Source organism: Mycobacterium sp. E2733 (assembly GCF_001667585.1).
Taxonomy (GTDB): Bacteria; Actinomycetota; Actinomycetes; order Mycobacteriales; family Mycobacteriaceae; genus Mycobacterium.
Window position 1 is genome coordinate 1 of record NZ_LZJZ01000092.1, and the last position, 56687, is coordinate 56687.

Below are 56687 nucleotides of genomic sequence, written 5' to 3' on the forward strand. Positions count from 1 at the left end.
GATGGTGGCGGCCACCGCCACCACCAGATCGGCCGCCAGATGGTCGGCGTCGACCTGAGCGGCGCGGTGCTCGGTGGAGTAGCCGTGGGCGCGCAGCACATCGGTTGCCCGGTCGTCGGCGCACTGGCCGACATGCCAGTTGCCGGTGCCCGCGCTGCTCACCCGAACGGCGTCGGCCAGGCCGCGGCGGCGCAGCTGGTCGGCGAACATCTTCTCGGCCATCACCGAACGGCAGATGTTCCCCGTGCAGACGAAGGTGACGTGCAGCGGCTCAGACACCGAGCACCGCGCCGCTCAGGTCGACGCCGACCATCTGGCGGCCGATCTGGTGGTGGCGCTGGGCCGCAACCATCTCCGGATGCTGCGCGAGCTGGGTGTCGACGACGAGCGGGTGCGGATGTTGCGGTCCTTCGACCCGCGTTCGGGCGCCCACGCCCCCGACGTAGAGGATCCCTATTATGGCGACGCGCAGGACTTCGAGGACGTCTTCGCCGTCATCGAGGCTTCGTTGCCCGGCCTGCACGCCTGGGTGGACGACCGACTCGGCCGGAACGGATCGCCCTGATGCCCGGGGGGATGCGCCGGCTGGCGTTCCTGTTGCGGCCCGGCTGGATCGCGCTGGCGCTGGTGGTCATCGCCTTCACTTATCTGTGCTTCACGGTGCTGGCGCCCTGGCAGCTGGGCAAACACAACCGGACGTCGCGGGAGAACGGCCAGATCGAATATTCCCTCAACACCGAGCCGGTCCCCCTCAAAACGCTGCTGCCGCAGCAGGATTCGTCGGCGCCGAACGCGCAGTGGCGCCGCGTGACGGCCACCGGGCACTACCTGCCCGACGTCCAGGTGCTCGCCCGGCTGCGGGTGATCGAGGGCAAGCCGGCGTTCGAGGTGCTGACACCGTTCGTCGTCGACGCCGGACCCACCGTGCTCGTCGACCGGGGCTACGTGCGGCCCGAGCAGGGATCCCACGTCCCGCCGATCCCGCGCCCGCCGGAGGACACAGTCACCATCACCGCGCGGCTGCGCGACTCCGAGGCGGTTCCCCCGGGCAAGGATCCCTTCATCCAAGACGGTGTGCAGCAGGTGTACTCGATCAGCACCGAACAGGTCGCGGCGCTGACCAAGGTCCCGCTGGCGGGCTCGTACCTTCAGTTGACCGAGGACCAGCCCGGCGGGCTCGGCGTGATCGGCGTGCCGCACCTGGACGCCGGGCCTTTCCTGTCGTACGGCATCCAGTGGATTTCCTTCGGCATCGTCGCGCCGCTCGGGTTGGGCTACTTCGCCTATTCCGAGCTGCGTGCCCGCCGCCGGGAAAAGCAACAGCAACCCGCGGCCGAGGCGGCGCCCGCTCCGGAGGCCCCGAAGACCGTAGAGGCCAAGCTCGCCGACCGCTACGGCCGCCGCAGGTAACACAGCAGCGCCGCCAGCAGCGCGGCGCCCGCTTGCACCGTCCGCGACAGCGCCACGGCCCGGCGCAGGTCGGCCACCGTCGGCTCGTGGCCGTCGCCCAGGGTCGGCCGGATCTGCAACTCGTGCCGGTACTGGGTGGGCCCGCCGAGCCGCACCCCGAGCGCCCCGGCGAAGGCCGCCTCGATCACACCGGCGTTGGGGCTGGGGTGGCGGGCGGCATCACGGCGCCAGGCCCGCACCGCACCCGAGGCCGACCCGCTGACGAAAGGCGCGAACATGACCACCAGCGCCGCCGCCACCCGCGCGCCGACATAGTTGGCCGCGTCGTCCAATCTCGCTGTGGCCCAACCAAATCGGGCATAGCGGTCCGACCGGTAGCCGATCATCGAGTCCAGCGTGTTGATGGCGCGGTACGCCAGCACTGCGGGCACCCCGCCCATCGCCGCGCACAGCAGCGGCGCCACCTGGGCGTCGGACGTGTTCTCCGCGACCGATTCCAGCGACGCCCGCGTCAGGCCGGCGCCGTCCAGCCAGGCCGGGTCGCGCCCGCACAGCGACGGCAGCAACCGGCGCGCGGCCTCGATGTCCCCGCGCTCCAGCAGCTCCGACATCGCCAAGCCGGTGCGCGCCAACGACGTGCCGCCCACCGATACCCAGGTGGCCGCGGCCACGGTGGCGATCGACCAGGACGGGCCGCCGCGGTCGGCGGCCCGTTGCAGCGCGGCGCCGAGCAGGCTGACGGTCCCGACCAGCACACCGGCGTGCACCACCCCCGCGACTCTGGCGTCGCGGTAGGTCACCCGCTCCAAGCCGGCGGCGGCCCGGCCGAAGGCCGCGACCGGATGCCCGCGCGCCGGGTCGCCCAGCGCGACGTCGGCCAGGTAGCCGGCCAGCACGCCGGCAAGCCGGGTCCGCGTCGCCAACACCCAGGCAGCGTCTCACACGAGCCGCGCCGACCAAGCGGCCGACGAGGCGACGGTCCGCGCGGCCTACGCCACGGCGGCGATGGCCGCGACAATCACCACGGCGATCAGCAGGCCGATCACCCACCAGATCAGTAGGGACGATTCGACGGCGCCCGTCGACAGGACCGCCCGGTGGCGCGGCGACCCGGGAGCCGAGACGCCGAATTGGGTGCTCATCTGCCTAGGCGTGCCCGCTTTCGGCCGGTTATAACGTCCGGGCCTCGGTACGAGGGGGCGCGTGGTTGACTCGAAGACATGGCGTCGTCGGCGATGAAGCGGCCCGCGACCCGGGTCGCCGACCTGCTGAACCCGGCGGCACTGTTGCTCCCGGCCGCGAACGTGATCATGCAATTGTCCCTACCCGGCGTCGGGTATGGGGTGCTGGAGAGCCCGGTGGACAGCGGCAACGTCTACAAGCATCCGTTCAAGCGGGCGCGCACCACCGGCACCTACCTCGCGGTCGCCACCATCGGGACCGAGTCCGACCGCGCGTTGATCCGCGGCGCCGTGGACATCGCGCACCGGCAGGTCCGATCCACCTCGTCAAGCCCGGTGTCCTACAACGCTTTCGACCCCAAGCTGCAGCTGTGGGTGGCCGCGTGCCTGTACCGCTATTACGTCGACCAGCACGAGTTCCTCCATGGCCCCCTCGACGACGACACCGCCGACGCGGTCTACCTCGATGCCAAGCGGCTGGGCGCCACGCTGCAGGTGCCCGAGGGCATGTGGCCGCCGGACCGGGCAGCGTTCGACGAGTACTGGAAGCGCTCGCTCGACGAGCTGCGCATCGACCCGCCGGTAAGGGAGCACCTGCGCGGCGTGGCGGCGCTGGCGTTTCTGCCCTGGCCGTTGCGAGTTTTGGCCGGCCCGTTCAACATGTTTGCGACGACGGGGTTTCTGGCTCCGGAGTTCCGCGCGCTGATGCGGCTGGACTGGTCGCGGGGGCAACAGCGCCGGTTCGAGTGGCTGCTGTCCGCGCTGCGGCTGGCAGACCTGTTCCTACCGCATGGGATCTGGCTCCTCGGATACCAGATCTATCTGTGGGACATGCGATTTCGCGCGCGACGGGGCTTGCGGATCGTCTAGTCCCGCACGGTCGCGAAGAAGGCGCGAACGTCGTCGACGAACAGCTCGGGTTGCTCGAACGCGGCGAAGTGCCCGCCGCGCTCCATCGTTGTCCAGTGCGTGATGTTGTACACCGGCTCGCACCAGCTTCTGGGCGCCTTCAGCAGCTCGCCCGGGAAAGCCGCGACGCCCGTGGGCAATTCGACGCGATCCAGCTGCCCCCACACCCTGAAGCTCTCCCAGTACAGGCGGGCCGACGACGCGGCGGTGTCGGTCACCCAATAGACCATCACGTTGTCCAGGAGCTCGTCTCGGGTGAACACGTTCTCCGGATGGCCGTCGCAATCGGCCCAAGCCCAGAATTTCTCAACGATCCACGCCAATTGCCCCACCGGCGAATCGGCCAGCCCGTAGCCCAGCGTCTGCGGGCGGGTGGACTGCTGCTTGGAATAGCCGGTGCCCCACTTGCGGTGCTCGGCCAACGCAGCCAGCGCCCGCTGCTCCTCTTCGGTCGGGTTCCGCAGGGACTCCGGCGTGGGCCGACCGATCGGCATGTTGAGGTGGATGCCCGCGCAGTGGCCGCCGTTTCGGCCCATCTGCGTGGTCACGGCGGCGCCCCAGTCGCCGCCCTGGGCGCCGTAGCGGTCGTAGCCCAGGCGCAGTATCAGCGTCTCCCAGGCCTCGGCGATCTTCTCCACGCCCCAGCCCGTGCGCGTCGGTTTGCCGGAGAACCCATACCCCGGCAGCGACGGGCAGATCACGTGGAAGGCGTCCTCGGCCCGCCCGGACGCCGGATTGGCCAGCGGCTCGATCACCTTGTGGAACTCCACGACCGAGCCCGGCCACCGTGGGTGATCAGCAGCGGGAAGGCGTCGTCGTGCGGCGACCGGTGGTGGACGAAATGAATGTCCAGCCCGTCGATCTCGGTGATGAACTGGTCGAAGCGGTTGAGCGCGGCCTCGCGTGACCGCCAGTCGTATTCGCCGGCCCAATAGCCGGCCAGGTCGCGGGTGTAGGCCAGCGGCATACCCTGGCTCCAGTCGTCCACGCATTCGGCTTCCGGCCAGCGGGTGCGCGCCAGCCGCGACTGCAGGTCCTCCAGGACGTCGTCGGGGACGTCGATGCGAAACGGTTCCACCTCGTTCATGACCGCGACTCCTGAAACGCCCGGTTGCCGTACCGGTCCAGCGAAACGAGTTCACCGATCGGCCGGCGCGTGGTGGGACCGTATTTGCCCATCGGCCAGCCAAGGGGAATTACCGCGCACGGCATGACATTTCGCGGCAGGCCCAGGGCGCGCTTGACCAACAGCGTGCTCCACAGCGGCATCGTGATCAGCGCGGCGCCCAATCCGGCCGCCCGCGCCGCCAGCAACAGGTTCTGTACCGCGGGATAGATAGAACCGTAGGCGCTGCTCGCAGCAATGGGTGGCCAGGGCGCGACGACACCCCTCAGGCACGCCACCACCACCACAGGAATGTCGTCGAAGTGCTCCGCCTGCCATCGCACCGCTTTCAACGTCCGCTGCCACTTGTCGTCCGGGCGGCGCTTGAGGGCACGGTCGTAGACGGGTACGACGAATTTCATGGCCGTGCGGCACAACCGCCCCACCTTCGCCACGACGTCACGGTCTTTGACGACGATGAACTCCCAGTTCTGCGCGTTGGAACCGGTCGGCGCCTTCGTCGCCAGCTCGAGAAGGTGCAGGACGAGCGCGTCGTCGACGGGGTCAGGCTTGAGGCGGCGGATGGCGCGCTGGGTCCGCATCGCCTCCTCGAGAGGCATGTTCAGGGGTGCTTGCTGGGTCATGACCATGATTCAACACGGCCGAGGCCGGACGGAGGCATACGCATGCGGGCCGAGCAACATTGGCGATTTCGCTGATGTTCGGCGCCGCAGGTGGCCGCATGCTGGCTAGCATGAGCGAAACAAGCTGGAGCGACGTAACCATGAGCGAGCTTCCGACCGGAACCGTGACGTTGCTGCTGGCCGACGTCGAGGGTTCGACCCGGTTGTGGGAGACCCAGCCCGACCAGATGAGGGATGCGATCGCGCGCCTCGACCGCACGCTGTGCGACGCCATCGCGGCCCACCATGGTGTGCGCCCCGTCGAGCAGGGCGAGGGCGACAGCTTCGTGCTCGCGTTCGCCCGCGCCGCCGACGCCGTGGCCTGCGCGCTGGAGCTGCAGCGGGCGCCGCTGGCGCCGATCAAGCTGCGCATCGGCGTGCACACCGGCGACATCCAACTGCGCGATGAAGGCAACTACATCGGCCCGACGATCAACCGCACCGCACGGCTGCGCGATCTCGCCCACGGCGGGCAGACGGTGCTCTCGGGCGCGACGGAACCGCTTGTCCTCGACCAACTCCCGGATGGCGTCACGCTGATCGACCTGGGTTCTCACCCGCTGCGCGATCTGCCGCGCCCCGAACGCGTCGTGCAACTCTGCCACCCCGATCTGCACAATGACTTTCCGGCGCTGCGCACCGCCAATGCCATTGCCGCCGAGCGTCTTCCGGTGCAGCTGACGAGTTTCATCGGTCGCCGGTCGGAGATGAAAGGCATCCGCGAGGCGCTCCCCGACAACCGGCTCGTCACGCTGACCGGCGCGGGCGGCGCCGGTAAGACACGCCTGGCGGTGCAGGTAGCGGCCGGCCTCTGTACTGAAGCCGGCGAATTCGCCGACGGCGTTTGGTACATCGACCTGGCACCGATCACCGATCCCGACGTCGTACCCGTCACGGTGGCACGCGCGCTGGGCCTGCCCGACCAACCCGGGCAGGCGGCCGTCGACGTGGTGCGCCGGTTCATTCGCGATCGCCGGATGCTGATGCTGCTCGACAACTGCGAGCACCTGCTCGACGCCAGCGCCGGGCTGATCACCGCACTGCTGTCCGGGTGCCCGGGACTGACATTGCTGGCGACCAGCCGCGAGCCGATCGGCGTGCCCGGTGAGGTGAGCTGGCGGGTGCCTTCCTTGTCGCTGGCCGACGAGGCGGTCGAGCTGTTTGCCGACCGCGCCCGCCGCACCAAGCCGGAATTCCGCGTCACCGCCGACAACGCTGACGCCGTGACCGAGATCTGTCGCAGGCTCGACGGCCTGCCGCTGGCGATCGAGCTGGCCGCGGCGCGGGTCCGCGCGTTATCCCCTACCGAGATCCTCGACAGCCTGCACGACCAGTTCCGGCTGCTGACCGGCGGGGCGCGCACCGCGGTGCGTCGCCAACAGACACTGCGCGCTTCGGTGGATTGGTCCCACGCACTGCTGTCCGAGCCCGAGCAGGTGTTGTTCCGCAGGTTGGCGGCGTTCTTCGGCGGGTTCGATCTCCACGCCGCGCAGGCTTTGGCCGGCGAAGCCGGTGAGATGGAGCGCTACCAGGTCCTCGACCAGCTCACGCTGCTGGTGGACAAGTCGCTCGTGGTCGCCGACGACAGCCCCCATGGCACCCGCTACCGGCTGCTGGAAACGGTCCGCCAGTACGCACAGGAAAGACTTCACGAGTCCCGCGAGGGCCACGAGGTACGCACCCGGCACCGCGACCACTACACCGCGCTGGCAGCCCTGCTCGACGCGCCAACCGACGCCGAGCACGAACGGCGAATCGACTGGGCCGAAAGCGAGATCGACAATCTGCGAACCGCTTTCGCGTGGAGCAGGGAAAACTCGGATGTCGAATCGGCGCTGACTTTGGCATCGTCGCTGCAGCCGCTGTGGCTGACCCGGGGACGCATCCAGGAAGGACTGAACTGGCTCGGCACCGCGTTGGCCGACGGGAGCCCAGACAACGGCGAGGTGTCGGCGGCGTTCGTCCGGGCGTCCGCGAACAAGGCCCAGCTGCTCTCCCAGCTGGCCACGGCCGACGTCCTCGATGAGGCCGTGCGCATCTTGGCAATGGTGCGCGAGTTTGGCGACCCGTCGCTGGTGATGCAGACTCTGACTGCCTGCGGGTTGATCGCCGCCAACGACACCGACACCGCGCGGCAGTACTACGCCGAGGCGGCGGGCATCGCTTCCGATCTCGGCGATTTGCGGACGTTGGCGCAGATCCGGGCCCACGAAACGATTTCGGGCCTGATCGGCAACGAACCGCTCGCCGCTGTCCAGGCGGCCGCGGAGGAAGGACTGCGGATCGCGGACCGCGTCGGCGACGGCTTCGTCTCGCGCCAGTGCCAGTTGGCGCTGGGCTGGCTGGAGCTGTTCGGTGTCGACCCGCGCGGGGGGACCGTTCGGTTGGCCGCGGTCGCCGAGGATTCGGCCGCGGCCCACGACGCGATGTACGCGATGTACGCAAGCGTGCTTCGCGCCTACGCGCTCGCTCACACGGGGGATGTGGCCGGTGCGCGAGCCGCGGCAGAGGCGGCGCGCCGCAGCGCATCCGCGCTCTTCGAATTCTATGAAGGCCCTGTCCACACCGCGTTCGCCATTGCCCACCTGGCGGCAGGAGATGCGGCCGCGGCGTGGCAGGCGTACGAAGCCGCGCGCCAATGCAGCGGCCTGGATCTCCAGATCTCCTCGACCTACTGCTGGGCACCGCTGGCGCCGTTGGCATGCGGCGATCTCGCCGCGGCCCGTCGCTGGGCCGACGACGTAGTAGCGGTGACGAGGGGCCGCGGCCTGTCGGTCTCGTTGTCGTCGCGCGCACGCGTGGAGATCGCGCAGGGCGAACTCGACGCCGCCGAACGCGATGCCTACGACACGCTTGACTTGGCGACCCGCCTCAGGACCGATCTCATCGTTCCGTTTGCCCTGGACTGCCTCGCCGCCGTCGCGGGCGAGGGCGGCAACCACCAGGTTGCGGCGCGGCTGTTCGGTGCGGCCGAATCGGCCCGCCAGACCATGGGAGTGGTGCAATTCAAGGCACTGGCAGCCGATGACGAAGCCACGATCGCCGTCGTTCGAGATGCGCTGGGCGACACCGACTTTGACGCCGCGTGGGCCGAGGGAGCGGCGTTGTCGATCGAGGAGGCCGTCGCCTACGCACAGCGCGGCCGCGGCGAGCGCAAGCGCGCCGGCAGCGGCTGGTCGTCGCTGACCCGCGCCGAGCTCGACGTCGTCAGGCTGGTCAGTGAAGGCCTGGGCAACAAGGACGTCGCAACCCGGCTGTTCGTCTCGCCCCGCACCGTGCAGGCGCACCTCACCCACATCTACGCCAAGCTCGGGCTGACCTCGCGGGTGCAACTCGCCCAGGAGGCGGCGCGCCACAGCTGACCTGCGAGGATGAGGCCAAGGATCCCAGACTGACCGCGCGGGTGCAGCCCGCGAGCGTAACGCGGCTGCGAGAATCCAAGCCGAAAGTCGCCATGGCGTTACGCTCGCGGAGCCGAAAAATGTGTGGGCGCGGACGGTATCGAACCGCCGACCGCTGGTGTGTAAAACCAGAGCTCTACCACTGAGCTACGCGCCCGTGCCCCGGGCAGGCTACACGCACCACGCCCGAGTACCCAAAACTCTCAGTCCCGCAAAGCTGCCAGCGCATCGGTCCACAGCCGCTGGTTGCGGGATTCGCCGGGTTGTTTCATCTCCGCGAACCGGATCACGCCGGAGCGGTCGATGACGAAGGTGCCGCGGTTGGGGTAGCCGGCCTCGACGTTGAATACGCCGTAGGCCTGGCTGACCTCGCCGTGCGGCCAGAAATCGGACAGCACCGGGAACGTGAACCCGCTCTCCAGCGACCAGATCCGGTGCGTGGGCGGCGGCCCCACCGAGATGGCCAGTGCCGCGCTCTCGTCGTTCTCGAAGTCGGGCAGGTGATCGCGCAGCTGATCGAGCTCGCCCTGACAGATGCCGGTGAAGGCGAGCGGGAAGAACACCAACAGGACGTTCTTGGCGCCGCGGTAGGCGCTCAGGCTGACACGCTGCTGGTTCTGGTCGCGCAGTGTGAAGTCCGGGGCGGTGGCGCCAACGGGCAGCATCAACGCTTCCCGGCCCGGGACTTCGGCTGCACCAGTCGGCTGGCGCTCCAGTCGCCCAGGTTGACCGAGGAGGTCGGCATCAGGCCGGCGGTGGGGGCGGCCTCGGCGATCTCCGCGGGCAGCACGTGGCCGGGCTTGCCGGTCTTGGGCGTCAGCACCCAGATCACGCCGTCCTCGGCCAGCGGACCGATTGCGTCCATCAGGGTGTCCACCAGGTCGCCGTCCCCGTCGCGCCACCACAGCAGCACGACGTCGACCACCTCGTCGGTGTCCTCGTCGAGCAACTCGGCGCCGCACGCTTCCTCGACGTCAGCGCGGATTTCGTCGTCGGCGTCCTCGTCCCAACCCCATTCCTGGACAACTTGGTCTCGTTGGATGCCCAGTTTGCGAGCGTAGCTCGAGGCGTTATCCGCCGCGACCACCGTGGAGCCTCCTTAAAACGTCCAGCGCCGTGCGATGGGCATTATCGTCGCACAGCCGCAACCGCGTCGACACTCGCGCCTCGCCAGGCGCCTCAGAAGGAGGCCAGGCAAAGTTTCAGTGCCTTCGTCTTGGCGTCGTTGAGCCGGTCCACCCGCTGGTTGAACTCCCCCGTCGGCGCGTGGGTGCCGATCGCGTTGGCCACCCCGCGGGCCGCGTCGATATACGAGTTGAACGCGTCCTTCAGCTCCTGGGACAGCGCATCGCTGAAGCTGTTGCTCACCGTGTCGGCGCTGTTGTTCAGCGCGTCGATGGCGGGCCCCTCGGTGGGACCGGTACCGCGGCCGGTGTTGAATGCGCCGACGAAGACGTTCACCTTGTCGATCGCGTCCTTGCTCGAGGTGGCCAGCGTGTCGCACGAGGTGCGAACCGCCCGGGTGGTCAGCGACTGCTGCCGCTGCGACTCGCGGACCCGCGACGTCGCCGACGACGCGGACACCGACGCGGACACCGACTGCCGATAGGCCGGCGCCACCCGGGTGTCGGGCGCGGCCGTGCCGTTGGTGACGGTGGTACACCCCACGATCCCCATCAGCGTCGCCGCAATACACCCGAGCGCCAGAGCGCCTCGCCTGGGAAAGCTCCCGGCAAGGACGGCACGCCATCCGATGAGCACAGCTCCTGACGTTACCGGTTGGCTTTGCCGATCGTCCCGCTACGCGCGAGTTCGTGTCCGCCGGGTGAACCCGCGCCACCTACCCGATGTCGGCTGGCCCCGCGAATCGCCGGTGCGGCACGATAGAGGGAGACGGTGCACAGCACCCCGAGGGCACAAGCCCCGCCAACCACAGGAGCAGTGCGTTGACAACCGAGTTCGCGCGCCACGATCTGGCCAAAACCCCTAGCAGCGCAGGCGAACCCGACCGCGTTCGGGTGATCCGCGAAGGCGTCGCGTCATACCTGCCCGACATCGACCCCGAAGAGACCTCGGAGTGGCTGGAGTCGTTCGACGAACTCCTGGAGCGCTCCGGCCCGGCGCGGGCGCGGTACCTGATGCTGCGGCTGCTGGAGCGGGCCGGCGAGCAGCGCGTCGCCATCCCGTCGCTGACGTCAACCGATTACGTCAACACCATCCCGACCGAGCTGGAGCCGTGGTTCCCCGGCGACGAGGACGTCGAACGCCGGTACCGGGCGTGGATCCGGTGGAACGCCGCCATCATGGTGCACCGCGCCCAGCGCCCGGGAGTCGGCGTGGGCGGCCACATTTCGACCTACGCGTCGTCGGCCGCGCTGTACGAGGTCGGCTTCAACCACTTCTTCCGGGGCAAGTCGCATCCCGGCGGCGGCGACCAGATTTTCATCCAGGGCCACGCGTCCCCGGGGATTTATGCGCGCGCCTTCCTCGAAGGCCGGCTCAGCGAGGACCGGCTCGACGGCTTCCGCCAGGAACACAGTCATGCCGGCGGCGGACTGCCGTCCTACCCGCACCCGCGACTGATGCCCGACTTCTGGGAGTTCCCCACCGTGTCCATGGGCCTGGGCCCGCTCAACGCCATCTACCAGGCCCGGTTCAACCACTACCTGCACGACCGGGGCATCAAGGACACCTCCGACCAGCACGTGTGGTGCTTCTTGGGCGACGGCGAGATGGACGAGCCGGAGAGCCGCGGGATGGCGCACGTCGGGGCGCTCGAGGGCCTCGACAACCTGACCTTCGTGATCAACTGCAACCTGCAGCGGCTCGACGGCCCGGTGCGCGGCAACGGCAAGATCATCCAGGAGCTGGAGTCGTTCTTCCGTGGGGCGGGCTGGAACGTCATCAAGGTGGTCTGGGGCCGCGAGTGGGACGCCCTGCTGCACGCCGACCGCGACGGCGCGCTGGTGAACCTGATGAACACCACCCCGGACGGCGACTATCAGACGTACAAGGCCAACGACGGCGCCTACGTGCGCGACCACTTCTTCGGCCGCGACCCGCGCACCAAGGCGCTCGTGGAGAACATGACCGATTCGGAGATCTGGAATCTCAAGCGTGGCGGCCACGACTACCGCAAGGTGTATGCGGCCTACCGCGCCGCCGTCGACCACAAGGGCCAACCGACGGTCATCCTGGCCAAGACCATCAAGGGCTATTCGCTGGGCGCGCACTTCCAGGGCCGTAACGCCACCCACCAGATGAAAAAGCTTGCGCTGGAAGACCTTAAGTGGTTCCGGGACTCCATGCGGATTCCGATCAGCGACACGCAGCTCGACGAGAACCCCTACCTGCCGCCCTACTACCACCCCGGTCCGGACGCCCCGGAGATCCGGTACATGCTGGACCGGCGCCGCACCCTGGGCGGCTTTCTGCCCGAGCGCCGCACCAAGGCCAAGGCGCTCAAGCTGCCCGGCCGCGACATCTACTCCGCACTGAAGAAGGGATCGGGCACCCAGGAGGTCGCCACCACCATGGCGACGGTGCGGACCTTCAAGGAAGTGTTGCGGGACAAGGAGGTTGGCCCGCGAATCGTGCCGATCATCCCCGACGAGGCGCGCACGTTCGGCATGGACTCGTGGTTCCCGTCGCTGAAGATCTACAACCGCCTGGGCCAGCTGTACACCGCCGTCGACGCCGAGCTGATGCTGGCCTACAAGGAAAGCGAAATCGGGCAGATCCTGCACGAGGGCATCAGCGAGGCGGGCTCGGTGGGCTCGTTCATCGCGGCCGGCACGTCGTACGCGACGCACAACGAGCCGATGATCCCGATCTACATCTTCTATTCGATGTTCGGCTTCCAGCGCACCGGTGACGGGCTGTGGGCCGCGGCCGACCAGATGGCCCGCGGCTTCCTGCTCGGCGCCACCGCCGGGCGCACCACGCTGACCGGCGAGGGTCTGCAGCACGCCGACGGCCACTCGCTGCTGCTGGCCAGCACCAACCCCGCGGTGGTGGCCTACGACCCGGCGTTCGCCTACGAGATCGCCTACATAGTGGAGAGCGGGCTGGCGCGGATGTTCGGGGAGAACCCCGAGAACGTGTACTTCTACATCACCGTCTACAACGAGCCGTACGTGCAGCCGCCGGAGCCGGAGAACTTCGATCCCGAGGGCGTGCTGCGGGGCATCTACCGCTACCGCGCCGCCACCGAACAGCGCGCGAACATCGCCCAGATCCTGGCCTCCGGGGTGGCGATGCCGTCGGCGCTGCAGGCGGCCGAGATGCTGGCCGCCGAGTGGGATGTCGCCGCCGACGTCTGGTCGGTGACCAGCTGGGGCGAACTGAACCGCGACGGCCTGGCCGTCGAAAGGGCCAAGCTGCGCCACCCCGACCGGCCGGCCGGGACCGCCTACGTGACCCAGGCCCTGTCGGGCGCCGGCGGCCCGGTGATCGCAGTGTCCGACTGGATGCGCGCCGTCCCCGAGCAGATCCGGCCGTGGGTGCCCGGCACCTTCGTCACCCTGGGCACCGACGGCTTCGGCTTCTCGGACACCCGGCCCGCCGCGCGGCGCTACTTCAACACCGACGCCGAGTCGCAGGTGGTCGCCGTGCTCGAGGCGTTGGCGCGCGACGGCGAGATCGACCCGTCGGTGCCGGTCGCGGCCGCCCGCCAGTATCGGATCGACGACGTCCAGGCCGCGCCCGAGCAGACGTCCGACCCCGGGGTGGCCTAAGGCCTAGCGGCCCCCGCCTCGACGAGCGTGAAGCTCGGTTCACGCCGAACGTGAAGCTACCTTCACGCTCGGCAGGCCCGGCGCCCACCCAGAGCGCAAAATCGGCTCCCTCTTTGGCGGATACGTCCAAAACGTGGCGTAGCTTTTAGGGGTGAATGACAACCCGTTCGCCGGCCCGTTCGCCAAACAGCCCCGGTCGCCGCTCGAGCTGCTGGACACCGTGCCGGATTCCGTCCTGCGCCGGTTGAAGCAACACTCCGGCCGGCTGGCCACCGAGGCGGTCTCGGCCATGCAGGACCGGTTGCCGTTCTTCGCCGACCTGGAGGCCTCCCAGCGCGCCAGCGTGGCGCTGGTGGTGCAGACGGCCATCAACAACTTCGTCGAGTGGATGCAGGACCCGCACAGCAACGTCAGCTACACCGCGCAGGCCTTTGAGCTGGTGCCCCAGGACCTGGCCCGACGGATCGCGTTGCGGCACAGCGTGGACATGGTGCGCGTAACCATGGAGTTCTTCGAAGAGGTGCTGCCGCTGGTGGCCCGCTCCGAGGAGCAGTTGACCGCCCTGACCGTGGGCGTCCTGAAGTACAGCCGCGACCTGGCGTTCACCTCCGCGTCGGCCTATGCGAACGCGGCCGAGGCGCGCGGCACCTGGGACAGCCGGATGGAGGCCAGCGTCGTCGACGCGGTGGTCCGCGGCGACACCGGTCCCGAGCTCCTGTCGCGGGCCGCGGCGCTGAACTGGGACACCACCGCCCCCGCGACGGTCGTCGTCGGCGTCCCCGCGCCGGGCCCCGGCGGGTCGACCGGACCGGGCGACGACCAGCGGGCCAGTCAGCACGTCCGCGACATCGCCGCCCGCCACGGCCGCGCCGCCCTCACCGACGTGCACGGCACCTGGCTGGTCGCCGTCGTGTCGGGCCAACTGTCGCCCACCGACAAATTCCTCGGCGACCTGCTGGACGCGTTCTCCGACGACCCGGTGGTCATCGGGCCCACGGCACCCATGCTGACCGCTGCCTATCACAGCGCCAGCGAGGCGATTTCCGGGATGAACGCCGTCGGCGGCTGGCGGGGCGCGCCACGGCCCGTGCTGGCGCGCGAACTCCTGCCCGAGCGCGCGCTGATGGGGGACGCCTCGGCGATCGTCGCGTTGCACACCGACGTCATGGGGCCGTTGGCCGCGGCGGGCCCTACGCTCATCGAGACTCTTGACGCTTACTTAGATTGTGGCGGCGCGATTGAAGCTTGTGCCAGAAAGTTGTTCGTTCATCCAAACACGGTGCGCTATCGACTCAAGCGGGTCACCGACTTCACCGGACGCGATCCCACCCAGCCCCGCGACGCATATGTGCTGCGAGTCGCGGCCACCGTCGGCCAGCTCAACTACCCCACAGCTCCCGCTAGCGTCGGCACCAACGCGATGATTCCGGTTCCGCTGCCGGTCAGGGCGGCTATCGGGGGTCAGTCCGAGCCGTAGTGACCCAGGCCACAGGTCGCGGCACGGTATCGAACACGTAGCTTACGGAGCTATTTTGTGGAGACTACACAAAAACCTAAGACGAGGTTCATAATCTGTTACACCCACCAAAACCGTTTCCACAGTGTTCTCTTAAACACGTGATTGCATTGCTTGCGCCCGGACAGGGTTCGCAGACCGAGGGGATGCTCTCGCCGTGGCTCGACCTGCCGGGTGCCGCGGACCAGCTCGACCTGTGGTCGAAGGCCAGCGGCCTCGACCTCGTCCGGCTGGGCACCACCGCGTCCACCGAAGAGATCACCGACACGGCGGTGACCCAGCCCCTGGTCGTCGCCGCCACCCTGCTGGCCCACCAGGAGCTCGCCAAGCGCGGCCTGCTCAGCCAAGCGGAACTTATCGTGGCGGGCCACTCCGTCGGGGAGATCGCGGCCTACGCGATCGCCGGCGTGATGGCGGCCGATGACGCCGTCGCACTGGCCGCCACCCGCGGCGCGGAAATGGCCAAGGCCTGCGCCATCGAGCCGACCGGCATGTCCGCGGTGCTCGGCGGTGACGAGGCCGAGGTGCTGGCCCGTCTCGAGCAGCTCGACCTGTTCCCCGCCAACCGCAACGCCGCCGGCCAGATCGTCGCCGCCGGCCCGCTGACGGCGCTGGAGAAGTTGGCCGAGGACCCGCCGGCCAAGGCCCGGGTCCGCGCCCTCGGGGTGGCCGGAGCGTTCCACACCAAGTACATGGCTCCGGCCCTCGACCGCTACGCCGCCGCGGCGGCCGCCGTCGCGACCGCCGAGCCCACCGCCACGCTGCTGTCCAACCGCGACGGCCAGCCCGTCGCCTCGGCGGCGGCGGCGATGGACGCCCTGGTCGCCCAGCTCACCCAGCCGGTGCGCTGGGACCTGTGCACGGCGACCATGCGTGACCGGGAAATCACGGCGGCGGTGGAGTTCCCCCCTGCGGGCACTCTCACCGGCATCGCCAAACGCGAACTTCGGGGGGTTACGACCCGCGCCGTCAAGGCACCCGCAGACCTGGACGCACTGGCCGAACTCTAAAAGCCGCATCCAGTACAACCACATACCGCTCTATAAGAACAATCTGTTCGATCAACACAACACATTACGAAGGGAAGACGCTGTGGCCGTCAGCCAGGAAGAAATCATTGCCGGTATCGCGGAGATCATCGAAGAGGTCACCGGTATCGAGCCGTCCGAGGTCACCCCGGAGAAGTCGTTCGTCGACGACCTGGACATCGACTCGCTGTCGATGGTTGAGATCGCGGTGCAGACCGAGGACAAGTACGGCGTGAAGATCCCGGACGAGGACCTCGCCGGTCTGCGCACCGTCGGTGACGTCGTCTCCTACATCCAGAAGCTCGAGGAAGAGAACCCCGAGGCTGCCGAGGCCCTGCGCGCCAAGCTGGAGACGGAGAACCCCGACGCCGTCGCCAACGTCAAGGCGAGGATGGAAGCGGACAAGTGAGCAAGCCTTCCACTGCTAATGGCGGTTACCCCAGCGTTGTGGTAACAGCCGTCACGGCGACGACGTCGATCGCGCCGGACATCGAGAGCACGTGGAAGGGTTTGTTGGCCGGCGAAAGCGGCATCCACGTACTCGAGGACGAGTTCGTCAGCAAGTGGGACCTGCCCGTCAAGATCGGTGGGCACCTCAAGGAGCCCATCGACGAGCACATGAGCAGGCTCGACCTGCGGCGTATGTCGTACGTGCAACGGTTGGCCAAGCTGCTCAGCACTCAGCTGTGGGAGTCCGCCGGCAGCCCGGAGGTCGACCCCGACCGGTTCTCGGTCGTGGTCGGCACCGGGCTCGGTGGCGCCGAGCGGATCGTCGAGAGCTACGACCTGATGAACGAGGGCGGGCCCCGCAAGGTGTCGCCGCTCGCCGTTCAGATGATCATGCCCAACGGTGCCGCGGCCGTGGTCGGCCTGCAGCTGGGCGCTCGCGCCGGAGTGATCACCCCGGTGTCGGCATGCTCGTCGGGTTCGGAGGCGATCGCGCACGCGTGGCGCCAGATCGCAATGGGCGACGCCGACTTCGCCGTCTGCGGCGGTGTCGAGGGTCCCATCGAGGCGCTGCCCATCGCGGCGTTCTCCATGATGCGGGCCATGTCCACTCGCAACGATGAGCCCGAACGTGCCTCGCGGCCGTTCGACAAGGACCGCGACGGCTTCGTGTTCGGCGAGGCCGGGGCCCTGATGGTCATCGAAACCGAGGAGCACGCCAAGGCCCGGGGCGCCAAGCCGCTGGCCCGGTTGATGGGTGCGGGCATCACCTCGGACGCGTTCCACATGGTCGCGCCCGCGGCGGACGGCGTGCGCGCCGGCCGGGCAATGCAGCGCTCGCTCGAGTTGGCGGGCTTGTCCCCCAAGGACATCGACCACGTCAACGCTCACGGGACGGCGACGCCGATCGGCGACACTGCCGAGGCCAACGCCATCCGGGTCGCCGGCTGCGAACAAGCAGCGGTGTACGCGCCGAAGTCGGCGCTGGGCCACTCAATCGGCGCGGTCGGCGCGCTGGAATCTGTACTCACGGTATTGAGCCTTCGGGACGGCGTGATACCGCCAACACTCAACTACGAAACCCCAGATCCCGAGATCGACCTTGATGTGGTCGCGGGCGAACCTCGCTACGGCGATTTCCGTTACGCGATCAACAACTCGTTCGGATTCGGTGGCCACAACGTGGCGCTCGCCTTCGGGCGGTACTGAGCACGACGTCCGGCGACGATGCGGGCCGTAATCGACCCGAGGAGCCGGACAAGTACGAAAGGAACGTTCGCAAGACCCATGACAGAGCTGGTTACCGGGAAAACACTCCCGAACGTAGTCGTTACCGGCGTCGCCATGACGACTGCATTGGCTACTGATGCCGAGACGACCTGGAAGCTGTTGCTGGACAGCCAAAGTGGTATCCGCAGACTCGACGACCCGTTCGTCGAGGAGTTCGATCTGCCGGTGAAGATCGGCGGGCACCTGTTGGAGGAATTCGACAGCCAGATGACCCGCGTCGAGCTGCGCCGGACAGGTTATCTGCAGCGGATGTCCACCATCTTGAGCAGACGGGTCTGGGAGAACGCCGGCTCACCCGAGGTCGACTCCGACCGCTTGCTGGTGTCCATCGGAACCGGCCTGGGCTCGTCGGAGGAGATGGTCTTCAGCTACGACGACATGCGCGCCCGTGGCATGAAGGCGGTCTCTCCGCTCGGGGTGCAGAAGTACATGCCCAACGGCGCCGCCGCGGCGGTAGGTCTGGAGCGGCACGCGAAGGCCGGTGTGATCACGCCCGTATCGGCGTGCGCGTCCGGTTCCGAGGGTGTCGCCCAGGCCTGGCGCAACATCGTCTTCGGCGAGGCCGACATCGCGATCTGTGGTGGTGTCGAGACCAAGATCGAGGCCGTGCCGATCGCGGCGTTCGCCCAGATGCGCATCGTGATGTCGACGACCAACGACAACCCCGCCGGCGCGTGCCGCCCGTTCGACAAGGACCGGAACGGCTTCGTGTTCGGCGAGGCGGGGGCGCTCATGGTGATCGAGACCGAGGAGCACGCCAAGGCTCGCGGGGCCAACATCCTGGCCCGGATCATGGGTGCCAGCATCACCTCGGACGGCTACCACATGGTGGCGCCGGATCCCAACGGGCTCCGCGCCGGCCATGCGATGAGCCGGGCGATCCAGCTCGCCGGCCTGACACCCCGCGACATCGACCACGTGAACGCGCACGCCACCGGCACGTCGGTGGGTGACGTCGCCGAGAGCAAGGCGATCAATAACGCGTTGGGTAGCCACCAGCCCGCGGTGTACGCGCCCAAGGCGGCCCTGGGTCACTCCGTCGGCGCGGTGGGTGCGGTCGAGTCGATCCTGACGGTGCTCGCCCTGCGGGACCAGGTGGTTCCGCCGACGCTGAACCTCGAAAACCAGGACCCCGAAATCGATCTGGACGTGGTGGCGGGCAAGCCGCGTCCGGGCAACTACCAGTACGCGATCAATAACTCGTTCGGGTTCGGCGGGCACAACGTCGCTATCGCATTCGGACGGTACTGATCACCGCTTCCTCACCAGAGAGCACACCCGGAACAAGGAGACCTGCGATGACAATCATGGCCCCCGCGTCGGTCGGCGAGTCGCTCGACCCCAGGGACCCGTTGCTGCGTCTGAGCAACTTCTTCGACGAGGGCAGCGTCGAGCTGCTGCACGAGCGTGACCGCTCGGGTGTGCTTTCGGCGTCGGGCACGGTGAACGGTGTGCGCACCATCGCCTTCTGCACGGACGGAACCGTGATGGGCGGCGCCATGGGCATCGAGGGGTGCGCGCACATCGTCAACGCCTACGACACCGCCATCGAGGAGCAGAGCCCGATCGTAGGCATCTGGCACTCCGGTGGGGCCCGGCTGGCCGAGGGTGTGAAGGCGCTGCACGCGGTCGGGACGGTGTTCGAGGCGATGATTCGCGCGTCCGGATACGTCCCGCAGATCTCGGTGGTCGTCGGCTTCGCCGCCGGGGGTGCCGCCTACGGCCCCGCGCTGACCGACGTCATCGTGATGGCGCCGGAAAGCCGGGTGTTCGTCACCGGTCCCGACGTGGTGCGCAGCGTCACCGGCGAGGATGTGGACATGGCGTCCCTCGGCGGCCCGGAGACGCACCACAAGAAGTCCGGCGTGTGCCACATCGTCGCCGACGACGAGCTCGACGCCTACGAGCGTGGCCGGCGCCTGGTCGGATTGTTCTGCCAGCAGGGGCATTTCGACCGCAGCAAGGCCGAGGCCGGTGAGACCGACATCCACGCGCTGCTGCCCGAATCGGCTCGGCGGGCCTACGACGTGCGTCCGATCGTGACCGCGATCCTGGACGACGAGACGCCGTTCGACGAGTTCCAGGCCAACTGGGCGCCGTCGATGGTGATCGGGCTGGGCCGGCTGTCCGGCCGTACGGTGGGCGTCCTGGCCAACAACCCGTTGCGACTGGGTGGCTGCCTGAACTCCGAAAGCGCAGAGAAGGCAGCACGATTCGTGCGCCTCTGCGACGCGTTCGGCATCCCGCTGGTGGTGGTCGTCGACGTGCCCGGCTACCTGCCCGGTGTCGACCAGGAGTGGGGCGGCGTGGTGCGCCGCGGCGCCAAGCTGCTGCACGCGTTCGGTGAGTGCACCGTTCCGCGCGTCACGCTGGTCACCCGAAAGACCTACGGCGGGGCCTACATTGCGATGAACTCCCGGTCGCTCAACGCGACCAAGGTGTATGCCTGGCCGGACGCCGAAGTGGCCGTGATGGGTGCCAAGGCCGCCGTCGGCATCTTGCACAAGAAGAAGCTGGCCGCCGCGCCCGATCACGAGCGCGAAGCGCTGCACGACGAGCTGGCCGCCGAGCACGAGAAGATCGCCGGTGGGGTGGACAGCGCCATCGAGATCGGTGTGGTCGACGAGAAGATCGACCCGTCGCACACCCGCAGCAAGCTCACCGAGGCGCTGGCCCAGGCGCCGGCGCGCCGCGGTCGGCACAAGAACATCCCGCTGTAAGTCACCTTCTAGGGCGAGCAGACACAAAATCGCACGCGCGGTGCCCGCGCAGTGCGATTTTGTGTCTGCTCAGCAGTTAATCCCCAGGGTGACTGGTCAACTCGACTCGAGATCCGCATGCTTTCGCGGTGCACCCCCATGCGGCAAAGCTCTTGCGAGAAGCCGGCGGATTCGCCACAACCGCGCAACTACTGACAGTCATGACTCGTCAGCAGCTCGACGTTCAAGTCCGAAGCGGTGGGCTTGTCCGTGTGTGGCATGGCGTTTACGGGGCCAAACCGCCAAATCTCCTGGGGCGCTTGGCTGCGCTGGACGTCTTCATGGATCAGCATGCGGTGGCCTGCATGGGTACGGCCGCGGCTTTGTATGGCTTCGACACAGAGAACACGACCGCAATCCATGTGCTCGATCCCGGGGTCCGCGTGCGTCCCACGGTCGGTTTGATGGTTCACCAACGTACCGGAGCCCGGCTCCAGCGGATTGCGGGCCGTCTCGCGACGGCGCCGGGGTGGACTGCCGTGGAGGTCGCAAGGCAACTGCGCCGGCCGAGGGCTCTGGCGACGCTTGACGCGGCATTACGCTCGATGTGGTGCAACCGCAATGAAATTGGCAGCGCCATCGCGGAGCAGCGCGGGCGTCGAGGCATTGTCGCTGTACGTGCGCTGCTGCCCATCGCAGATGGCCGTGCCGAATCGGCCATGGAAAGCGAGACTCGGCTCGTCATGATCGACCGAGGTCTGCCGCTCCCCGAGCTGCAGTATCCGATTGTCGGACACGATGGCGAGTTGTGGCGCGTCGACTTCGCATGGCCGGAGATGCGTTTGGCAGCAGAATACGAAAGTATTGACTGGCATGCGGGTCGCGAGCAAATGCTCCGCGACAAAGCGCGGTGGGCAAAGATTCAGGGGCTGGGGTGGACGATCATCCCTATCGTCGTCGATGACGTACGACGCGAACCCGACCGCCTCGCCGACCGCATCGCAGCCCACTTGAACCGCCCGCGACTGGCCGGCTGACGTCGGCGAGCAGACACAAAGTCGCACTCAGACCGCTGTGGCGGTGCGATTTTGTGTCTGCTCGCGGAAGTTAGTGGCCCAGGATCGTGGTAAGCGCTTGGCGCAGTTGGCCTTCGGGGTCCGCCGGCAGCGAATCGGCGCGCCAGCCGACGAAGTCATCCGGGCGGATCAGTAGCGCCCCCTCAGGCGCGAATCCGGTGACCGCGGCCCACTCGTCGCTATGGATGCAATGCGCGGCCATCGACACCGAAGCCGCAGCGGCACACCAGCGTTCGTCGCCGGTCAGCACGGTGAACCCGGGGCCCAGCAGGTCGAGCGTCGACACACCCTCGCGCACCCACACGTGTGGGACCCGGGTGCCGGGCTGCGCGCGCAACTCCCCCACGAGCTGGACCGCGTCCGAATACGTCGCCGGCCCGTCGAGGGTCACCACCGCCGCCGAGCGGTAGCGGTAACCGATGAGCAGTTCGAACATCGAGCACTCTTCGTCGGCCGGCAGTTGCGGGCGGTCGTCGCTCAAGGGCAGCACGGCAAGCGTCGGCCCGGTCAGCGACTGCCGGGCCGCGAACCGGCCCACCGGGTGCCGCTCGGCGTGGTAGGTGTCCAGCAATGCCGGTTCGGCGGTCCCGTCCAAAACGGCCGCCAGCTTCCAGGCCAGGTTGTGCGCACTCTGGATGGCGGTGTTGGCTCCCCCGGCCTTGAACGGTGGCATGGTGTGCGCCGAATCGCCGACGAGAAAGGTTCGGCCGCATCGGAATTGGTCGGCCACCTGCTCGTAGGGTTGCCAGGCCGCGACCTCGATGACGTCGATGTCGATGGGCTCGCCGATCGCGCTGGTGAGTACCTCGCGGCAGCGTTGCGGCGTGAACTGCTCCGCCGTCTCCCCTTTGCCGGGGAAGTACATGGTGATGAACATTCCCAGCTCGCCCTCGACCACCAGAAAGATGCCATCCACGTCCGCGTTCTTGACTTGCACGGCATCGCCGTCGGCCAGGTGCGAGACGAATCTCGTCCAGGGCGCCCGAAAGTAGATGAACACGACGAAGATCGGTAGCGCGCCATAGCCAGACGTGGTGATGCCCAACCACTTTCGGACCGGGCTGTGTACACCGTCGGCACCGACGAGGTAATCGGCGCGGACGGTTTCCGGCTCCCCGGTGTCCCGGTCGCGCACCACCGCGGTCACGCCCGCCCCGTCCTGCTCGAGCGACACCACTTCCGTCCCGTAACACACCTCGCTGCCCCGGCGGCGGGTTTCGTCGAGCAGGATCGGCTCCAGCCTGCTCTGCGGGCAATACTGCGCGGCGGGCTCCGGGCTGAGCGCGTCAAGTCCGGCGAAGATCGCGTTGACGTCGATGGCCAGTCGCTCCTCGGCGCTGTTGAGCGTGGGCTTGACCGTCATGGCCGAGACATGGTCGGCGACCGCATGTACTTCGTCGCGGAGTCCCAGGCCCCGCAGGATTTCCAGGCTGCGGAAGCTCAGATTGCGGGCCTTCGGGTAGATGAAGATCTCGCGCCGCTTCTCCACCAGCAGCGAGCGAACCCCGTGCTTGGCCAGCAGCGCCGACGTGGCGAGGCCGGCGGCGCCGGCGCCGACGATGAGTACGGGAACCCGAGTTGTTGTCACCCACAAAATGATAGTCGCTGTCATTCGGGATTTACAGTCATAATCCCGACGGATAACCGGCGACCTAGCCGAACCGTCCCACGAACTCCTCCGCCACCGCCACCACCCGCTCTCGATCGGACTCCACCAATCCGATGCGGGTCCGCCGATCGAGGACGTCCGAGACGTCCAGCGCGCCCTCGTGGGTGATCGCGTACTCGAATTCCGCCCGTGTGACGTCGATGCCCTCGGCGACCGGCTCGGTCGGGTGGTTGCAGGTGGCGGCGGCGACGACCTTGGCCGCCTCGGCGCCGTAGCGCTGTACCAGGGACGCGGGCAACCCGGCGACGGGAGCCGAGCCGACCGACCCGGGGTTGGCGGGCGCGCCGATCAGCGGCAGGTCGTGGGTCCGGCACTTCGCGGCGCGCAGGCGCCGCAGGCTGATCGCGCGGTCCAGCACATCCTGTGCCATGTAACGGTATTCGGTCAGTTTGCCGCCGATCACGCTGATGAGGCCCGACGCCGACTCCACGACGGCGTGCTCGCGCGAGACGTCGGCGGTGCGGCCCTCCCCGGTGTCGATCAGCGGCCGCAACCCCGCGTACGCGCCGATGACGTCGTCGGGGCCCAGCGCGGCCCCCACCGCGGTGTTGACGGTGTCCAGCAGGAACGCGACCTCGTCGGCCGACGGCGTGGGCACGTCCGGGATCGGCCCTGGGGCCGCCTCGTCGGTCAGCCCCAGGTAGACCCGGCCCAGCTGCTCGGGCATGGCGAACACGAACCGGTTGAGCTCGCCGGGAATCGGAATCGTCAGCGCCGCAGTGGGATTGCCGAAAGCGCCGGCGTCGAACACCAGATGGGTGCCGCGGCTGGGTCGCAGCCGCAACAAGCCGTCGATCTCGGCCGCCCACACCCCGGCGGCGTTGATGACCGCTCCGGCCGAGACGTCGAACGACTGGCCCGTGCGCTGGTCGGTCAGCCGCACCGAGGTGCCGGTGGCCTTCGACGCCGCCACGTAGGTCAGGATCCGCGCGCCGTACTGCGCCGCGGTGCGCGCGACCGCGGTGACCAGTCGGGCGTCGTCGATCAGCTGCCCGTCGTAGGCCAGCAGGCCGCCGTCCAGGCCGTCACGACGGACGGTGGGCGCCATCTGCGCGACGCGCTCCGGCCCGATTCGGCGCGACCGTGGCAGCGTCGACGACGACGTGCCCGCAAGCATCCGCAGCGCGTCCCCCGCCAGGAATCCGGCGCGCACCAGCGCGCGTTTACCCCGGCCCATGGACGGCAGCAGCGGAACCAGCTGCGGCATCGCATGAACGAGATGAGGGGCGTTGCGGCTCATCAGGATTCCGCGTTCAATGGCGCTGCGCCGGGCGATCCCCACGTTGCCGGTCGCCAGGTAGCGAAGGCCGCCGTGCACCAGCTTGGAACTCCAGCGGCTGGTGCCGAAGGCCAGGTCGTGCTTTTCCACCAGCGCCACCCGCAGCCCCCGCGACGCGGCATCCAGGGCGATGCCGGCGCCGGTGATGCCGCCGCCGATCACGACGACGTCCAGCGGTTCGCCGTCGGCCAGCGCCGTCAGGGCGGCCGCGCGGCGGGTGGCGTTGAGCGCGGTGGGATCGGGGATCACGACAGGTATCCGTTCAGCGAGTAGGCAAGTTCGCCGGCCAGCGTTTCGGCGTCCAGGAGCGGTTCGACGATCTGCGCCGACTGGATGGTCGACTGGGCGATCAGCAACACCATGGTCGCCATCTGGATCGGGTCACCGGCGCGCACGCTGCCGTTGCGCTGGGCGACCCGCAGCTGGGCGGCGAGGGCGTCGATCAGCATGTGCTGGCTTGTTCCGAGGCGCTCGGTGATGTAAATCGGCGCGAGCTCGGAGTGCAGCACCGACATGACGAGCCGGTCCCGGCGCAGCAGGTCGGTCACCGTAACGATCTGTCGGACAAGCGATTCCCGGTCGTCACCGAGCAGGGGCGCGTCACGCATCACGTCGGTGACGTGCCGGGTCAACAGTGCCGCCACGATCGATTGGGTGTCCGGCCAGCGCCGGTACACCGTGGGCCTGCTGACGCCCGCGCGCCGCGCGATCTCGGCCAGGGTCACCCGGTCCACCCCGAAGTCGACCACACAGCTGGCTGCTGCCGCGAGGATGCGCTCTCCCGTGTCCACCTGCGCGCGCGCGTTACTGATTGACAGCATGTGTAATACTGTAACGCATGACGCAACCCGAGGGCCTCCTCCCGCCGATGAAGTGGAACGCGTGGGGCGATCCCGCCGCGGCCAAGCCGCTCTCCGAGGGGATCCGGGCGCTGCTGAAACAGGCTGTGGGCGTGCAGGATTCCGCCGTGGCCGAGCTCGAACTCGACCAGGTGCGCGTGCGCCCGTCGGCGTTGTCGGAGGCGCACCGCGACGCGCTGGCCGAACTCGTGGGCGCCGCCTACTGCCGCACCGACGACCGGGATCGATTGCTGCATGCCGGCGGCAAGTCCACGCTCGACCTGCTGCGCCGCAAGGACACCGGGGTGCAGGACGCGCCCGACGCCATCCTGCTGCCCGGCGACGAGGACGCCGTCGCCACGATCCTGCGCTATTGCTCCCACCACCGCATCGCCGTCGTTCCATTCGGCGGCGGCACCAGCGTGGTCGGCGGTTTGGATCCCATTCGCGGCGAGTTCCCCGCCGTGGTGACCCTCGACCTGCGCCGCCTCGACCAATTGTTCTCGCTCGACGAGGTGTCCGGTCAGGCCGTGTTCGGCGCGGGCGTCACCGGGCCGGATGCGGAGCGTTTGCTTGGTGCCCAAGGTTTTTCGCTCGGGCATTTCCCGCAGAGCTTCGAATACGCCACGATCGGCGGCTTCGCCGCGACACGCTCGTCCGGGCAGGACTCGGCGGGCTACGGCCGGTTCAACGACATGGTGCGCGGCCTGCGCGTGGTCACGCCGGTGGGCACCCTGGACCTGGGCCGCGCCCCCGAGTCCGCCGCCGGCCCCGACCTGCGCCAGCTGATGATCGGCTCCGAGGGGGTCTTCGGGGTCATCACCCGGGTGCGGCTGCGCGTGCACCGCGTCCCGGAAGCCGTTCGCTATGAGGCGTGGTCGTTCCCCGACTTCGAGACCGGGGCCGCGGCCCTGCGCGCCGTCACCCAAACCGCCACCGGCCCCACCGTCATCCGGCTCTCCGACGAGGCCGAGACCGGCGTCAACCTGGCCACCACCGAGGCGATCGGCGAAAACCAGATCACCGGCGGCTGCCTGGCGATCACCGTGTTCGAGGGCACCAACGAGCACGTCGAGAGCCGGCATGCCGAAACCAGCGCCCTGCTGGCGGCGCGGGGCGCAACGTCGCTGGGCGAAGCGCCGGCGCGGGCGTGGGAGCGTGGGCGGTTCGAAGCGCCGTATTTGCGCGACTCGCTGCTGTCGGCCGGCGCGCTCTGCGAGACGCTCGAGACGGCCACCGACTGGTCCAACGTTGACGCCCTCAAAGCCGCTGTGACGCAAGCGCTTACCGATGCGCTTGCCGAGATCGGCACACCGGCGCTGGTGATGTGCCACATCTCCCACGTCTACCCCACCGGGGCGTCGCTCTACTTCACCGTCGTCGCCGGGCAACGCGGCAACCCGATCGAACAGTGGCAGGCGGCGAAGAGGGCCGCGTGCGACGCGATCATGGCCAGAGGCGGCACGATCACCCACCACCATGCGGTCGGCGCCGACCACCGGCCCTGGATGTCCGACGAGGTGGGCGACCTAGGGGTGCGGGTCTTACGCGCGGTCAAGGCGACCCTGGACCCCGCCGGAATCCTCAACCCCGGCAAGCTGATTCCATGAATCGGCGCGAGATCGCGAAGGTGATCGCGCTAACAAATCCCGTCTCCGGGCACGGCGCCGCGATCCGGGCGGCCGAGCGCGCGATCGCGCGGCTGCACCACCACGGCGTCGAGGTCGTCGAGATCATCGGCGACGACGCACAAGACGCGCGCCACCTGGTGAGCGCCGCACTCGAGAAGGGTGCCGACGCGGTGATGGTGACCGGCGGCGACGGCGTCGTCTCCAATGCGCTGCAAGTGCTCGCGGGCACCGACGTCCCGATTGGCATCGTCGCGGCGGGAACGGGTAACGACCACGCCCGCGAATTCGGTTTGCCCACAAAGGATCCGGAGGCCGCCGCCGACATCATCGTCGACGGCTTCACGGAAACCATCGACCTGGGCCGGATTCGCGACCTGGACGGGGTCGACAAGTGGTTCGGCACGGTGGCGGCCACCGGATTCGACTCCCTGGTGACCGACCGGGCCAACCGGATGACCTGGCCGGACGGCCGGTTGCGGTACTACCTCGCTATGCTCGCCGAGCTATCGCAGTTGCGGCTCTTGCCGTTTCGCATGGTCCTCGACGGAACGCGAGAGATCGATGCCGACATCACGCTGGCCGCCTTCGGAAACACCCGCAGCTATGGCGGCGGCATGCTGATCTGTCCCGACGCCGACCACGCAGACGGTCTGCTCGACATCACCATGGTGCACTCGGCGTCGCGGACGAAGCTGGTCCGCCTCTTCCCCACCGTGATGAAAGGCACCCACGTCAACCTCGACGAGGTGAGCACCGCGCGTGCCCAATCCGTTCATGTCGAGTGCCCCGGTATCAACGTCTACGCCGACGGCGACTTCGCCTGCCCGCTGCCCGCCGACATCAGCGCGGTTCCGGGCGCGCTGCGGGTCCTGCGCCGGGCCGAAGACCAATAGCGGTTAGCCGACCCCGCGGCTGAGCCAGGTCACCTCGCCGACCTCGCCGCCGTCGCGGTACGCCTCGAGTGCGTCGTCCCACGCCGTTCCCAGGACCGTGTCCAGCTCGGCGGCCAGGGTGTCGGCGCCCTGCGACATCAGCGCGCGCAGCCGCATCTCGCCGACCATGACGTCGCCGTTGGCGCTCATCGCCCCGCTCCACAGGCCGAGCTGGGGGGTGTGGCTGAATCGCTGGCCGTCCACTCCGGGGCTGGGGTCCTCGGTGACCTCGAACCGCAGCACCGACCAGGAGCGCAAGGCGTTGGCCAGCCTGGCGCCGGTGCCCACCGGCCCCACCCAGTTGGTGACCGAGCGCAGCTGTCCGGGCATGGCCGGCTGCGGCGTCCAGGTGAGGTTCGCCTTCGCGCCAAGGGTCGACGACAACGCCCACTCGACATGCGGGCATACCGCCGCCGGCGAGGCGTGCACGTACACCACGCCAGTCGTCACGTCGGCGAATTGATTCGACGCACGCATTTCCTGCTCCTTCGGTTCCACGAGGGACGTCTTCCCCAACGACCTGGTGGGACCTGTAGGCAGGATCTGCTAACTATTTTGTGTGTCGTGCGTGTCTATTGTGCCTCGTGATACCCGTGTTGCGCTAGTGTGCATTTTCCATCAGCCGTATTCGGCTAGCACGGCGTCGGAAATCGCCGGCCATGGCCGCAGCGCCCACTCCCCGAAATCACGGTTGGTGAGGGCCACCAGGGCCAGGTCACGCCCGGGATCTGCCCAGATGAAACCGCCCGCCTGGCCGAAATGGCCGTACGTTCGCGGCGAGTTGCGCGCGCCCGTCCAGTGCGGCGATTTCGCGTCCCTGATCTCGAAACCCAGTCCCCAGTCGTTGGGCCGCTGCACGCCGTAACCGGGCAACACGCCGTCCAGGCCGGGAAATTGCACCGTGGTCGCCTCGGCGTGCAGTTCGGCCGAGACGGTCGCCGGGCGCAGCAGGTCCCCGGCGAAAACCGCCAGGTCCGCCACCGTGGACGTCGCCCCGAACCCGGCGGCCGGCGCGCCGCCGTCCAGCCGGGTGGCGGCCATGCCCAGGGGTTCGCAGACCGCCTCGGCCAGGTAACGGCCGAACTCGATCCCGGACTCGCGCTGCACCGTCTGGGCCAGCACGGTGAAGCCGTGGTTGGAGTAGATGCGCCGCGCGCCGGGGGCGGCCAGCACGTGATCGTTGTGCAGGGCCAGTCCCGACGCGTGCGCCAGCAGGTGCCGGACGGTGGCGCCCGGCGGACCGGCGGCGGTGTCCAGGTCGACGACACCCTCTTCGACGGCGACGTGCACGGCGCGTGCCACCAGCGGCTTGGTCACCGACGCCAGCTCGAACACCCGCTGGGTGTCGCCGTGGCTGGCCAGCACCCCGCCGGGTCCGATCACCGCGGCGGCGGCGGCCTCGACGGGCCAGTCGTCCAGAGCGTCGAGGGCCGCCATCACTTTCTGGCGATGTAGTAGTTGTTGATCGGGTCCGACTCGATCTCGGCCACCCGCACGTCGGCGAACCCGGCATCGCCGAGCATCGCGGTGGCCAGCTGTGTCCCCCAGGCGGTGCCCAGCCCGGCGCCGTCCAGCGCCAGCGACACCGTCATGCAGTGCATCAGCGACGTGGTGTACAGGTAGGTGCTCATCGGAATGCCGACGTTGTCCTCGAGCCGGCTCGACGCCTTGATGTCGGCCATCAGCAGGACGCCGCCGGGTCGCAGCGCGCGGTGGATGTTCTCCAACACCCGGGCGGGGTGGGCCTGGTCGTGGATGGCGTCGAACACGGTGATGACGTCGTAGGCGTCCCTCTTGTCCAGCCCCGACAGGTTGTGGCTTTCGAAGGTCGCGTTCGTCAGACCGAGGTCGGCCGCTTCGCGGGCGCCGACGGCGATCGCCTCGTCGGAGAAGTCGACGCCGGTGAAGCGGCTGGCCGGGAACGCCCGCGCCATCACGTTGACCGCGTGGCCGCTACCGCAGCCGAAGTCCGCGACGTCGGCTCCCGAGCGCAGACGTTCGACGAGACCGTCGACCAGCGGCAGCACCACATCGACCAACGCCTTGTCGTACACCACGCCGCTCTGCTCGGCCATCAGCGCGTGGAACCGGGGGAACTCGTCGTAGTGCAGGCCGCCGCCCTCGCGGAAGCAACCGATGATCTTCTGTTCGACTTCGGCGAGCTGCGGGACGAACAGGGCCACCAGGGCCAGGTTGTCCGGCCCGGCCGCCCGGGTGAGCACGCCGGCGCGGTGCGCGGGCAGCGAGTAGGTGGCGGAGTCGGGGTCGTAGTCGACGACGCGCCCGGTCGTCATGCCGGCCAGCCACTCGCGCACGTAGCGCTCGTTGAGGCCGGCCGCTTCGGCGATCTGCGCGCTGGTGGCTGAAGCCAGCCCGGCCATCGTGTCAAGCAGCCCGGTCTGGTGCCCGATGCTCAGCAGCAGCGTCAGGCTGGCGCCGTCGATGGCCGCGGCGATTCGTCCGCTGAACTCGTCACTGGTTTCCGAGGCGGTCTCGGGTGCTCCGTTCATATGCGCCGCTCTCCCCCGCAAGCGGGTGGTGCCCCCACCTCATCGCTTCGTCCCCCGCAAGCGGGAGGTGCCCCCACTGCATCGTCCCCGGCGCGCATGGTCAGCGAGGGTACACCGTAGGTTGGGGGCCATGAGTCAGACAGTGCGCGGCGTGATTTCACGAAAGAAGGGCGAGCCCGTCGAGCTGGTGGACATCGTCGTCCCGGACCCCGGGCCCGGCGAGGCCCTGATCGACGTCATCGCCTGCGGGGTGTGCCACACCGACCTGACCTACCGCGAGGGCGGCATCAACGACGAGTACCCCTTCCTGCTCGGCCACGAGGCCGCCGGCCGGGTCGAGGCGGTCGGCCCCGGCGTGACCGCGGTCGAGCCGGGCGACTTCGTGATCCTGAACTGGCGCGCGGTCTGCGGCCAGTGCCGGGCCTGCAAGCGCGGCCGCCCACACCTGTGCTTCGACACCTTCAACGCCGCGCAGAAGATGACGCTGACCGACGGCACGGAATTGACGCCCGCCCTGGGCATCGGGGCGTTCGCCGACAAGACGCTGGTGCACGCCGGCCAATGCACCAAGGTCGATCCCGCCGCCGACCCGGCCGTCGCGGGCCTGCTCGGCTGCGGCGTGATGGCCGGCATCGGCGCTGCGATCAACACCGGCGGCGTCACCCGCGACGACACCGTCGCGGTGATCGGCTGCGGCGGCGTCGGCGATGCCGCGATCGCCGGCGCCGCACTGGTCGGGGCCCGGCGCATCATCGCCGTCGACACGGACGACACCAAGCTGGACTGGGCGCGCAAGTTCGGCGCCACCCACACCATCAACGCCCGCCAGGCCGACGCTGGAAAAGGCTTAGTCGAGGCGATCCAGGACCTCACCGACGGGTTCGGTGTCAACGTCGCGATCGACGCCGTCGGCCGGCCCGAAACCTGGAAGCAGGCCTTCTACGCCCGCGACCTCGCGGGAACGGTTGTGCTGGTGGGCGTTCCGACGCCCGACATGAAGCTCGACATGCCGCTGATCGACTTCTTCAGCCACGGCGGGTCGCTGAAGTCGTCGTGGTACGGCGATTGCCTGCCCGAACGCGACTTCCCCACCCTGATCGACCTCTACCTCCAGGGCCGCCTGCCCTTGGAGAGGTTTGTCTCCGAGCGCATCGGGCTAGACGATGTCGAGGAGGCCTTTCACAAGATGCACGGCGGCAAGGTGTTGCGTTCGGTGGTGATGCTCTGATGGTGAACATCGAGCGGGTGGTGACCCACGGCACCTTCGAACTCGACGGCGGCAGTTGGGAAGTCGACAACAACATCTGGCTGATCGGCGACAACTCCAACGTGGTGGTGTTCGACGCCGCCCACGACGCGGCGCCGATCGTCGAGGCGGTGGACGGCCGCCACGTGGTCGCGGTGGTGTGCACGCACGGCCACAACGACCATGTGACGGTCGCGCCGGAACTCGGCAAGACGCTCGATGCGCCGGTGCTGCTGCATCCGGCCGACGAGGTGCTCTGGCGAATGACCCATCCCGACAGCGACTTTCGCGCCATCTCCGATGGCGAGACGCTGTGCGTCGGCGGGACGGAGCTGCGGGCGCTGCACACGCCCGGCCACTCCCCGGGATCGGTGTGCTGGTATTCGCACGACCTGGGCATCGTGTTCAGCGGCGACACCCTGTTCTCAGGCGGCCCGGGCGCGACCGGCCGCTCGTATTCGGACTTCCCGACGATCCTGCAGTCCATCTCCGAGCGGCTGGGCAAGCTGCCCGGCGAGACGGTGGTGCACACCGGCCACGGCGACAGCACCACCATCGGCGACGAGATCGTCCACTACGAGGAGTGGGTGGCCCGCGGCCACTGAGGCCGCGCGCCGCGAGGTCACATCCGTCACATCAGCACCAGTTCGGAACCACCATGTGTGCGCCGATTTTGCTATCGCGGGTGATATCAAAATCCAAAGTCGTCAATGGGTCGGGAAACCTGGGAACCGGCACGCGCGTCACGGTCGCGCCAGATTGGCGGCCACCACCGCCCTGCGCCGGGTCCGGCCCAGCCGCCAACCCGACAGCACCGAACCGGCCAGCCCCACCACGAACAGCCCGACGAACAGCCACACCAGGGAGCCTGCGGAAGCCTTGTGCCCGAAGGCCAATCGCGGGTCGATATAGCCGTTGACTTGCCCGTCGGTCGTGACGTTGTAGGTGCCGCCGGCCGCGATCCGAGCCACCCACACCCGCACGTGCGCGTCGTTGTTGACCGTCGTCGTGGTCCCGATGCTCTCGGTCACCACGGGCTGCGCCACGCCGTCGGGCGGCGCGAGGGTGACCCCCAGCGGCGGCACCGGCAGTCCGCGGTCCGGACTGCTGATGACGACGGTGTGCAGGCTGATGGTGACGTCACCGGCGGGCAGATAGAGGCTGCCCGAGCCGGGGACCGGCACCTCCCCGTACGCGTTGTACTTGTCCAGGAAGAACGCGTTGAGCACCAGGGCGACGACGAAGCCGCCCACCGACACGACCATCAGCGTGATGGCCGCGGCCAGCGAAAACTTCGCGAGCCGTCTGCTGTTCACCCGAGCAGTGTGGCACTGCGGGCCGGGCGATGGCAGCGCGAGAGCGCAAAGCCGAGTACGACGAACGCCAGGACCGGCACCCAGTCCCCCAAGCGCTGATAGGGCGTGCCGCTCGATCCCAAGGGCACGCCGACCAGGGTCGCGCCCCGGAAGCCCGACGGGCACCAGGCCAGCCGGTGGCCCCGCGCGTCGAAGGCCGAGCTGTCGCCGGACAGTCCGACGTGCACGGCCGGGCGGCCCGCCTCGACGGCGCGCACGGCGGGCTGGGCGGCCAGCTGCGGCTGCGCCCAACTCCCCTGGAATGACGAGGTGGAACTCTGATACACCAACAGCCGAGCACCGAGTTGCGCCTCGCGGCGGGCAAGGTCGGAGAACAGCGCCTCGTAGCTGACCAACGGCCCGATGGGCAGGGCGCCGGCGTGCAGCACGACGGGCCCGGTCCCGCGTTGGCGGTCCTCGGCAGCGGCCCTGCTGTGGCGGGTGATCCAGCCGAAAATCGGTCGCAGCGGGACGTATTCACCGAACGGCACCAGCCGGGTCTTCCGGTAAGTGCCCAAAATCCCGTGCTCCCCGATGAGCACCGCCGACTTGTAGATGCCACCGCCGGGCGCGGGCGCGTCGACGTTGACCAGCAAGTCGGCGCCCACCCGGCGGGACAGGTCGGCGAGCCGTGCCAAAGCCTCCGGGTGGCCGGCCAGATCGGATCCCACGCTGCTTTCCCCCCAGACCACCAAATCCGGTCGCTGGCCGGCGACCGAAGCGGTGAGCTCCTCGGCGGCGGCCTGGCGCGCGCCGGAGTCGGCGATGTCGCCCGGCTGCACCAGCGCCACCCGCACCGTGGCGCCGCCGGCGGGCGACGGGCCCAGCAGGTACCAGGCCGGACCAAATGCCGCGCAGGCCAGCGCGCACCCCGCCGCGACGAGCCGGCCCGACGCACCCCGCTGGACGATCATCCCGACTAGAGCCGTATTGACCGACACCACAAGGAAACTCGTCAGCCACACCCCTCCCAGCGACGCCGACGCCAGCGTGACGGGCTGAGCGGCTTGCGACGCGCCCAGCGACGCCCACGACCCGCCGAGCGGCGGCCAGGACCGCACGGCCTCGGCCGCCACCCATGCGCTGGGCAACACCGCCGTGGCCGCGACGGTCCGCCCCAGTCCGACCGGCGCGGACAGCAGCCGATGCGCCAGCCACCCCCAGGGCAGCCACAGTGCACCGAAACCGACGGCCATCACCACCAGCAACGGGCCGACGAACGTCACCAGCCAGTACTGGGTGGCCAGCACGAATCCGGCGACGCCGAGCCAGGCCCGCACGCACGCCTCCCATCGGGAAGGCGCGGCCCGCACCAACAGGAGCAGCGGCGCCAGGCCAAACCAGGCCAGCGACCACCACGACGGCGCGGGAAAGGCGAGCGCGGGCAGCGCACCGGCGACCAACGCGGCCGCCCAGCCCCGTTTGCGCTGTCGACGAGCCGACACAAAGAGCACACTATGTCGGGGCGCACACGAAGGGAGTGATACGCATGGCCAACGATCTTGTCGCCACGGTGCCCGACCTGTCGGGCAAGCTGGCAATCGTCACGGGCGCCAACAGCGGCCTGGGGTTCGGCCTGGCCCGGCGGCTCACGGCCGCCGGCGCCGACGTCGTCATGGCGATCCGCAACCGCACCAAAGGGGAAAAGGCGATTGCGGAAATCCGCGACACGGTCCCCGACGCCAAGCTGACCATCAAGTCGCTGGACCTCTCGTCGCTGGCCGCGGTCGCCGCGCTGGGTGAACAACTCAACGCCGAGGGCCGCCCCATCGACATCCTGATCAACAACGCCGGCGTCATGACGCCGCCGGAACGCGATAGCACCGCCGACGGTTTCGAATTGCAGTTCGGCAGTAACCATCTCGGGCATTTCGCCCTCACCGGGCACCTGCTGCCGCTGCTGCGCGCGGCCGGCAAGGCGCGCGTGGTCTCGCTGAGCAGCCTGGCCGCCCGCCAGAGCGGCAAGATCCACTTCGACGATCCGAATTTCGAGAAGTCCTACGCGGCGATGTCGGCGTATGGCCAGTCGAAGCTTGCGGTGCTGATGTTCGCCCTCGAGCTGGACCGGCGCAGCCGGGCGGCCGGCTGGGGCATCATGTCCAACGCGGCGCACCCCGGCCTGACCAAGACCAATCTGCAGATCGCCGGACCCTCGCACGGCCGCGAGAAGCCCGCGCTGATGGAGCGGTTGTACAAGGCGTCCTGGCGCTTCACGCCATTTTTGTGGCAGGAGATCGACGAGGGCATCCTCCCGGCGCTCTATGCCGCCGCCGCGCCGCAAGCCCAGGGCGGGGCGTTCTACGGGCCCAAAGGGTTCCAGGAGCTCGCCGGCGGCGGGGTGCGGCCGGCCAAGGTGCCCGAGCGCGCCCGCAACGAGGCTGACTGCGAACGACTTTGGGAGCTTTCCGAGCGGCTCACCGGCGTCAGCTACCCGAAGACGACCTGACGACTATCGTTGGGACATGCGGCCTGAGCCTCGGATGCCCGAATCGAGCGTTGTGGTTCGGCCGGAGCCCGTTTACACCCAGTCGTCGCGGCTGCAGGCCGCCGGATTGGGCCCGGCCATCGCGTTGTTCGAGCGGGCCGCCGAGCAGGTGTCGCTGCCCAAGGCCCCGCAGCCCATCGTCATCGCCGACTACGGCGCCGCCAACGGGCACAATTCGCTCAAGCCGATGTCGGCGGCGATCGCGATCCTGCGTCGCCGCACCCGGCACGACCACGCAATCCTGGTGGCGCACACCGACATTCCGGACAATGACTTCTCGGCGCTGTTTCACACCTTGGCCGACGACCCCGAGAGCTACCTGCACCTGGATTCGGCGACGTTCGCATCGTCGATCGGCCGTTCGTTCTACGACCAGATCGTGCCGTCCAAGACGGTCAACCTGGGCTGGTCGTCGTGGGCGGCGCAGTGGCTGAGCACTACGCCCGCCGAGGTGCACGACCACCTGCACATCTCCTACAGCCACGACGACACGGCCCGCGCGGCATACGCCGAGCAGGCGGCCCTGGACTGGCACAACTTCGTGGCGTTCCGGGGCCGCGAACTGGCCCCCGACGGGCGACTGGTGGTCATGACGATCGCCCTCGACCAGGACGGCACATCCGGGTTCCCGACGCTGCTCGACGCGATGCTCGCGGCGCTGCGTGACCAGGTCCGCGACGGCCTGCTGCGCCAGGAGGAGGTGCGGCGGATGACCATTCCCACAATTGCCCGTAGCGAGAAGGACTTTCGCGCGCCGTTTGCGCCCAGCGGGCGCTTCGAAGGCCTGACCATCGACCATCTCGAGACGTTCAACGCCGAGGATCGATTCTGGGTTCGATTCCAGGCGGACCGGGACGCCGAGGCGTTCGGGGCGCAGTGGGCGGCCTTCGCCCGCGCGGCGCTGTTCCCCGCGCTGCTGCGCGGGCTGGACGACGGGGTGCGCGACGCGCGGGCCGGGAAATTCGTCGACCACCTTCAGGGCGCGGTCGCGGCGCGGCTGTCAAGCGCCCCCGAGCCGATGCGGATTCCGCTGGCGCTCGTCGAACTGGTCAAACGCGAACGATCCCGCTCCTGAGAGTTTCGACACAGCGCAGCAACGGGTAACCCCTCAAAATCGCGACCTGCGATTGCGAGGGGGTAAGTGCATGAGCGTGCAGGACGATAAGTCGGCCGAAGAACCCGGTCAGGAACGCGATCAGGACACCGATCAAAAGCTGACGGAAAAGCCGGAGCCGGACGAGGACGACAAAAAGAAAGCCTCCGAAATGATGGAGGCTTACAAAGAGAAGCCCACCATCGTGCTGCCCGGCACCGGTGGCAGCGTTTCGGGCACCGCGGTCAACGACTGGTTGGACGACGACGGCAATCCCAGGCACGAAGTCCCCGAGAATGCCGGTTCCGGTGACCAAGCCCAGGCCGACGAGGGCCGCGACGAGCAGGCTCTGAAGGAGCAGATCGAGAAGGACAAGGCCCTGAACGAGAAGCTCCGAGAGGCCGCGACCGCGGAGAACAAGGGCGAAAAGGACTGACCTATCGGGTCGTTCCCAGCTGAGGACCCAATTGGGGGATGCCGCTGATGCCCAAGTCGCCCCCGATCCCCTGAATGATCTCGTTGATCCGGTCCAGCCCCGGGATGGGTTCGTTGAGGCCGGGCACCGGCGGGATGGGCGGTACCTGCGGGATCGCCGGACGCCCGGGTGCGGCCGCCAGAGGCGGCGCATGCTGCGGTTTCGCCGGCGGGTTGCTGGTGGACGGCGTCTCGGTGTTGGCGGGCGGGTTGGTGTCCGTGGTCGACGGCGCGGGTGCCTCCACCCTGGGTGGGCGCGGCTGTGCCGTCGCCGGGTTGGCCGGCGGCGCCGGTGCCGGGCTGCTGGTCACGCCCGGGGCCGGGGTCGTCGCCGAGTTGTTCGCCGAGGTCAGCCCGATCGTCACCGCCGTCCCGATGAGCGCCACCCCCGCCGCGGCGCCGACGATCGCCGCCAGCACCGGCAGCCGAAACAGGCGGCGCTTACGCTCCTCGCTCGCGGACTCGGCGGCGGGTTCCTCGGCGGCGGGCGCCGCCTGCGATTGGTTGCCGGTCTGCGACCAGGCCTGGACGGGCGCGGCGCCGGCGGTCGGCCAGGCGGGCGCCGCCTGCGCCGTCGCGGTCGCCTCGGGTGGGCGGGTGGTCGGGAGGGCCCGCGCCGTCGCCGTGGCGGGGGCGGTCGGCGCCGACGCCGTCGCGGCGCTCTCGACCGGCCCGTGCGCCGCCCGCAACGCGGCGCCGGTGGCCGCCGTCAACTGCGGGCGCGGCGTGGTGATGACCGGGACGCGGAAGTACTGCGACAGCGTGGTGGTGATCGCGGGGACGTTCGCTCCGCCGCCGGCGGATACCACGGCGACCAGGTCTTGAATTCCGTTGCGCGCCAACGCGTTTTCCAGCACTGCGACGAACCTGTCCAGCGGGGTGCGGATGGCCTCGTCAAGCTCGTCGCGGGTGACCCGCACTTCGCCGGTCAGCCCGTCGGTCAGCGTGGTCGCTGTGGTCGACGACAGCTCCTCCTTGGCGCTTCGGCAGGAGGTGCGCAGCCGGCTCAGCGAGCCGATCGCCACCGTGCCCGCCGGGTCGAAGGCCGCGGTGCTCGGCATGTTGGAGATGACGGCGCTCAGCAGCGCCTGATCGATCAGGTCGCCGGAAAAATCGTGCAGCCGCAGGGTCGGGGCCAGCGCCTGATAGTCACCGTCGGCGCGCATGAAGGTGATGCTGGTGCCGGTGCCGCCGAAGTCGCACACCGCGACGGTTCCCGTGCGCGGTATGCCGGGCGTGGTGCGCACGGCGAGCAGGCTCGCCGCGGCGTCGGGAATCAGCACCAGCGGCCGCGCCCGGTTGGACCATTCGGCCACCGAACTCAGCGCGGTGCCCACCGAGTCGACGGCCGGGGATGGCCAGTGGGCGGGATAGGTCACGGCGACGCTCTCGGGCAGGGCCCGTCCCCCGGTTACGGTGTAGGCCAGCGCGCGCATCGCGTCGGCGATCAGTTCCTCGCTTCGGTGTACCGAGCCGTCGGCCGCCACGACGCCCCGGGGGTCGGAGATGCGATTCACGAACCCGGTGATCACCAGGCCCGGCTGGTTGAGCCGCGGGTTTTCCGCGGGGATGCCGACTTCCGGCGCGCGCTCCGGGTAGAGCGTCAGGACGGGTTTGCGGGTGACGGCCTGGTCGGCGGCGATCGCCGCGAGGTTGGTCTTGCCGATCGACAGGCCCAGCGCGGTCCCAGCTCCATTGGCCATATGTCCCAACCCCAACTTCAGCAACTCGCAAACCAGGCTAGCCGTTATTGTGGCGGCGAAACCTGTACCGGGTCTCTGCCGCACCTATGTGCCGGCTGTGCGCCGGTCACCGGATGTTGCCCGCCCCGGCGATCAGGGGCAGATCGAGCGGCGTGACCCAGCCCGGACGCAGCTCGTTGACGGCCGGCACGGCGTTCAGCGCCCGCATCCCGGTCGCCAGGCATCCGGCCGTCGCCGCGTCGCGGCCCGAGCCGTCGGTGAACCGGAACGCCGTCTCCTGGAAGATGCTCGGCGTCCCCTCGATCTCCACCCGGTAGACATCGTTGTCGTGGCCGGACGGCCAGTCGGGGGCGGCGTCGAGGCCGATGCGGTTGACGTGTTCGAGCTGAATCCTCGTCTCGCCCTTGTAGATTCCGTTGATGGTGAACCGGACGGCCGCGACGTGCCCGGGTTTGATGACGCCCTTGACGGTGTTGCGCTCGGTCGGCGTCGCCCATTTGTCCCAGGTGGTGGTGATCTCGTCGAGCATGATGCCGGCCGCATGGGCGATCATCGGGACGGTGGCGCCCCACGCGAAGATCAGCATGTTCGAGTCTTCAAGCAACGGGCTGTATTCGGGCTCGCGGCCGATGCCCATCTCGACTTCGTAATCGCCCTCGTAGTTGGTGTAGTCCAGCAGTTCGGAGGCCCGCACCCGGCGCACCTCCGAGCACAGGCCCATCAGCGTCATGGGGAACAGGTCGTTCGCGAATCCGGGGTCGATGCCGGTAGTGAAGCAGGACGACTCCCCCAGCTCGCATGCTTCGGTGATGGGCGCGATCCACTGCGGCGGGTTGAGGTACATGGTCGGCCACACCCACGGCGTCATCGCCGTCGAGCACACGTCGATGCCGGCCCGCAGGAAGCGGGTGATCAGCGCGATGTTCTCCTTGGCGTGCATCGCGGTCGGGCCGTAGTGCACCAGCGCGTCGGGCTTCAGCGCGATCAGGGCGTCGACGTCGTCGGTGGCGATGATGCCCGTCGGCTCGGGCAGCTCGCAGATGTCTCCGACGTCGCGCCCGACCTTGTCGGGGTTGCTGACGCCGACGCCCACCAACTCGAACAGCGGATGTTTGACGATTTCGGCGATCACCATCTTGCCGACGAAGCCGGTGCCCCAGACCACCACACGCTTTGAGCCGTGTTCCGACATACTCACCTTTCCTTCGCCCCCGTGGGACTCACACTAGAACGGCTTTCGTTAGGGCGGAAAGCTTCCGTAGCACCGCGCGTGGTGACACGATGCAAATCATGACCAAGCATGTGCGCGGGCTTTCGATCCTGTTCGCCGTGGGTGTCGGTTGCGCAGGGATGGTTCCCGGCGTGGCCCACGCGATCCCCCAGATGCCCAAGGCCCGTTACGAGGTGACGGGCGCCGGCGTCGCGCAGTACATCGTGTATCAAACCGACACCGGTCAGCTGCATCAGGTGAATGCGCCGCTGCCGTGGTCGACGGAATTCACTTCCTTTGGGGGCCAGGTGTTCGTGATCAGCGCACAGGGGGTGGGCCCCATCCGCTGCCGGATCCTGCTCGACGGCAACGTGGTCGCCGACGCGCAATCGGCCGCCGGCAGGACCGTCTGTGCGCACTAGCGGTTTCGTAGGAGGTAACCGGTGAGTCTCAAGACAGGTATCGCGACGCGAACCAACGGGGCGCCACCGCCTGAGGTGCCCCTCTCCGAGATCCACCTCGATTCGCTGGACTTCTGGGGTCTCGACGACGACTTCCGCGACGGCGCCTTCGCGACCCTGCGCCGCGAGGCCCCGCTGTCGTTCTGGCCCGCGATCGAGATGGAGGGATTCGAGGCGGGCGAGGGCTATTGGTCGCTCACCAAGCACGACGACGTTCACTTCGCCAGCCGTCATCCGGAGATTTTCAGCAGCACGCCGAACATCACCGTCAACGACAACGCGCCCGAGATCGCCGAATACTTCGGCTCGATGATCGTCCTGGACGATCCGCGGCACCAGCGGCTGCGCTCGATCGTCAGCCGGGCGTTCACCCCGAAGGTGGTGGCGCGCATCGAGGCGTCGGTGCGCGAGCGCGCCCGCCGGCTGGTGGCGTCGCTGATCGCCAACCACCCCAACGGGGAGGCCGATCTGGTCACCGAGCTCGCCGGGCCGCTGCCCCTGCAGATCATCTGCGACATGATGGGCATCCCCGAGGCGGACCATCAGCGAATCTTTCACTGGACCAACGTGATTCTCGGGTTCGGCGATCCCGACCTGACGACCGACTTCGACGAATTCCTCAAGATCTCGATGGACATCGGGGCGTACGCGACCGCGCTCGCCGAGGACCGGCGCGTCAACCACCACGACGACCTGACCACCAGCCTGGTCGAGGCCGAGGTGGACGGCGAACGGCTGACGTCGGCGGAGATCGCGTCGTTCTTCATCCTGCTGGTGGTGGCCGGCAACGAGACGACGCGCAACGCGATCAGCCACGGCGTGCTGGCCCTGTCCCGCTACCCCGACGAGCGGGACAAGTGGTGGGCCAACTTCGACCGGCTGGCGCCCACGGCCGTCGAAGAGATCGTGCGATGGGCCTCGCCGGTCGTCTACATGCGGCGGACCCTGACCCGCGACTTTAAGCTCAGCGGCACCAAGTTGGCCGAGGGCGACAAGGCCGTGCTGTGGTACAACTCGGCCAACCGCGACGAGTCAAAGTTCGCCAACCCCTGGCTGTTCGACGTGGCGCGCACCCCCAACCCGCATTTCGGGTTCGGTGGCGGCGGGGCGCATTTCTGCCTGGGCGCCAACCTCGCCCGGCGCGAGATCCGGGTGGTCTTCGATGAGTTGCGCCGCGAGATACCCGACATCGTCGCGACCGACGAACCCGCGCGGCTGCTGTCGCAGTTCATTCACGGCATCAAGGCCCTGCCGGTCGCCTGGACCCCGCCGCGGGGGTAGCGCGCCTCCTTCCGCGAGCAGACACAAACTCGCACTGGACCGCCCACTTTTATGGGAGTTTGCGTCTGCTCGCCGGGGTTTATGGTTACCGGCATGACTATTCCCGCGTTCCCGCCCGCGGAGGTGCTGGCCGCCCGGGAGAAGCTCGTGCTCGACCATTTCCACGACGAGGTCCGCCAGGACTGGGACGACGTGCTGGCGACCTTTCCGCATCCGCGCTACGAGCTGGTCCCGCAGATGATCGTGCACGACGGCGACACGGCGGTGCGCGGCTACTACGCCTACACGCGGACCGCGTTTCCCGACCAGGACCACGAGATCATTGCGCTGCGGCACAGCGCCGACGCGGTGATCGTCGAGTTCTGGTTGATGGGCACCCATCTCGGTTACCTGGGCAAGGTGCCGCCCACCGGCAGCCGGTTCCGGGTCCGCATGACCGCTTACTTCGTGTTTGACGACACCGAAACGCTTGTCTGCGAACGCATTTACTTCGACACGCTGACCATGATCAAACAGCTCCTCGACGGCCTGGACATGAAGAAGCCGGCGAACTGGCTGCTGGCCGCGCGCTGCGCGCGGGGATTCCTGTCGATGTCCTCGGAAAAGCCCGACCCGGCGCTGACGGGTGCCTAAACTCACTGCATGCGTGGCCTTTCTGCGTTATGCGGCCTGAGCGCCGCGGCGATGTTGGCTGCCTGCGCCCCCGCCACGGCCGCCCCCACCATCTCGCACACCGTGAAGTGGATCGATCTACAGGTCGGCGAGTGCGTGGCCGACCTGCCACCGGTCGATCTGAGCCGGGTGACAGTCACCGTCGTGGACTGTGCGACACCGCATTTGGCCGAGGTATATCTGCGCGCCCCGATGGCCGTGGACAAAGCCGTCGCCATCGTCGCCAACAAGGACTGCAGCGACGGGTTCGCCCCGTACACCGGCCGATCCGTTCAGGGCAGCCCGTTTTCGATCACCTACCTGATCGACTCGAATCAGGACCGCACCGGGGCCAATCCCACCCCCAGCACCGTCATCTGCCTGCTGCAGGCGGCCAACGGGCAGTCGCTGACCGGATCCGCGCACCGCTGATCAGCAGCCGAGTTGCCGTGCGAGATCCAGGAAGTCGGACGCGTTGACGTCGAACTCGTCGGAGTAGGCCACGTCGGCCGCGCCGTCGACGCCGAACTCCAGCGGGCGCGCGACGAACGCGGTCCGGAAGCCCAGCCGGCCCGCCGCGCGGATGTCGTACTTGTGGCTGGCCACCATCATGATCTCGTCGGCGCTCACGCCCAGGTAAGTCGCGGCCATCCGGTAGATCGCCGGGTCGGGCTTGAACACCCCGGCCATCTCCGCAGCGAAGACGGCGTCCCACGGCAGGCCCGCGCGCTTGGAGATCTCGATGACCGTCGAGACGTCGGCGTTGGACAGGGTGGCCAGCGTGTAGGCCGTCCGAAGCCGATCCAGCCCCGGGACCACGTCCGGCCAGGGCTTCAGCCGCCGCCAGGCCAGGGTGAGTTCGTCGCGTTCGGCGTCCGAAAGCGGTACGCCGCAATCGTCCAGCGCCCGGCGGTACACCGAGTGCACGGACACCCATCCGGTCTGCCGACTCCGGGCGTCCTCCAGGGCGGTGAAGTAGCCTGCGCGCCAACGCCGCACCACGTCGGGCCAGTCGACCTCCGGGTGGCGGCCGGCGCTGATCCGCCGCGCCTCGTCGCAGACGGTCGAATGGAAGTCCGTCGCCGTGCCTTGCACGTCGAACAACAGCGCCTTGACCACACGCGCCATCATGCAACGATGTGCCTCGTGGCCGATACCGACTCCGCCGAAGAGCACGAGCCCGACTACCGGCTCACCTTCGCCAACGAGCGGACGTTCCTGGCCTGGCAGCGCACCGCGCTGGGGCTGCTCGCCGCGGCGGTCGCCCTCGTGCAACTGGTCCCGGAGCTGGGGGTGCCCGGTGCGCGCCGCGCGCTCGGCGTGGGGCTTGCGCTGCTGGCCATTCTCACCAGCGGGATGGGGCTGCTGCGCTGGCAGCAAGCAGATCGCGCCATGCGCCGCGGCACCCCCTTGCCCCGCCATCCCTCACCGACCTACCTCGCGGTGGGGTTGACCGTGGTGGGGCTCCTCGCGCTCGCGCTGGTGATCGCCAAGGCGGTCATCGGTTGAGCGGCTCAACCAACGATCGCGGCAGCCAGGCCGAACGGACGACGCTGGCCTGGACGCGGACGTCTTTCGCGTTCCTGGCGAACGGCGCCCTGCTGATGATCAAAAACCTGCACGGTTCCGTCGGCCCGGCGGCATTGATCCCCGCCGCGTTGGCCGGCGCCGTGGCACTCGCCACGTTCGTGATCGCCGTGCGCCGGCAACGCACGCTGCAGCGCCAGCCCCTGCCGGAGCGGCTCACACCCCGGCGCCAGGTGCACACCATCGGGACGGCGGTGCTGGCCCTCATCGCAGTGACCACCCTCGCCCAACTCAGCTAGCTCGGTGCTCGCCCTTACGGCGGAAGAAATCGTCCGCCCGGTCCTGGGCTACGAATCACCGGAGTGAACAGCTGCCTGGCGCTAGGCTACCGATCGATGACCGGACCGCCCACGCCCAGCACGGACCTGGACGCGCTGCTGCACAAGGTCGCGCGTGGGGACCGCGACGCGTTCGCCGCGGTTTACGACCTCACTAAGAGTCGGGTGTACGGCATGGTGATGCGGGTGCTGCGCGATCACGGCTACAGCGAGGAGACCACCCAAGAGGTCTACTGCGAGGTGTGGCGGACGGCGCCGAGCTACGACCCCAGTCGGGGCTCCGCTCTGTCGTGGCTGCTGACCATCGCGCACCGGCGGGCCGTCGACCGGGTGCGGACCGAGGATGCATCCGGCAAGCGGGATTCCCGCTACGCCGCGGCCAGCGCGGACCCCGCCAGTGACGTCGTCGCCGATTCGGCGATCGCCGGTGACGAGCGCCGCCGCGTCGTCGAATGCCTGGGCGCGTTGACCGACACGCAGCGGGAGTGTATCCAGTTGGCTTACTACGACGGACTCACCTACAGCCAGGTGTCGGACCGGTTGGCCGCGAATCTGTCGACGATCAAGTCGCGCATGCGCGACGCGCTGCGTGCCTTGCGCAACTGCCTGGAAGTGCCATGACCGAACCGAACGAATTCGAATTGCTGGAGCTTGCAACGCCATACGCGTTGGATGCCATGTCGGACGAGGAGCGGGCCGATATCGAGCGGCGGCTGGCAGCCGCGCCATATTCGGTGGCGGCGGCCTTCGAGGACGAGGTTCGTGCTGTCCGCGAGACGATGGCGGCTATCTCGGCGACGACGGCCGTCGAACCACCGGCGCGCCTGCGGGCGGCGACGTTGGCCGCGATACCTGCCCGTGATGAGCGCCAATACGGTTGGCGCACCGCCGTTTTGGCGTCCGCGGCGGCAGCGGTGGTGGTCGGTGCCGCCGCATTCGGCGTCGGGATACTGATGCGTCCGCACCCGCCGTCGACCATCGCCGAGCAGGTCTTTGCGGCCCCGGACGTGCGCACCGTTTCCGGCCCGCTCGGCAATGGCACCGCCACCGTTGTCTTTTCCCACGACCGCAATGCCGGTGTGCTGGTGATGAACAACGTCCCGCCGCCGAAGCCCGGGACCGTCTACCAAATGTGGTTGCTGAGCGACAAGGGCCCGACCTCGGCCGGGACGATGAGCACGGCGGCCGTGGCGCCGTCGACCACCGCGACGCTCACCAACCTCGGATCGTCCACCACCCTGGCGTTCACCGTCGAACCGGGCACGGGCTCGCCGCGGCCGACCGGAACGATATTGGCCGCATTGCCCCTGGGCTGATCTCAGCCCGGACCCGTCCGCGGTGTTGTCGTCTCCGAATCACTCCTGTCCGGTCGAAAGGCGGCGCCTTGTGCCGTCCATGGAGAAGGAGTGCAAACGCGATGATCAACGTTGGGGCCAGGACAATCGCCGCGGCAGGGCTCGCGACGATTGCGGTAGTTGGTTTTTCGGCGTGTTCGAACAACAAATCGGCGTCTGGACCGATGGCCAGCAGCAGCACGGCCACTGTCACCAGCAGCATGGTGGCTCCGGTGACGGCGCCGGCCGCGGCCGATCCCGCGGCCGACCTCATCGGTGCGGGCTGCGGCGACTACGCCAAGCAAAACCCCAGCGGCCCAGGGTCGGTCGCCGGAATGGCTCAGGACCCGGTCGCCACGGCTGCGTCCAACAACCCGATGCTGAGCACGCTGACCTCGGCGCTGTCGGGCAAGCTGAACCCGAACGTCAACCTGGTCGACACGTTGAACAACGGCCAGTACACGGTCTTCGCACCCACCAACGCCGCCTTCGACAAGCTGCCGGCGGCGACCATCGACAAGCTCAAGACGGACTCACAGCTGCTCAAGAGCATCTTGACCTACCACGTGGTGCAGGGTCAGGCGAGCCCGATGAAGGTCGACGGTGACCACACGACCCTGCAGGGCGCCAAGCTGACCGTGACAGGTCAGGGCAACGACCTCAAGGTCAACAACGCCGGGTTGGTGTGCGGCGGGGTGCACACCGCCAACGCGACGGTGTACATGATCGACACGGTGCTGATGCCGCCAGGCCAGTGAACTCGAATGGCGACCCGCGATGAACAGCCCGGCTTCGGCCGGGCTGTTTTCTTTGCGTGGAACCCATCCGACGATGTTCGGGCTCCGAATCACTCATCAAATGTCGGCCAAACGAAAGGAGTCAACTGCGATGAAAGCACAGAGGACGTCGGTGGCAGCGAAAGGTTTCGCGGTAGCGGCGATGCTGGGTCTGGGTGTGGTGGCCGCGCCGACGGCGGCGGCGGCGGATCTGGTGGGCCCCGGCTGCTCTGATTACGCGGCCGCCAACCCCAGCGGCCCGGCATCGGTGCAAGGAATGTCGCAGGTTCCGGTGACGATAGCGGCGTCCAACAACCCGGCGCTGACCACGCTGACCTCGGCGCTGTCGGGCAAGCTGAATCCGAACGTCAACCTGGTCGATACGTTGAACAACGGGCAGTACACGGTGTTCGCGCCGACCGACGCCGCATTCGGCAAGCTGCCGGCGCAGACGATCGACCAGCTGAAGACGGATTCGAACCTGCTGACCAGCATCCTGACCTATCACGTCGTTCCGGGCCAGCTCAGTCCGGCCAAGGTCGCCGGATCGCATAAAACCGTTCAGGGCGCGAACGTGACCGTGACGGGCCAGGGCAACGGCCTCAGGGTCAACAACGCGGTTCTGGTCTGCGGTGGCGTGCCCACGGCCAACGCGACCGTGTACATGATCGACACGGTGCTGATGCCGCCGGCGTAACCTCGGGCCCAGCGGGGTCGCGCCTAGGCGGCTGATTTGAGCGCCGACACGGTTGAGCGCATCGGCCGCAACGACGACAGGAACATCGTTCCATAGCCGTTGGCGCGCAGGCTTACTCGCAGGTCCGCGCTCGGCGTGTTGTGCTCGAGCCACTCGGCCAGGGCCGGGCGGTGCTGGTAGGCGGAGGCGGTTTGGACGCCCAGTAGCCGCAACAACGCCGACAGGGTGCTGGGCTGCTCGGCCCTCGGTGCGATGGTCAATTCGTTCCTTCGGGGGATTGGCCGTGCACAGCGCTTGGCAGCGGCTGTGGCGTGGCCGAGTCGGCGACCGACCGCGCCGGGGCATCGAGATCCCCCAGCACGAAGGCAAAGGTGATCGCTAAGCAAGCGCATCCCCGGCACAGTGTTTCCATTGGGCCACTTCGTCTTTCGCATCTGTTGCGGACGGAGTCCGCGTTTTCTGCTTCAGACCGTTTACCCCGCTCCGGCCCGGGCAAACAGCAAGGGGGTCATTTCGCGGAATCACCACGAGTCACATCTGCCACATCTGCCGCCAGAAACAGGCGATGCCCGAAGTGCCCGCCTCACAGCGACTGTCCGGCGACCGCGGCCGTTGTCGCTCAGAGGCGGGCAAAAAGCCAGCCGTCTCCCGGGCCGGGGCCGGTGTGGCAGATGTGACGCTAGGCGATCACGTAGTCGCTCAGCAGGAACGTAGCGGCTTCCCGCACGGAGTTCAAGGTCGACGTCGGCCGCAGTAGCGATGCCTCACCGCCGGGGCTGAAATAGTACGAGCGCGACGTGGCGCAGTTGCCGGAGTAGAACACCGAGCTGTCCAGCCGTTTGGTCATCCGCTTCATGAAGTGGTCGTTGGCCTCTTCGGTCACCTCGAAGGTGGTCGCACCGCGACGCTTGACCTCGCCGAGCAGCCGGTCCATGTGCCGCATCTGGTATTCGATGGTGTGGAAGAAGGACAGTCCCGAAAAGGCGAACGGGCTGGCCAGGCTCAGGTAATTGGGGAAGTACGGCACGGTGACTCCCTGGTAAGCCTGGAACCTGGTCTCCCGCCACCACTTTCCGAGGTTGCGGCCCTTGCGGCCGACCACCTCGATGGCCGGGAAGTTGGCCTCCCACAGGTCAAAGCCGGTTGCCAACACCAGGGTGTCGATGACGGTCTTGCGCCCGTCGACAGTGACGATGCCGTCGGCCTCGATCCGCGCGATCGAGTTGGTCTCCAGGTGCACGTGGGGCTTGGTGAAGGCGCGGTAGAAGTCGTTGGAAAAGGTTGGCCGCTTGCAGCCGAGGTCGTAGTCCGGCGTCAGCCTGGCGCGCAGTTCCTTGTCCCGGATCCACCGAAATCGGTTGATCTTGGCCAGATCGGCAGCGGATATGTTCCCCCGCCCGCGGAACTCCCGAACGTGCAGTGCGCAGACGATCATAATGATTTCGAGGAGGACGTCGGTCACCCACCGCAGCGCGCGCTGCGCCACCGGCACCCGCGCGAACAGGCGCCGTACTGCGGGGGGGAACCCGAAGTCGAACTTGGGCAGCACATGGGTCGCGGTGCGCTGGTACACGGTCAGTTCCGCGGCCCGTTCGGCCAACTCCGGGATGACCTGTACCGCGGACGCCCCGGTCCCGATGACCGCGATCCGACGGCCCCGGTACCGGAAGTCGTGGTCCCACGCGGTCGTGTGGACCACCTTGCCCTCGAAGCTCGCGATCCCCGGGATGTCCGGCATGCGCGGCTGCGACAGGAAGCCCGTCGCGGTGATCAGGATGCGGGTTGCCAACGTTTCCCCACCGGCCAGCGCCACCCGCCAGACTTCGGCGTCCTCATCCCAGTGGGCGCCTTCTACCGTCGAGTTGAACCGCATGTGGCGGCGCACGTCGTACTTGTCGGCGACGTCCGCGGCGTACTGCTTGACCTCGCGGCCCGGCGCGAACAGCCGCGACCAATTCGGCTTGGGCTCGAACCAGTACGAGTAGGTGGTCGACGGGATGTCGACAGCAATGCCCGGGTAGTGGTTGACATGCCAGGTGCCGCCGAGGTCGTCCTCACGGTCGAGGATGACGAAGTTGTCATACCCCAGGCGCTTGAGCTGGATCGCGGCGCCGATGCCGCCGAAGCCCGCGCCCACGATGACGGCGTCGAAACGGTCCGTGTTCACAACCTGCTCCGTCGTTACTCGCTGCGACCTACACACAAAGAACTCTCACTAACCTTACGGAATTCTAATAAACCTGTGTGCAAGACGCACACCGTGTCGGCGGCGTGTGACCTTACCGACACATCAACGCCGCAAACTCGGCAAACGACCCGTTGCTTGGCGGCCGCCGCCGCGGCGCCGGTCGCGCCTACGCGGATACCGTCGCTGACGTGCACGACACGGCGACGGAGCTAACGACGGTTTGACGCGAAAGCTGCTGCCCCAGAGCCGGTTCCTAAGTCACGTCCTGAAACCTGTTTCACCCGTGGCCATGTCGTCACCTTCCTGTGTCTGCAGTGTTGCGATTCAGGCGGTCGCCGGTCCGGCTACCCTTGGTAAACGGCACCAAACGACGGCCCAAGCAGGGTTTTCGCTTTGTGGCTAGCGGCCTTTCGGATGGATGCCATTTCGGTGCATCGACACGCTGCCCTCTTCCGACGCATGTCGACGCGCCTCGGTATACAGGAAACGTCGGGGAATCTTTTATCATGTTGACAGTTTGGGAGGCATTCGCATGGGCAACAGTCGCGGCATGAACGCACGTCACTTCATCCGTTTCCTTGCTCCCGCAGTAGTTTCGGCGTCGGGCCTGACCGCATCGGCCCTCGCCGGTTCTGTTATCCCGTCCGCGGCTGCGCAGTGTCCGGACGTGCAGGTGGTGTTCGCCCGCGGCACCGGTGAAGCCCCCGGCGTCGGCCCCACCGGGCAGGCCTTCGTCGACGCCCTGCACTCCCGCGTGGGCGCCAAGTCCTTCGACGTCTACCCCGTCAACTACCCCGCCAGCGACCAATGGGACACCGGCATCGACGGCGTCAGAGACGCGGGCGCACACGTGGTTTCGATGGCCCACGACTGCCCCAACACCAAGATGGTGCTCGGCGGCTACTCCCAGGGCGCGGCCGTGATGGGCTTCGTCACCTCACCCTCGGTCCCCGACGGCATCGACCCCAACACCGTGCCCAAGCCCCTGGACCCCGCCGTGGCCCAACACGTCTCCTCGGTCGTGCTCTTCGGCATGCCCAACGTGCGCGCCATGAACTTCCTTAATGAGCCCCCCGTGGTCATCGGCCCCACCTTCGCCGACAAGACCATCAAGGTGTGCGCCACCGAAGACCCGGTCTGCTCCGACGGCATGAACTTCGCCGCCCACAACACCTACGCCGACGACGGCGCCATGATCGACAAGGGCGTCGCCTTCGCCTCCAGCCACCTGGGGGCGGGCGGCCCGGCGACACAGGTCTCGGCGGGGAACTTCGGCCGCTGAGCGACCGCTCGGCTACCCTTGGCCGCCTTTGGCGTTCAGGTAGGCGACAATCCCCTGCGTGACCGCGGCGGCATACTTCGCCCGGCCGTCGGGGCTTTGCATCCGCGCGGCGTCGTCGGCGTTCTTCATGTTGCCGAGTTCGACGAGGATTGCCGGGTATTGGGCCAGGTTCAGGCCCGCGAGGTCGTCCCGGCCGTACAGGCCGCCCGAGCCGATGTAGTTGGACGGTTGGAAACCGGCCTGTATCAATGCGTCCCGCATGGTGTTGGCCAGCTGGACGGCCGGGCCGGCCTGCACCTCGTTCAGGGGCGGGCTCGAGTAGTTCACGTGGAATCCGCTGCCGGACGCGGGTCCGCCGTCGGCGTGGATGCTCACGATCGCGTCGGGGCGCATCGCGTTGGCCGCCGCCGCGCGCTGGTCCACGCAAGGGCCCACGGAACTGTCGTTGTCACGCGAAAGCTGGGTGCGAACGCCCATCTGGTTGAGCGACTCGTTGACCAGCGCCACAACGGCCCAGGTGAACGCGTGCTCGGGATAGCCGTCGTTGGTGGCGGCGCCCGACGCCTGGCATGCCTTGGTTCCGCCCCGGCCGTTCGGCACCTGCTGGTTGATCGAGGCGTCGTTCACGGCGTTGTGGCCCGCGTCGAGGAAGACAGCCGAGCCCGCGACACCGGCGGACGCCCGCGGGGCGGACCCGAGCGCCCCGGCGCAGAGCAGCAGCGGCGCGAATTTCAGCACGTCGCGCCGCGAGACAGGTCGCTGCCAACCGGGGCCGTCAGTCACCGCGCGATGGTAACAATCAGCCGTCGGTCAACGCGCGGGCCGCCGTGCGGAACATGGTCTGCTTGATCGCGCCGAGCGTGCCGGGGTCCTTGCCGGCCAGCGGCCGGAGCAGGTCGGCTGCCGCCGCGGTCACCTCGCCCTCAGCCGCGGTCGCGTCGACGATCCCGAACTCGGCGGCCTCATCCCCACCGAACCGCCGCCCGGTCGTCATCGAGGCCACCGCGGCGCGCGGCGTCAGCTTGGCCTGAATCAGCGCGGCCATGCCGTCGGTGAACGGAATCCGGATGTCGACCTCGGGGAAGCAGAAGAACCCGCGGTCGGCGCGCATCACCCGCACGTCGTGGGCCATGGCGAGCATGGCGCCGGCGCCGAAGGCGTGCCCGGTCACCGCGGCGGCGGTCGGCATCGGGAAGGTGAGGACGCGAGCCAGCAGGGCCTGCACGCGGCCCACGTAAGCCTGTGTCTGCTCGGCGTGGGCGCCCAGCCAGTCCAGGTCCAGCCCGTTGGTGTAGAACTTGCCGCCCGCGGTGGTGACCAGGCCCTGGCCACCGGCCTGCTGGATCTCGTCGAGCTGCTCGTTGATCGCGTCGAGAAACTCCGGCGAGAACCGATTCTCGTCCTCCCCGAGGTGGAGTACCGCGATCTTGCCGTCCCAACTGAACGTCGGTGTCATGTCCTATCCCTTTCCCTGGTTTTGCGCCGGGGCTCCCCGGCATCGAGCACGGCGCGGACCGCGGCGCGTAGCCGCTCCCGGGCCTCCGGATCTTTGATCCTGTTGCGGCGCAACAGAATAGCGGTCGGCAGATCGACGATGCAGGTCGTGATGACGTCGACGGCCGCCGCGTCCTTGCGGTCCCATAGCCGGCGCGCCAGCCGGATCATCGACTCCACCAGCAGTCGGTCAAGCTCGCGCAGTTGTTTCGCGATTTCGGGCGGCGTGTCCGCGCCCAGCAGCTCGTCGCGGCGCACCGTGAGTAGCAGCTGCGACGACTCCGGATAGCTTTCGGCGAACACCGCCGGCGCCTCGGCCGCCGCCACCACGGCGGCGACACCGTCCCCCTCGGGTGCGGCGTCGATCAATTCGTTTTGCGCGCAGAGGAATCGGTGTCCGGCCCGAAGCCAGGCGCGTCCGACGAGTCCCGCCCGCGAACCGAACGTGTGGTACAGCGCGCCGTTGGAGATCCCGATCGCGTCGCTGACGGCTCTTATCGTGACCGACGCGGGCCCCGACCGCACCGCCAGCCGCTCGACGGCATCCAGGATCTGGTCCCGGTCGTGAACGCGAGGGCGCGGCATTCCGGAATAATAACAGAGCGTACGCTCTGTTATTATTCACGCGATGGCGGCACCCCTAAAGGGCTCCCTTTGCCGAGGCTGACTATTTCTGCCAATCACGATGTGATCACGGTCCGGATCACCTAAGCTGCCATTCATCGGGTCGACGTCATAAATCGAAAACGAGCTTCGGGGGTTCAGCTCTAGCCCGCTTCGGCGGGTTCACCGCATCTGTCGTCCGGCATTCACGGTCGCGAGCGGTCAACATTTAACTGCTTACTGGTCGTGCGCTCTTGCTCTGACCAGCACACCATCGTTCGCTATGCCGGGCGCGCCAACAGCTTTGCCCGGTCAGGTTTTCGGGATGCCTGGCCGAACTGGAAAACACAAATGGGAGACCTATCCGCTGCCGATTTCGGGTGCAGCTGGGGCAATCCCGTGATCGAAAAGGCATTACGCAACATGAATAAGCTGACCCGCGCTGTCGGGGCGCTGGCCGCGGTCGCCGCGGCAACCTTCCCCGTCGGCATTGCTCACGCGTCACCCACACAACAGGTGCCACAGCCCCCCTCCCCACATGGGCCCGTTCTAAGCGGTGGCGGCCCGACTGGCGGCGGCCCTAGCGGCGGCCTGTTCGGGGGTGGTGGCGGCCTGTTCCCGCAGCCGCAAGCCCCGCAACCCGTTCCGCAGCCACCGCCGGTGGTGCAACCGCCGCCTGTGCGGCAAGCGCCCGAACCGGCGCCGCCCGTGCAGCAGCCGCCCGTGCATCAGGAACCGCAGGAAGAACCGGCGGCGCCGCCCGTACATAAGCCCGACCCACCAGCATATGGGCCACAGCAGCGATCCAGCGGACCAAGCAATGAGCCGCACGTCGGCGGCCCGACCGACGGACCGCTCCCGCAGCACCCCGGCGCCGCCGGGCCGAGCGAGCCGGTAACCCCACCACACGTCGGCGGTCCGACCGACGGACCGTTATCACCGCGCGCCGGCGGGCCGACCCCACCAAGCGGCGCACCCCACGCAGGGCCGAGCGATGGTCCTGGCGCCGCTCCGGCACAGGGTCGATCCGGCGAGCCGCAGCGCCCATTGCCGCAGCAGCACTCGGACGCCGGTCAGACCACGGTGATCAGTCACGACGGCGCTACCAGCCAGGTGCCGATCGCGGCCAGCCCGCGCGGTGTGCAGGCACCACATGAAGCGGTTGAGGCGGCGCGGGTAGCGCCACCCAAGCGGCTCGACGCCGCGGCACCGCCGCCCGTGCAAGTCAACGTCAACGATCGCGCCGAGCACGCGATCCGCGTGAACGTCGACCATGACGAGTCGTTCGTCCGACCGCGGCACTGGGATTACATCGACTACGACGAGTATCACCGGCCCCGCTTGTTCAACCCGACGGGCAGCGAGATGTCGTTCAAGTACTTCTACGGCGGCGACTACCGCACCGTCGTGGTACCGGTCGGTGGAAACGTCGTGCTCGACGCCGCGATCGCGGGCGTGTACCCGATCACGGTGGTCGCCGGCGACGTCGTCTCCGCGGCCACCTTTATCGGCGGGGCCTTCATCCCGCCTGACGGTTGGGTCGGCCCGCCGCCCGCCGACTGGTCACCGTATCAACCGGTCGTATACGAGAGCGTCCCAGTTGATTTCGTCAACGCCGCGGACCGGGTTGCTTTGGTAGACCGTGTGACGATGGTCGGTCACGACGACAGCGTGCCGGAAGGTCAGCGCGACGTGTTCACCCTCAACGACTCGACGCTGGCCCGCGGCCAAGTCACCCCGGCTCCTGACGGCGGTCCGCCGCAGGTGAAGATCCAGCAAACCCAACCGCTGCCGGGTGTCAGCCCCTGGAACGACGGCAAGCAGTACGTCAACACGCAGGTGATCCCGCTGGCCGCGAGTCACCGCAACCTGGCCCCTTGGATCGTGTGCGGTCTGGGTGTGGTGCTGGCCGGCTTGGGCGCGATTGCGGCCTGGGTGTGGAAGCACCCACGGGGGGCCCACGCGGCCACGGCGAATGCACCCACCGAAATGTTCGATCCGGTGTCGCCCACAAATTGGCTGTATAGCGAGGCCGAAAGCACCGGTCGCGCATGGAGAGAAACGGGCAACTGGCGGCTGCCACCGATGAACTGAATTCGGCTGAGAGCTGTTCCGCTCGAACCGCTTACGTGACCGTACAAAATAGTATGGTACGGTCGGCGCCATGTCCGCGGTCGACGCTCGCCCGACGTACGGCATCACCGACGACTTCGTCGCGCGGCTGGCCGAACGCGCCGACGAGGCCGAGCGGCTGCGCCGGCTGCCCGCGGCGACGGTCAACGAGTTCCGGGAGACCGATCTGTTCCGGCTGTTGCTTCCGGCCCGGTTCGGCGGCATGCAGGCGTCGTTTCCCGAACTGCTGGAACCGATTCGATGGATGGCGCACGGGTGTGCGTCCAGCGCCTGGACGCTGGGTTTCTATGCCCTGCACAACTGGATGCTGTCGCTGTTCGACATGCGAGTGCAGGAGGAGGTGTTCGCCGCCGGGCCGGTGCTGGCGCCCGCTCCCCTGGCCCCCACCGGCCGCGGCGTCCCGGCCGACGACGGGGTGCGCCTGACGGGCCGGTGGGCGTGGGCCACGGGCGCGATGGACGCGGACTGGGTGATGGTCGGGGCGCTCATCGAGCGGGGGGACCGGATCGATCCGGCGCTGGTGGTGCTGCCCGCCGACCAGGTCGAGGTCGTCGACACGTGGCAGACCGCCGGGATGCGGGGCACCGGTTCCCACGATGTCGTCGTCACCGACGTCTTCGTTCCCGAACATCGCATGGTCGCCGTGGCCGACATCTACGCCGGGACGGCCCCCGGCGCGCGGGCCCATGACGTGCCGACGTATCGGTGGCCGATGGTTCCAGCGCTCGCGCTGGTGGCGTCGATGCCGGTGCTCGGCGCCGCCGAGCGGGTGACCGAGCTGTTCGCCGAACGCCTGAGCGAGCGCGTCTTGGCGTACAGCGTTGTGGCGCAGAAGGATCAGCCCGCGGCCCAGATCCGGTTGGCCGGCGCGCGGGTGCGGCTGCGAGCTTTACGGGCGCTGATCGACGAGACCGCCGGCGGCATCGACCGGATGGTGGCCGCGGGCGAGCGGCTGGGCCGCGCGGTGCGGGCCGAGGCCCGGCTGGCGGCGGCCCACACGGTGCACGAGAGCCGAGCGGTTATCGCGGACCTGCTGGATGCCTCGGGCGCCAGCGCGCAGTTCCTGTCCAACCCGCTGCAGCGCTTCAAGCGCGACGTGGACATCGCGGCCGGGCATGTCGTGTTCGACTACGACGTGAGCCGAGAGTTGGCCGGGGCGTTGGCGATTGGGGCCAAGATCTCCCCGATCGCAATGGTCTAGTTGTACTCGGTCAGCAGGTTGGTCACAGTCGGCTGGTGGGTGGTAGGCCGCCGAGCGCGCTGTGGCGGCGTTGAGTGTTGTAGATCTCCAGCCATGGCGCAAGGGCGCGGGCGCGCTGGGTGTTGGAGGTGAAGACTCTGCGGTAGCACCATTCGGTTTGCAGGGTGCGGTTGAATCTCTCCACCTTGCCGTTCTGCCAGGGGCAGTGTGGCTTGATGAACAGATGCCGAGCGCCGAGCCGGGCGACAACGGCTGCCACAACAGCCGACCGGCGATAGCTGAGGTGGTTGTCGGTGATGATCCGTTCGATGCGTGAAATACCGTGCGAGGCGAAGTAAGAAGCGGCCCGGTCGATGAACCCCGCACATGTGGGGCCTTTCTCGTCGGGCAGGATCTCTGAGTAAGCCAGCCGGCTGTGATCATCGACCATGGAGTGCACGTAGTCATAACCGTTGCCGCGGCCGCGGACCTCTTCACTGCGCCCATGAGCGCGCCATCCACCCCCGTCGGGAATCCGACTGAGCTTTTTGACATCGACGTGAACCAACTCGCCGGGACGGTCTCGCTCGTAGCGCACCGCAGTGGTCTTGGAGGCCTTGATCAGCGCCCCGGTCATCGGGTCACAGTCACGCAGGTAGGGCTGGTCGTGGCGGCGCAGGATCCGGCCGACCGTGCGGGCCGGCACACCCAGCTCCGGGCCCAACCAGTCTTGACCACGACGATGCTCACGACGTGCCTCCAAGACCCGCTGCTCAATAACGGCGGACGTGCGCCGCGGTGAGAAATGTGGACGCGAGGACCGATCCTTCAGGCC

At 68.4% G+C, this 56687-nt stretch carries 55 protein-coding genes, 1 tRNA gene and 3 pseudogenes (1 of these 59 running past the window's edge); 32 read left to right on the top strand and 27 right to left on the bottom strand.

Features of this window, described 5'->3' with window-relative positions; genetic code table 11:
• Positions 1–279, bottom strand: a pseudogene (locus A5678_RS16335) (protein tyrosine phosphatase); the annotation flags it as partial.
• On the opposite strand from A5678_RS16335, the pseudogene A5678_RS16340 reads away from it, so the two are divergent.
• Both A5678_RS16340 and A5678_RS16345 read left to right on the top strand, forming a co-directional pair.
• Positions 278–565: pseudogene (locus A5678_RS16340) on the top strand (protein tyrosine phosphatase); the annotation flags it as partial. The pseudogenes A5678_RS16335 and A5678_RS16340 overlap by 2 nt on opposite strands.
• A gap of 11 nt (positions 566–576) precedes the next feature.
• On the top strand, positions 577–1410 hold the full coding sequence (locus A5678_RS16345; protein ID WP_068044140.1) for an SURF1 family protein: 834 nt from the start codon (positions 577–579) through the stop codon (positions 1408–1410).
• Here A5678_RS16345 and A5678_RS16350 read toward each other — a convergent pair.
• Positions 1392–2336, bottom strand: a complete 945-nt coding sequence (locus tag A5678_RS16350) for a cobalamin biosynthesis protein (RefSeq protein ID WP_068044142.1) — start codon at positions 2334–2336, stop codon at positions 1392–1394. The genes A5678_RS16345 and A5678_RS16350 overlap by 19 nt on opposite strands.
• A gap of 63 nt (positions 2337–2399) precedes the next feature.
• Complete coding sequence (locus tag A5678_RS27200) at positions 2400–2552, bottom strand: hypothetical protein (protein WP_156746940.1); 153 nt, start codon at positions 2550–2552, stop codon at positions 2400–2402.
• Positions 2553–2645: 93 nt separating this feature from the next.
• Here A5678_RS27200 and A5678_RS16355 point away from each other — a divergent pair, with 93 nt between their 5' ends.
• The gene (locus A5678_RS16355) at positions 2646–3461 is read left to right on the top strand and encodes an oxygenase MpaB family protein (protein ID WP_068044363.1); all 816 of its coding nucleotides are present in this window, start codon (positions 2646–2648) and stop codon (positions 3459–3461) included.
• Here the strand turns inward: A5678_RS16355 and A5678_RS16360 are convergent.
• Positions 3458–4587 (bottom strand): annotated as a pseudogene (locus A5678_RS16360) (epoxide hydrolase family protein). The gene A5678_RS16355 and the pseudogene A5678_RS16360 overlap by 4 nt on opposite strands.
• Positions 4584–5249 (bottom strand): nitroreductase family protein, encoded by a 666-nt coding sequence (locus tag A5678_RS16365; RefSeq protein WP_231983686.1) that lies wholly within the window; start codon positions 5247–5249, stop codon positions 4584–4586. The pseudogene A5678_RS16360 and the gene A5678_RS16365 overlap by 4 nt, the downstream one beginning before the upstream one ends.
• Before the next feature lie 110 nt (positions 5250–5359).
• On the opposite strand from A5678_RS16365, the gene A5678_RS16370 reads away from it, so the two are divergent.
• On the top strand, positions 5360–8650 hold the full coding sequence (locus A5678_RS16370) for a LuxR C-terminal-related transcriptional regulator (protein ID WP_231983687.1): 3291 nt from the start codon (positions 5360–5362) through the stop codon (positions 8648–8650).
• 124 nt (positions 8651–8774) lie between these two features.
• Here the strand turns inward: A5678_RS16370 and A5678_RS16375 are convergent.
• The 4 genes from A5678_RS16375 to A5678_RS16390 all read right to left on the bottom strand — a co-directional run bounded on the left by A5678_RS16375 (position 8775) and on the right by A5678_RS16390 (position 10450).
• A tRNA-Val gene (locus A5678_RS16375) sits at positions 8775–8846 on the bottom strand.
• A gap of 46 nt (positions 8847–8892) precedes the next feature.
• Positions 8893–9354, bottom strand: a complete 462-nt coding sequence (locus A5678_RS16380) for a peroxiredoxin (protein ID WP_068044144.1) — start codon at positions 9352–9354, stop codon at positions 8893–8895.
• Positions 9354–9776, bottom strand: a complete 423-nt coding sequence (locus tag A5678_RS16385) for a DUF3052 domain-containing protein (protein WP_066951594.1) — start codon at positions 9774–9776, stop codon at positions 9354–9356. Before A5678_RS16385 ends, A5678_RS16380 begins: the two co-directional genes overlap by 1 nt.
• Positions 9777–9868: 92 nt before the next feature.
• Positions 9869–10450 carry a hypothetical protein gene (locus tag A5678_RS16390; protein WP_068044146.1) on the bottom strand — a complete coding sequence of 194 codons (582 nt, stop codon included), beginning with the start codon at positions 10448–10450 and terminating at the stop codon, positions 9869–9871.
• Positions 10451–10635: 185 nt separating this feature from the next.
• Between A5678_RS16390 and aceE the strand changes: the two genes are divergently transcribed.
• From aceE to A5678_RS16430, 8 genes are all read left to right on the top strand, one after another.
• Positions 10636–13425: a pyruvate dehydrogenase (acetyl-transferring), homodimeric type gene (aceE, locus tag A5678_RS16395; protein WP_068044147.1), complete on the top strand. Its 2790-nt coding sequence runs from the start codon at positions 10636–10638 to the stop codon at positions 13423–13425.
• A gap of 151 nt (positions 13426–13576) precedes the next feature.
• Complete coding sequence (locus A5678_RS16400; RefSeq protein ID WP_068044150.1) at positions 13577–14902, top strand: CdaR family transcriptional regulator; 1326 nt, start codon at positions 13577–13579, stop codon at positions 14900–14902.
• 140 nt (positions 14903–15042) lie between these two features.
• Positions 15043–15951 (top strand): ACP S-malonyltransferase, encoded by a 909-nt coding sequence (locus tag A5678_RS16405; RefSeq protein ID WP_068044153.1) that lies wholly within the window; start codon positions 15043–15045, stop codon positions 15949–15951.
• A gap of 82 nt (positions 15952–16033) precedes the next feature.
• Positions 16034–16378, top strand: coding sequence for a meromycolate extension acyl carrier protein AcpM (acpM, locus tag A5678_RS16410; RefSeq protein WP_007170888.1), 345 nt, complete (start codon positions 16034–16036; stop codon positions 16376–16378).
• Positions 16375–17625 (top strand): 3-oxoacyl-ACP synthase KasA, encoded by a 1251-nt coding sequence (gene kasA, locus A5678_RS16415; RefSeq protein ID WP_068044155.1) that lies wholly within the window; start codon positions 16375–16377, stop codon positions 17623–17625. The genes acpM and kasA overlap by 4 nt, the downstream gene beginning before the upstream one ends.
• A gap of 78 nt (positions 17626–17703) precedes the next feature.
• The gene (gene kasB / locus A5678_RS16420) at positions 17704–18957 is read left to right on the top strand and encodes a 3-oxoacyl-ACP synthase KasB (protein WP_068044156.1); all 1254 of its coding nucleotides are present in this window, start codon (positions 17704–17706) and stop codon (positions 18955–18957) included.
• Positions 18958–19004: 47 nt separating this feature from the next.
• Positions 19005–20426, top strand: a complete 1422-nt coding sequence (locus A5678_RS16425; protein WP_068044158.1) for an acyl-CoA carboxylase subunit beta — start codon at positions 19005–19007, stop codon at positions 20424–20426.
• 128 nt (positions 20427–20554) lie between these two features.
• Entirely contained in the window at positions 20555–21442 is an 888-nt protein-coding gene (locus A5678_RS16430; protein WP_068044160.1) for a hypothetical protein, read from the top strand.
• A 70-nt stretch (positions 21443–21512) separates the two neighbouring features.
• Here the strand turns inward: A5678_RS16430 and A5678_RS16435 are convergent, their stop codons facing one another.
• Genes A5678_RS16435 through A5678_RS16445 form a run of 3 tightly spaced genes read right to left on the bottom strand, consistent with a single transcriptional unit; the run spans position 21513 to position 25250 of the window.
• Positions 21513–23093, bottom strand: coding sequence for an FAD-dependent monooxygenase (locus tag A5678_RS16435; RefSeq protein ID WP_068044162.1), 1581 nt, complete (start codon positions 23091–23093; stop codon positions 21513–21515).
• Between the two features lie 40 nt (positions 23094–23133).
• On the bottom strand, positions 23134–24687 hold the full coding sequence (locus A5678_RS16440; RefSeq protein WP_197502167.1) for a glycerol-3-phosphate dehydrogenase/oxidase: 1554 nt from the start codon (positions 24685–24687) through the stop codon (positions 23134–23136).
• Complete coding sequence (locus A5678_RS16445; protein ID WP_068044166.1) at positions 24675–25250, bottom strand: TetR/AcrR family transcriptional regulator; 576 nt, start codon at positions 25248–25250, stop codon at positions 24675–24677. The genes A5678_RS16440 and A5678_RS16445 overlap by 13 nt, the downstream gene beginning before the upstream one ends.
• 47 nt (positions 25251–25297) lie before the next feature.
• Here A5678_RS16445 and A5678_RS16450 point away from each other — a divergent pair, with 47 nt between their 5' ends.
• The gene (locus tag A5678_RS16450) at positions 25298–26878 is read left to right on the top strand and encodes an FAD-binding oxidoreductase (protein ID WP_156746950.1); all 1581 of its coding nucleotides are present in this window, start codon (positions 25298–25300) and stop codon (positions 26876–26878) included.
• Positions 26875–27792 carry a diacylglycerol kinase gene (locus A5678_RS16455; RefSeq protein ID WP_068044169.1) on the top strand — a complete coding sequence of 306 codons (918 nt, stop codon included), beginning with the start codon at positions 26875–26877 and terminating at the stop codon, positions 27790–27792. The genes A5678_RS16450 and A5678_RS16455 overlap by 4 nt, the downstream gene beginning before the upstream one ends.
• 3 nt (positions 27793–27795) lie before the next feature.
• Here the strand turns inward: A5678_RS16455 and A5678_RS16460 are convergent, their stop codons facing one another.
• The 3 genes from A5678_RS16460 to A5678_RS16470 form a co-directional block, all read right to left on the bottom strand.
• Positions 27796–28308 carry a DUF3145 domain-containing protein gene (locus A5678_RS16460; protein WP_068044370.1) on the bottom strand — a complete coding sequence of 171 codons (513 nt, stop codon included), beginning with the start codon at positions 28306–28308 and terminating at the stop codon, positions 27796–27798.
• Positions 28309–28449: 141 nt separating this feature from the next.
• On the bottom strand, positions 28450–29268 hold the full coding sequence (locus A5678_RS16465) for a serine hydrolase (RefSeq protein WP_068044171.1): 819 nt from the start codon (positions 29266–29268) through the stop codon (positions 28450–28452).
• The gene (locus tag A5678_RS16470) at positions 29268–30341 is read right to left on the bottom strand and encodes a class I SAM-dependent methyltransferase (protein ID WP_068044173.1); all 1074 of its coding nucleotides are present in this window, start codon (positions 30339–30341) and stop codon (positions 29268–29270) included. Before A5678_RS16470 ends, A5678_RS16465 begins: the two co-directional genes overlap by 1 nt.
• A 130-nt stretch (positions 30342–30471) precedes the next feature.
• Between A5678_RS16470 and A5678_RS16475 the strand changes: the two genes are divergently transcribed.
• Positions 30472–31569: an S-(hydroxymethyl)mycothiol dehydrogenase gene (locus A5678_RS16475; RefSeq protein WP_068044174.1), complete on the top strand. Its 1098-nt coding sequence runs from the start codon at positions 30472–30474 to the stop codon at positions 31567–31569.
• The gene (locus A5678_RS16480; protein ID WP_068044177.1) at positions 31569–32192 is read left to right on the top strand and encodes an MBL fold metallo-hydrolase; all 624 of its coding nucleotides are present in this window, start codon (positions 31569–31571) and stop codon (positions 32190–32192) included. Before A5678_RS16475 ends, A5678_RS16480 begins: the two co-directional genes overlap by 1 nt.
• 138 nt (positions 32193–32330) lie before the next feature.
• Here A5678_RS16480 and A5678_RS16485 read toward each other — a convergent pair whose 3' ends face one another.
• Complete coding sequence (locus A5678_RS16485) at positions 32331–32903, bottom strand: hypothetical protein (RefSeq protein ID WP_068044179.1); 573 nt, start codon at positions 32901–32903, stop codon at positions 32331–32333.
• Entirely contained in the window at positions 32900–34345 is a 1446-nt protein-coding gene (gene lnt, locus A5678_RS16490) for an apolipoprotein N-acyltransferase (RefSeq protein ID WP_156746951.1), read from the bottom strand. The genes A5678_RS16485 and lnt overlap by 4 nt, the downstream gene beginning before the upstream one ends.
• A gap of 86 nt (positions 34346–34431) precedes the next feature.
• On the opposite strand from lnt, the gene A5678_RS16495 reads away from it, so the two are divergent.
• The 3 genes from A5678_RS16495 to A5678_RS16505 all read left to right on the top strand — a co-directional run bounded on the left by A5678_RS16495 (position 34432) and on the right by A5678_RS16505 (position 36956).
• Positions 34432–35388, top strand: a complete 957-nt coding sequence (locus tag A5678_RS16495) for an SDR family oxidoreductase (RefSeq protein WP_068044181.1) — start codon at positions 34432–34434, stop codon at positions 35386–35388.
• Between the two features lie 16 nt (positions 35389–35404).
• Positions 35405–36502 (top strand): SAM-dependent methyltransferase, encoded by a 1098-nt coding sequence (locus A5678_RS16500; protein WP_068044183.1) that lies wholly within the window; start codon positions 35405–35407, stop codon positions 36500–36502.
• Between the two features lie 70 nt (positions 36503–36572).
• Positions 36573–36956: a hypothetical protein gene (locus A5678_RS16505; RefSeq protein ID WP_068044185.1), complete on the top strand. Its 384-nt coding sequence runs from the start codon at positions 36573–36575 to the stop codon at positions 36954–36956.
• A gap of 1 nt (position 36957) precedes the next feature.
• On the opposite strand, the gene A5678_RS16510 is transcribed toward A5678_RS16505, so the two are convergent.
• Both A5678_RS16510 and A5678_RS16515 read right to left on the bottom strand, forming a co-directional pair.
• Positions 36958–38697 carry an Hsp70 family protein gene (locus A5678_RS16510; RefSeq protein ID WP_068044187.1) on the bottom strand — a complete coding sequence of 580 codons (1740 nt, stop codon included), beginning with the start codon at positions 38695–38697 and terminating at the stop codon, positions 36958–36960.
• Positions 38698–38803: 106 nt separating this feature from the next.
• Complete coding sequence (locus A5678_RS16515; protein ID WP_068044190.1) at positions 38804–39889, bottom strand: dihydrodipicolinate reductase; 1086 nt, start codon at positions 39887–39889, stop codon at positions 38804–38806.
• A gap of 98 nt (positions 39890–39987) precedes the next feature.
• On the opposite strand from A5678_RS16515, the gene A5678_RS16520 reads away from it, so the two are divergent.
• From A5678_RS16520 to A5678_RS16535, 4 genes are all read left to right on the top strand, one after another.
• Entirely contained in the window at positions 39988–40329 is a 342-nt protein-coding gene (locus A5678_RS16520; protein WP_197502163.1) for an MmpS family transport accessory protein, read from the top strand.
• A 21-nt stretch (positions 40330–40350) separates the two neighbouring features.
• Positions 40351–41649, top strand: a complete 1299-nt coding sequence (locus tag A5678_RS16525; protein WP_068044194.1) for a cytochrome P450 — start codon at positions 40351–40353, stop codon at positions 41647–41649.
• 93 nt (positions 41650–41742) lie between these two features.
• Positions 41743–42282, top strand: coding sequence for an ester cyclase (locus tag A5678_RS16530; protein ID WP_068044196.1), 540 nt, complete (start codon positions 41743–41745; stop codon positions 42280–42282).
• Between the two features lie 51 nt (positions 42283–42333).
• On the top strand, positions 42334–42732 hold the full coding sequence (locus A5678_RS16535; protein ID WP_231983694.1) for a hypothetical protein: 399 nt from the start codon (positions 42334–42336) through the stop codon (positions 42730–42732).
• On the opposite strand, the gene A5678_RS16540 is transcribed toward A5678_RS16535, so the two are convergent.
• Entirely contained in the window at positions 42733–43431 is a 699-nt protein-coding gene (locus tag A5678_RS16540) for a haloacid dehalogenase type II (RefSeq protein ID WP_082945581.1), read from the bottom strand.
• A gap of 15 nt (positions 43432–43446) precedes the next feature.
• Here A5678_RS16540 and A5678_RS16545 point away from each other — a divergent pair, with 15 nt between their 5' ends.
• The 6 genes from A5678_RS16545 (at position 43447) to A5678_RS16570 (ending at position 46972) form a co-directional block, all read left to right on the top strand.
• Positions 43447–43809: a YidH family protein gene (locus A5678_RS16545; RefSeq protein WP_156746943.1), complete on the top strand. Its 363-nt coding sequence runs from the start codon at positions 43447–43449 to the stop codon at positions 43807–43809.
• On the top strand, positions 43806–44126 hold the full coding sequence (locus A5678_RS16550) for a DUF202 domain-containing protein (RefSeq protein WP_068044202.1): 321 nt from the start codon (positions 43806–43808) through the stop codon (positions 44124–44126). Before A5678_RS16545 ends, A5678_RS16550 begins: the two co-directional genes overlap by 4 nt.
• Before the next feature lie 96 nt (positions 44127–44222).
• Positions 44223–44786 (top strand): sigma-70 family RNA polymerase sigma factor, encoded by a 564-nt coding sequence (locus A5678_RS16555; RefSeq protein WP_068044376.1) that lies wholly within the window; start codon positions 44223–44225, stop codon positions 44784–44786.
• Positions 44783–45481, top strand: a complete 699-nt coding sequence (locus tag A5678_RS16560; protein ID WP_068044205.1) for an anti-sigma factor — start codon at positions 44783–44785, stop codon at positions 45479–45481. The genes A5678_RS16555 and A5678_RS16560 overlap by 4 nt, the downstream gene beginning before the upstream one ends.
• Before the next feature lie 101 nt (positions 45482–45582).
• Complete coding sequence (locus A5678_RS16565; protein WP_068044206.1) at positions 45583–46257, top strand: fasciclin domain-containing protein; 675 nt, start codon at positions 45583–45585, stop codon at positions 46255–46257.
• A 130-nt stretch (positions 46258–46387) separates the two neighbouring features.
• Complete coding sequence (locus A5678_RS16570; protein WP_068044208.1) at positions 46388–46972, top strand: fasciclin domain-containing protein; 585 nt, start codon at positions 46388–46390, stop codon at positions 46970–46972.
• A gap of 23 nt (positions 46973–46995) precedes the next feature.
• On the opposite strand, the gene A5678_RS16575 is transcribed toward A5678_RS16570, so the two are convergent.
• Together A5678_RS16575 and A5678_RS16580 are read right to left on the bottom strand one after the other, a co-directional pair.
• Positions 46996–47232, bottom strand: coding sequence for a hypothetical protein (locus A5678_RS16575; protein WP_068044210.1), 237 nt, complete (start codon positions 47230–47232; stop codon positions 46996–46998).
• Between the two features lie 419 nt (positions 47233–47651).
• Positions 47652–49139 carry an NAD(P)/FAD-dependent oxidoreductase gene (locus tag A5678_RS16580; RefSeq protein ID WP_068044212.1) on the bottom strand — a complete coding sequence of 496 codons (1488 nt, stop codon included), beginning with the start codon at positions 49137–49139 and terminating at the stop codon, positions 47652–47654.
• Positions 49140–49692: 553 nt separating this feature from the next.
• On the opposite strand from A5678_RS16580, the gene A5678_RS16585 reads away from it, so the two are divergent.
• The gene (locus tag A5678_RS16585) at positions 49693–50442 is read left to right on the top strand and encodes a cutinase family protein (protein WP_068044214.1); all 750 of its coding nucleotides are present in this window, start codon (positions 49693–49695) and stop codon (positions 50440–50442) included.
• 12 nt (positions 50443–50454) lie between these two features.
• Here A5678_RS16585 and A5678_RS16590 read toward each other — a convergent pair whose 3' ends face one another.
• The 4 genes from A5678_RS16590 to A5678_RS27205 form a co-directional block, all read right to left on the bottom strand.
• Positions 50455–51225, bottom strand: a complete 771-nt coding sequence (locus A5678_RS16590) for an Rv3717 family N-acetylmuramoyl-L-alanine amidase (RefSeq protein ID WP_068044216.1) — start codon at positions 51223–51225, stop codon at positions 50455–50457.
• Between the two features lie 16 nt (positions 51226–51241).
• Positions 51242–51898: an enoyl-CoA hydratase-related protein gene (locus tag A5678_RS16595; RefSeq protein WP_068044218.1), complete on the bottom strand. Its 657-nt coding sequence runs from the start codon at positions 51896–51898 to the stop codon at positions 51242–51244.
• Entirely contained in the window at positions 51895–52521 is a 627-nt protein-coding gene (locus tag A5678_RS16600) for a TetR/AcrR family transcriptional regulator (RefSeq protein ID WP_068044221.1), read from the bottom strand. The genes A5678_RS16595 and A5678_RS16600 overlap by 4 nt, the downstream gene beginning before the upstream one ends.
• A gap of 567 nt (positions 52522–53088) precedes the next feature.
• A complete protein-coding gene (locus tag A5678_RS27205; protein WP_156746944.1) occupies positions 53089–53448 on the bottom strand; it encodes a hypothetical protein in 360 nt (119 codons plus the stop codon).
• 138 nt (positions 53449–53586) lie between these two features.
• On the opposite strand from A5678_RS27205, the gene A5678_RS16610 reads away from it, so the two are divergent.
• The gene (locus A5678_RS16610) at positions 53587–54633 is read left to right on the top strand and encodes a hypothetical protein (protein WP_068044224.1); all 1047 of its coding nucleotides are present in this window, start codon (positions 53587–53589) and stop codon (positions 54631–54633) included.
• 70 nt (positions 54634–54703) lie between these two features.
• Positions 54704–55873 (top strand): acyl-CoA dehydrogenase, encoded by a 1170-nt coding sequence (locus tag A5678_RS16615; protein WP_068044227.1) that lies wholly within the window; start codon positions 54704–54706, stop codon positions 55871–55873.
• A gap of 22 nt (positions 55874–55895) precedes the next feature.
• Here A5678_RS16615 and A5678_RS16620 read toward each other — a convergent pair whose 3' ends face one another.
• Positions 55896–56687, bottom strand: partial view of an IS481 family transposase gene (locus A5678_RS16620; protein ID WP_156746945.1) — the 3' portion only. 159 nt of this gene lie beyond the right edge of the window; the window shows 792 of its 951 coding nt (coding positions 160–951); its start codon lies off the right edge, out of view; the stop codon is at positions 55896–55898.

Excerpts from the sequence above, each read along its gene's own strand:
- A5678_RS16380 (WP_068044144.1), bottom strand. The coding sequence starts at position 9,354 with ATGCTGCCCGTTGGCGCCACCGCCCCGGACTTCACACTGCGCGACCAG.
- A5678_RS16530 (WP_068044196.1), top strand. The coding sequence starts at position 41,743 with ATGACTATTCCCGCGTTCCCGCCCGCGGAGGTGCTGGCCGCCCGGGAG.
- A5678_RS16500 (WP_068044183.1), top strand. The coding sequence starts at position 35,405 with ATGCGGCCTGAGCCTCGGATGCCCGAATCGAGCGTTGTGGTTCGGCCG.
- A5678_RS16480 (WP_068044177.1), top strand. The coding sequence starts at position 31,569 with ATGGTGAACATCGAGCGGGTGGTGACCCACGGCACCTTCGAACTCGAC.
- A5678_RS16510 (WP_068044187.1), bottom strand. The coding sequence starts at position 38,697 with ATGGCCAATGGAGCTGGGACCGCGCTGGGCCTGTCGATCGGCAAGACC.
- A5678_RS16560 (WP_068044205.1), top strand. The coding sequence starts at position 44,783 with ATGACCGAACCGAACGAATTCGAATTGCTGGAGCTTGCAACGCCATAC.
- A5678_RS27200 (WP_156746940.1), bottom strand. The coding sequence starts at position 2,552 with ATGAGCACCCAATTCGGCGTCTCGGCTCCCGGGTCGCCGCGCCACCGG.
- A5678_RS16470 (WP_068044173.1), bottom strand. The coding sequence starts at position 30,341 with ATGAACGGAGCACCCGAGACCGCCTCGGAAACCAGTGACGAGTTCAGC.
- A5678_RS16540 (WP_082945581.1), bottom strand. The coding sequence starts at position 43,431 with ATGATGGCGCGTGTGGTCAAGGCGCTGTTGTTCGACGTGCAAGGCACG.
- A5678_RS16570 (WP_068044208.1), top strand. The coding sequence starts at position 46,388 with ATGAAAGCACAGAGGACGTCGGTGGCAGCGAAAGGTTTCGCGGTAGCG.
- A5678_RS16365 (WP_231983686.1), bottom strand. The coding sequence starts at position 5,249 with ATGACCCAGCAAGCACCCCTGAACATGCCTCTCGAGGAGGCGATGCGG.
- A5678_RS16355 (WP_068044363.1), top strand. The coding sequence starts at position 2,646 with ATGAAGCGGCCCGCGACCCGGGTCGCCGACCTGCTGAACCCGGCGGCA.
- A5678_RS16520 (WP_197502163.1), top strand. The coding sequence starts at position 39,988 with ATGACCAAGCATGTGCGCGGGCTTTCGATCCTGTTCGCCGTGGGTGTC.
- A5678_RS16565 (WP_068044206.1), top strand. The coding sequence starts at position 45,583 with ATGATCAACGTTGGGGCCAGGACAATCGCCGCGGCAGGGCTCGCGACG.
- A5678_RS16370 (WP_231983687.1), top strand. The coding sequence starts at position 5,360 with ATGAGCGAAACAAGCTGGAGCGACGTAACCATGAGCGAGCTTCCGACC.
- A5678_RS16555 (WP_068044376.1), top strand. The coding sequence starts at position 44,223 with ATGACCGGACCGCCCACGCCCAGCACGGACCTGGACGCGCTGCTGCAC.
- A5678_RS16450 (WP_156746950.1), top strand. The coding sequence starts at position 25,298 with ATGAAGTGGAACGCGTGGGGCGATCCCGCCGCGGCCAAGCCGCTCTCC.
- A5678_RS16495 (WP_068044181.1), top strand. The coding sequence starts at position 34,432 with ATGGCCAACGATCTTGTCGCCACGGTGCCCGACCTGTCGGGCAAGCTG.
- A5678_RS16465 (WP_068044171.1), bottom strand. The coding sequence starts at position 29,268 with ATGGCGGCCCTCGACGCTCTGGACGACTGGCCCGTCGAGGCCGCCGCC.
- A5678_RS16595 (WP_068044218.1), bottom strand. The coding sequence starts at position 51,898 with ATGACACCGACGTTCAGTTGGGACGGCAAGATCGCGGTACTCCACCTC.
- A5678_RS16585 (WP_068044214.1), top strand. The coding sequence starts at position 49,693 with ATGGGCAACAGTCGCGGCATGAACGCACGTCACTTCATCCGTTTCCTT.
- A5678_RS16615 (WP_068044227.1), top strand. The coding sequence starts at position 54,704 with ATGTCCGCGGTCGACGCTCGCCCGACGTACGGCATCACCGACGACTTC.
- A5678_RS16345 (WP_068044140.1), top strand. The coding sequence starts at position 577 with ATGCGCCGGCTGGCGTTCCTGTTGCGGCCCGGCTGGATCGCGCTGGCG.
- A5678_RS16445 (WP_068044166.1), bottom strand. The coding sequence starts at position 25,250 with ATGCTGTCAATCAGTAACGCGCGCGCGCAGGTGGACACGGGAGAGCGC.
- A5678_RS16515 (WP_068044190.1), bottom strand. The coding sequence starts at position 39,889 with ATGTCGGAACACGGCTCAAAGCGTGTGGTGGTCTGGGGCACCGGCTTC.
- kasB (WP_068044156.1), top strand. The coding sequence starts at position 17,704 with ATGACAGAGCTGGTTACCGGGAAAACACTCCCGAACGTAGTCGTTACC.
- A5678_RS16455 (WP_068044169.1), top strand. The coding sequence starts at position 26,875 with ATGAATCGGCGCGAGATCGCGAAGGTGATCGCGCTAACAAATCCCGTC.
- A5678_RS16535 (WP_231983694.1), top strand. The coding sequence starts at position 42,334 with ATGTTGGCTGCCTGCGCCCCCGCCACGGCCGCCCCCACCATCTCGCAC.
- A5678_RS16460 (WP_068044370.1), bottom strand. The coding sequence starts at position 28,308 with ATGCGTGCGTCGAATCAATTCGCCGACGTGACGACTGGCGTGGTGTAC.
- A5678_RS16475 (WP_068044174.1), top strand. The coding sequence starts at position 30,472 with ATGAGTCAGACAGTGCGCGGCGTGATTTCACGAAAGAAGGGCGAGCCC.
- A5678_RS16425 (WP_068044158.1), top strand. The coding sequence starts at position 19,005 with ATGACAATCATGGCCCCCGCGTCGGTCGGCGAGTCGCTCGACCCCAGG.
- A5678_RS16600 (WP_068044221.1), bottom strand. The coding sequence starts at position 52,521 with ATGCCGCGCCCTCGCGTTCACGACCGGGACCAGATCCTGGATGCCGTC.
- A5678_RS16505 (WP_068044185.1), top strand. The coding sequence starts at position 36,573 with ATGAGCGTGCAGGACGATAAGTCGGCCGAAGAACCCGGTCAGGAACGC.
- A5678_RS16435 (WP_068044162.1), bottom strand. The coding sequence starts at position 23,093 with ATGACAGCGACTATCATTTTGTGGGTGACAACAACTCGGGTTCCCGTA.